The sequence below is a fragment of the Streptomyces sp. NPDC002536 genome (assembly GCF_053594995.1).
This window is the reverse complement of the sequence record NZ_JBSFWU010000056.1, coordinates 1-50,515: the sequence shown is the minus strand read 5'-3', so window position 1 is coordinate 50,515 and position 50,515 is coordinate 1. Positions and strand designations below refer to the sequence as shown.

The 50,515-nt window shown below is 72.8% G+C and carries 51 protein-coding genes, 3 tRNA genes, 2 pseudogenes and 1 riboswitch; of the genes and pseudogenes, 20 read left to right on the top strand and 36 right to left on the bottom strand.

The annotated features are described in order from the left end of the window. Nucleotides 1-162: 162 nt before the first annotated feature. Nucleotides 163-837 carry a pirin family protein gene (locus tag ACWD4B_RS21120; protein ID WP_451422176.1) on the bottom strand — a complete coding sequence of 225 codons (675 nt, stop codon included), beginning with the start codon at nucleotides 835-837 and terminating at the stop codon, nucleotides 163-165. A gap of 69 nt (nucleotides 838-906) precedes the next feature. Here ACWD4B_RS21120 and ACWD4B_RS21115 point away from each other — a divergent pair, with 69 nt between their 5' ends. The 5 genes from ACWD4B_RS21115 to fabF all read left to right on the top strand — a co-directional run bounded on the left by ACWD4B_RS21115 (nucleotide 907) and on the right by fabF (nucleotide 5,816). Beyond that, nucleotides 907-2,100 (top strand): helix-turn-helix domain-containing protein, encoded by a 1,194-nt coding sequence (locus ACWD4B_RS21115; RefSeq protein WP_336411910.1) that lies wholly within the window; start codon nucleotides 907-909, stop codon nucleotides 2,098-2,100. Between the two features lie 89 nt (nucleotides 2,101-2,189). After that, a complete protein-coding gene (locus ACWD4B_RS21110) occupies nucleotides 2,190-3,149 on the top strand; it encodes an ACP S-malonyltransferase (protein WP_451422175.1) in 960 nt (319 codons plus the stop codon). Next, nucleotides 3,146-4,150, top strand: coding sequence for a beta-ketoacyl-ACP synthase 3 (locus ACWD4B_RS21105; protein ID WP_451422174.1), 1,005 nt, complete (start codon nucleotides 3,146-3,148; stop codon nucleotides 4,148-4,150). Before ACWD4B_RS21110 ends, ACWD4B_RS21105 begins: the two co-directional genes overlap by 4 nt. Before the next feature lie 89 nt (nucleotides 4,151-4,239). Then, nucleotides 4,240-4,488, top strand: a complete 249-nt coding sequence (locus ACWD4B_RS21100; RefSeq protein ID WP_336411907.1) for an acyl carrier protein — start codon at nucleotides 4,240-4,242, stop codon at nucleotides 4,486-4,488. A 65-nt stretch (nucleotides 4,489-4,553) separates the two neighbouring features. Then, nucleotides 4,554-5,816, top strand: a complete 1,263-nt coding sequence (gene fabF / locus ACWD4B_RS21095; protein WP_451422173.1) for a beta-ketoacyl-ACP synthase II — start codon at nucleotides 4,554-4,556, stop codon at nucleotides 5,814-5,816. A 60-nt stretch (nucleotides 5,817-5,876) separates the two neighbouring features. On the opposite strand, the gene ACWD4B_RS21090 is transcribed toward fabF, so the two are convergent. The 3 genes from ACWD4B_RS21090 to ACWD4B_RS21080 form a co-directional block, all read right to left on the bottom strand. Then, nucleotides 5,877-7,322 (bottom strand): outer membrane protein assembly factor BamB family protein, encoded by a 1,446-nt coding sequence (locus tag ACWD4B_RS21090; RefSeq protein WP_451422172.1) that lies wholly within the window; start codon nucleotides 7,320-7,322, stop codon nucleotides 5,877-5,879. Between the two features lie 10 nt (nucleotides 7,323-7,332). Beyond that, nucleotides 7,333-8,208, bottom strand: coding sequence for an NAD(P)-dependent oxidoreductase (locus tag ACWD4B_RS21085; RefSeq protein WP_451422171.1), 876 nt, complete (start codon nucleotides 8,206-8,208; stop codon nucleotides 7,333-7,335). Between the two features lie 75 nt (nucleotides 8,209-8,283). After that, nucleotides 8,284-8,778: a DUF3145 domain-containing protein gene (locus ACWD4B_RS21080; protein WP_336411903.1), complete on the bottom strand. Its 495-nt coding sequence runs from the start codon at nucleotides 8,776-8,778 to the stop codon at nucleotides 8,284-8,286. 230 nt (nucleotides 8,779-9,008) lie between these two features. Between ACWD4B_RS21080 and ACWD4B_RS21075 the strand changes: the two genes are divergently transcribed. Next, nucleotides 9,009-9,902: an SGNH/GDSL hydrolase family protein gene (locus tag ACWD4B_RS21075; RefSeq protein WP_451422170.1), complete on the top strand. Its 894-nt coding sequence runs from the start codon at nucleotides 9,009-9,011 to the stop codon at nucleotides 9,900-9,902. Nucleotides 9,903-9,945: 43 nt separating this feature from the next. Here ACWD4B_RS21075 and ACWD4B_RS21070 read toward each other — a convergent pair. From ACWD4B_RS21070 to ACWD4B_RS21055, 4 genes and pseudogenes are all read right to left on the bottom strand, one after another. After that, a pseudogene (locus ACWD4B_RS21070) lies at nucleotides 9,946-10,524 on the bottom strand (fibronectin type III-like domain-contianing protein); the annotation flags it as partial. A gap of 139 nt (nucleotides 10,525-10,663) precedes the next feature. Next, entirely contained in the window at nucleotides 10,664-11,293 is a 630-nt protein-coding gene (locus tag ACWD4B_RS21065; protein WP_451422169.1) for an RNA-guided endonuclease InsQ/TnpB family protein, read from the bottom strand. 222 nt (nucleotides 11,294-11,515) lie between these two features. Then, nucleotides 11,516-12,010, bottom strand: a pseudogene (locus ACWD4B_RS21060) (glycoside hydrolase family 3 N-terminal domain-containing protein); the annotation flags it as partial. Between the two features lie 19 nt (nucleotides 12,011-12,029). Further along, nucleotides 12,030-12,932, bottom strand: coding sequence for an NAD(P)-dependent oxidoreductase (locus ACWD4B_RS21055; RefSeq protein WP_451422168.1), 903 nt, complete (start codon nucleotides 12,930-12,932; stop codon nucleotides 12,030-12,032). 92 nt (nucleotides 12,933-13,024) lie between these two features. Between ACWD4B_RS21055 and ACWD4B_RS21050 the strand changes: the two genes are divergently transcribed. Beyond that, a complete protein-coding gene (locus ACWD4B_RS21050; protein ID WP_451422167.1) occupies nucleotides 13,025-13,627 on the top strand; it encodes a TetR/AcrR family transcriptional regulator in 603 nt (200 codons plus the stop codon). A 6-nt stretch (nucleotides 13,628-13,633) separates the two neighbouring features. Here the strand turns inward: ACWD4B_RS21050 and ACWD4B_RS21045 are convergent, their stop codons facing one another. From ACWD4B_RS21045 to ACWD4B_RS21030, 4 genes are all read right to left on the bottom strand, one after another. After that, a complete protein-coding gene (locus ACWD4B_RS21045; RefSeq protein ID WP_451422166.1) occupies nucleotides 13,634-15,082 on the bottom strand; it encodes an MFS transporter in 1,449 nt (482 codons plus the stop codon). Between the two features lie 64 nt (nucleotides 15,083-15,146). Next, a complete protein-coding gene (locus ACWD4B_RS21040) occupies nucleotides 15,147-17,144 on the bottom strand; it encodes a hypothetical protein (protein WP_451422165.1) in 1,998 nt (665 codons plus the stop codon). Between the two features lie 155 nt (nucleotides 17,145-17,299). Next, nucleotides 17,300-17,884: a lytic polysaccharide monooxygenase auxiliary activity family 9 protein gene (locus tag ACWD4B_RS21035; RefSeq protein ID WP_451422164.1), complete on the bottom strand. Its 585-nt coding sequence runs from the start codon at nucleotides 17,882-17,884 to the stop codon at nucleotides 17,300-17,302. A gap of 147 nt (nucleotides 17,885-18,031) precedes the next feature. Then, nucleotides 18,032-18,796 carry an MgtC/SapB family protein gene (locus ACWD4B_RS21030; RefSeq protein ID WP_451422163.1) on the bottom strand — a complete coding sequence of 255 codons (765 nt, stop codon included), beginning with the start codon at nucleotides 18,794-18,796 and terminating at the stop codon, nucleotides 18,032-18,034. A 91-nt stretch (nucleotides 18,797-18,887) separates the two neighbouring features. On the opposite strand from ACWD4B_RS21030, the gene ACWD4B_RS21025 reads away from it, so the two are divergent. After that, nucleotides 18,888-20,168, top strand: coding sequence for a pyroglutamyl peptidase (locus ACWD4B_RS21025; protein ID WP_451422162.1), 1,281 nt, complete (start codon nucleotides 18,888-18,890; stop codon nucleotides 20,166-20,168). A gap of 7 nt (nucleotides 20,169-20,175) precedes the next feature. Beyond that, complete coding sequence (locus tag ACWD4B_RS21020; RefSeq protein ID WP_451422161.1) at nucleotides 20,176-20,889, top strand: carbon-nitrogen hydrolase family protein; 714 nt, start codon at nucleotides 20,176-20,178, stop codon at nucleotides 20,887-20,889. 21 nt (nucleotides 20,890-20,910) lie between these two features. On the opposite strand, the gene ACWD4B_RS21015 is transcribed toward ACWD4B_RS21020, so the two are convergent. Next, nucleotides 20,911-21,339, bottom strand: coding sequence for an organic hydroperoxide resistance protein (locus tag ACWD4B_RS21015; RefSeq protein WP_451422160.1), 429 nt, complete (start codon nucleotides 21,337-21,339; stop codon nucleotides 20,911-20,913). A gap of 39 nt (nucleotides 21,340-21,378) precedes the next feature. Beyond that, nucleotides 21,379-22,395 carry an NADP-dependent oxidoreductase gene (locus tag ACWD4B_RS21010; protein WP_451422159.1) on the bottom strand — a complete coding sequence of 339 codons (1,017 nt, stop codon included), beginning with the start codon at nucleotides 22,393-22,395 and terminating at the stop codon, nucleotides 21,379-21,381. A gap of 85 nt (nucleotides 22,396-22,480) precedes the next feature. On the opposite strand from ACWD4B_RS21010, the gene ACWD4B_RS21005 reads away from it, so the two are divergent. Beyond that, a complete protein-coding gene (locus ACWD4B_RS21005) occupies nucleotides 22,481-22,927 on the top strand; it encodes a MarR family winged helix-turn-helix transcriptional regulator (protein ID WP_451422158.1) in 447 nt (148 codons plus the stop codon). A gap of 145 nt (nucleotides 22,928-23,072) precedes the next feature. On the opposite strand, the gene ACWD4B_RS21000 is transcribed toward ACWD4B_RS21005, so the two are convergent. Beyond that, nucleotides 23,073-23,591: an isochorismatase family protein gene (locus tag ACWD4B_RS21000; RefSeq protein WP_451422157.1), complete on the bottom strand. Its 519-nt coding sequence runs from the start codon at nucleotides 23,589-23,591 to the stop codon at nucleotides 23,073-23,075. 207 nt (nucleotides 23,592-23,798) lie between these two features. On the opposite strand from ACWD4B_RS21000, the gene ACWD4B_RS20995 reads away from it, so the two are divergent. Further along, nucleotides 23,799-24,392: a hypothetical protein gene (locus ACWD4B_RS20995; RefSeq protein WP_451422156.1), complete on the top strand. Its 594-nt coding sequence runs from the start codon at nucleotides 23,799-23,801 to the stop codon at nucleotides 24,390-24,392. A 75-nt stretch (nucleotides 24,393-24,467) separates the two neighbouring features. Then, a complete protein-coding gene (locus tag ACWD4B_RS20990) occupies nucleotides 24,468-25,031 on the top strand; it encodes a class F sortase (protein WP_451422155.1) in 564 nt (187 codons plus the stop codon). 21 nt (nucleotides 25,032-25,052) lie between these two features. On the opposite strand, the gene ACWD4B_RS20985 is transcribed toward ACWD4B_RS20990, so the two are convergent. After that, complete coding sequence (locus tag ACWD4B_RS20985; protein WP_451422154.1) at nucleotides 25,053-25,478, bottom strand: OsmC family protein; 426 nt, start codon at nucleotides 25,476-25,478, stop codon at nucleotides 25,053-25,055. Between the two features lie 55 nt (nucleotides 25,479-25,533). Further along, nucleotides 25,534-25,914 carry a thioredoxin gene (gene trxA, locus ACWD4B_RS20980; RefSeq protein ID WP_336411885.1) on the bottom strand — a complete coding sequence of 127 codons (381 nt, stop codon included), beginning with the start codon at nucleotides 25,912-25,914 and terminating at the stop codon, nucleotides 25,534-25,536. Nucleotides 25,915-26,055: 141 nt separating this feature from the next. Here trxA and ACWD4B_RS20975 point away from each other — a divergent pair, with 141 nt between their 5' ends. Together ACWD4B_RS20975 and ACWD4B_RS20970 are read left to right on the top strand one after the other, a co-directional pair. Then, the gene (locus ACWD4B_RS20975; RefSeq protein WP_336411884.1) at nucleotides 26,056-26,514 is read left to right on the top strand and encodes a hypothetical protein; all 459 of its coding nucleotides are present in this window, start codon (nucleotides 26,056-26,058) and stop codon (nucleotides 26,512-26,514) included. A 71-nt stretch (nucleotides 26,515-26,585) separates the two neighbouring features. Beyond that, entirely contained in the window at nucleotides 26,586-26,993 is a 408-nt protein-coding gene (locus ACWD4B_RS20970) for an ArsR/SmtB family transcription factor (protein WP_451422153.1), read from the top strand. Between the two features lie 76 nt (nucleotides 26,994-27,069). On the opposite strand, the gene ACWD4B_RS20965 is transcribed toward ACWD4B_RS20970, so the two are convergent. The 9 genes from ACWD4B_RS20965 to ACWD4B_RS20925 form a co-directional block, all read right to left on the bottom strand. After that, nucleotides 27,070-28,434 (bottom strand): ABC transporter ATP-binding protein, encoded by a 1,365-nt coding sequence (locus ACWD4B_RS20965; RefSeq protein WP_451422152.1) that lies wholly within the window; start codon nucleotides 28,432-28,434, stop codon nucleotides 27,070-27,072. A 26-nt stretch (nucleotides 28,435-28,460) separates the two neighbouring features. Further along, entirely contained in the window at nucleotides 28,461-30,215 is a 1,755-nt protein-coding gene (locus ACWD4B_RS20960; RefSeq protein ID WP_451422151.1) for an ABC transporter permease, read from the bottom strand. Between the two features lie 186 nt (nucleotides 30,216-30,401). Further along, nucleotides 30,402-30,848, bottom strand: a complete 447-nt coding sequence (locus tag ACWD4B_RS20955; protein WP_451422150.1) for a hypothetical protein — start codon at nucleotides 30,846-30,848, stop codon at nucleotides 30,402-30,404. A gap of 71 nt (nucleotides 30,849-30,919) precedes the next feature. Beyond that, nucleotides 30,920-31,252 carry a hypothetical protein gene (locus ACWD4B_RS20950; RefSeq protein WP_451422149.1) on the bottom strand — a complete coding sequence of 111 codons (333 nt, stop codon included), beginning with the start codon at nucleotides 31,250-31,252 and terminating at the stop codon, nucleotides 30,920-30,922. A gap of 21 nt (nucleotides 31,253-31,273) precedes the next feature. Beyond that, nucleotides 31,274-31,666, bottom strand: coding sequence for a winged helix-turn-helix domain-containing protein (locus ACWD4B_RS20945; protein WP_451422148.1), 393 nt, complete (start codon nucleotides 31,664-31,666; stop codon nucleotides 31,274-31,276). A 195-nt stretch (nucleotides 31,667-31,861) separates the two neighbouring features. Continuing rightward, nucleotides 31,862-32,095, bottom strand: coding sequence for a hypothetical protein (locus ACWD4B_RS20940; protein WP_451422147.1), 234 nt, complete (start codon nucleotides 32,093-32,095; stop codon nucleotides 31,862-31,864). Between the two features lie 93 nt (nucleotides 32,096-32,188). Next, entirely contained in the window at nucleotides 32,189-32,485 is a 297-nt protein-coding gene (locus ACWD4B_RS20935; RefSeq protein WP_451422146.1) for a hypothetical protein, read from the bottom strand. 93 nt (nucleotides 32,486-32,578) lie between these two features. Beyond that, complete coding sequence (locus ACWD4B_RS20930) at nucleotides 32,579-34,231, bottom strand: NRAMP family divalent metal transporter (protein WP_451422145.1); 1,653 nt, start codon at nucleotides 34,229-34,231, stop codon at nucleotides 32,579-32,581. Between the two features lie 301 nt (nucleotides 34,232-34,532). Continuing rightward, nucleotides 34,533-34,708: riboswitch (M-box (ykoK) riboswitch) on the bottom strand. Nucleotides 34,709-34,844: 136 nt separating this feature from the next. After that, nucleotides 34,845-35,795 carry an NADP-dependent oxidoreductase gene (locus tag ACWD4B_RS20925; protein ID WP_451422144.1) on the bottom strand — a complete coding sequence of 317 codons (951 nt, stop codon included), beginning with the start codon at nucleotides 35,793-35,795 and terminating at the stop codon, nucleotides 34,845-34,847. A 71-nt stretch (nucleotides 35,796-35,866) separates the two neighbouring features. Here ACWD4B_RS20925 and ACWD4B_RS20920 point away from each other — a divergent pair, with 71 nt between their 5' ends. After that, nucleotides 35,867-36,823, top strand: coding sequence for a GlxA family transcriptional regulator (locus tag ACWD4B_RS20920; RefSeq protein ID WP_451422143.1), 957 nt, complete (start codon nucleotides 35,867-35,869; stop codon nucleotides 36,821-36,823). A gap of 209 nt (nucleotides 36,824-37,032) precedes the next feature. Here ACWD4B_RS20920 and ACWD4B_RS20915 read toward each other — a convergent pair. From ACWD4B_RS20915 to ACWD4B_RS20905, 3 genes are all read right to left on the bottom strand, one after another. Beyond that, nucleotides 37,033-37,106, bottom strand: a tRNA-Ile gene (locus ACWD4B_RS20915). 192 nt (nucleotides 37,107-37,298) lie between these two features. Next, a tRNA-Asn gene (locus ACWD4B_RS20910) sits at nucleotides 37,299-37,371 on the bottom strand. Between the two features lie 5 nt (nucleotides 37,372-37,376). Next, nucleotides 37,377-37,449: transfer RNA gene (locus ACWD4B_RS20905), tRNA-Asn, on the bottom strand. A gap of 192 nt (nucleotides 37,450-37,641) precedes the next feature. On the opposite strand from ACWD4B_RS20905, the gene ACWD4B_RS20900 reads away from it, so the two are divergent. Further along, on the top strand, nucleotides 37,642-37,935 hold the full coding sequence (locus ACWD4B_RS20900; RefSeq protein WP_451422142.1) for a YtxH domain-containing protein: 294 nt from the start codon (nucleotides 37,642-37,644) through the stop codon (nucleotides 37,933-37,935). A 42-nt stretch (nucleotides 37,936-37,977) separates the two neighbouring features. Next, nucleotides 37,978-39,399 (top strand): FGGY family carbohydrate kinase, encoded by a 1,422-nt coding sequence (locus tag ACWD4B_RS20895; protein ID WP_451422141.1) that lies wholly within the window; start codon nucleotides 37,978-37,980, stop codon nucleotides 39,397-39,399. A gap of 16 nt (nucleotides 39,400-39,415) precedes the next feature. Here ACWD4B_RS20895 and ACWD4B_RS20890 read toward each other — a convergent pair whose 3' ends face one another. The 6 genes from ACWD4B_RS20890 to ACWD4B_RS20865 all read right to left on the bottom strand — a co-directional run bounded on the left by ACWD4B_RS20890 (nucleotide 39,416) and on the right by ACWD4B_RS20865 (nucleotide 45,856). Next, nucleotides 39,416-40,513 (bottom strand): RNA polymerase sigma factor, encoded by a 1,098-nt coding sequence (locus ACWD4B_RS20890; protein ID WP_451422140.1) that lies wholly within the window; start codon nucleotides 40,511-40,513, stop codon nucleotides 39,416-39,418. A gap of 3 nt (nucleotides 40,514-40,516) precedes the next feature. Further along, nucleotides 40,517-40,642: a hypothetical protein gene (locus ACWD4B_RS20885; RefSeq protein WP_336411718.1), complete on the bottom strand. Its 126-nt coding sequence runs from the start codon at nucleotides 40,640-40,642 to the stop codon at nucleotides 40,517-40,519. 94 nt (nucleotides 40,643-40,736) lie between these two features. Continuing rightward, a complete protein-coding gene (dnaG, locus tag ACWD4B_RS20880) occupies nucleotides 40,737-42,638 on the bottom strand; it encodes a DNA primase (protein ID WP_451422139.1) in 1,902 nt (633 codons plus the stop codon). Nucleotides 42,639-42,647: 9 nt separating this feature from the next. After that, complete coding sequence (locus ACWD4B_RS20875) at nucleotides 42,648-43,112, bottom strand: GNAT family N-acetyltransferase (RefSeq protein ID WP_451422138.1); 465 nt, start codon at nucleotides 43,110-43,112, stop codon at nucleotides 42,648-42,650. Then, nucleotides 43,109-44,374 (bottom strand): NAD(P)/FAD-dependent oxidoreductase, encoded by a 1,266-nt coding sequence (locus ACWD4B_RS20870; protein ID WP_451422137.1) that lies wholly within the window; start codon nucleotides 44,372-44,374, stop codon nucleotides 43,109-43,111. The genes ACWD4B_RS20875 and ACWD4B_RS20870 overlap by 4 nt, the downstream gene beginning before the upstream one ends. Nucleotides 44,375-44,518: 144 nt before the next feature. Further along, the gene (locus ACWD4B_RS20865; protein ID WP_451422136.1) at nucleotides 44,519-45,856 is read right to left on the bottom strand and encodes a deoxyguanosinetriphosphate triphosphohydrolase; all 1,338 of its coding nucleotides are present in this window, start codon (nucleotides 45,854-45,856) and stop codon (nucleotides 44,519-44,521) included. A 74-nt stretch (nucleotides 45,857-45,930) separates the two neighbouring features. On the opposite strand from ACWD4B_RS20865, the gene ACWD4B_RS20860 reads away from it, so the two are divergent. Beyond that, nucleotides 45,931-46,605 (top strand): SanA/YdcF family protein, encoded by a 675-nt coding sequence (locus ACWD4B_RS20860; RefSeq protein WP_451422135.1) that lies wholly within the window; start codon nucleotides 45,931-45,933, stop codon nucleotides 46,603-46,605. A 147-nt stretch (nucleotides 46,606-46,752) separates the two neighbouring features. Here ACWD4B_RS20860 and ACWD4B_RS20855 read toward each other — a convergent pair whose 3' ends face one another. Further along, a complete protein-coding gene (locus ACWD4B_RS20855) occupies nucleotides 46,753-47,706 on the bottom strand; it encodes a trypsin-like serine peptidase (RefSeq protein WP_451422134.1) in 954 nt (317 codons plus the stop codon). A gap of 253 nt (nucleotides 47,707-47,959) precedes the next feature. On the opposite strand from ACWD4B_RS20855, the gene ACWD4B_RS20850 reads away from it, so the two are divergent. Together ACWD4B_RS20850 and ACWD4B_RS20845 are read left to right on the top strand one after the other, a co-directional pair. Further along, nucleotides 47,960-49,210, top strand: a complete 1,251-nt coding sequence (locus tag ACWD4B_RS20850; RefSeq protein ID WP_451422133.1) for a cytochrome P450 family protein — start codon at nucleotides 47,960-47,962, stop codon at nucleotides 49,208-49,210. 246 nt (nucleotides 49,211-49,456) lie between these two features. After that, complete coding sequence (locus ACWD4B_RS20845) at nucleotides 49,457-50,374, top strand: oxidoreductase (protein ID WP_451422132.1); 918 nt, start codon at nucleotides 49,457-49,459, stop codon at nucleotides 50,372-50,374. Nucleotides 50,375-50,515: the final 141 nt, after the last annotated feature.

Genomic DNA, 50,515 nt, shown 5'->3' with positions numbered 1-50,515 from the left:
CCCGTCAGGGGCGCGGGGAACTGCGCGACCAGCCCCCACCGGCCCGCAGCCGACGCACCACCCCAGGGGTCCGGGGCGAAGCCCCGAGAACCTCGACTGCGAGAGCGTCGTGGCTGGTCGCGCAGTTCCCCGCGCCCCTGACAGGGCGCCGTGGCGCAGCCCTCACGGGAAGTGCGGCTCCGCGTGCATCTCCCACAGCAACAACTCCGCGCCGCCCTCGGCGGCAACCGCATCCAGCTCCTCCGCATCGGAGACCCGCGCCGCATCCCCCTCCCGCAGCGTCGTGCCCGAGAGGTGCACGACGCCCCGCACCACGTGCACATACAGCCACTGCGGCCCGGGCAGCGCCGTCCGCTCCCCCGGGGCCAGGCGCCGCACGTGCAGCACGGCCTCGGCCCGGCCCAGCGCGTACGGCGCCCCGCCGCCGGCGCCCCGCACCACCTCGTAGAAGGGCTCGCCGCCCGAGTCGGACGGGGTCAGCCACATCTGCACGAACCGCAGCGGGGCCGCGCCCTCGTTGCGCTCGGAGTGGTGGACCCCCTCCCCCGCGCTCAGCCGCTGCAGGTCCCCGGGGCGTACGACCTCCACGTGACCCGTGGAATCCTCATGGGTGAGTTCGCCCTCCACCACCCAGGTGACGATCTCCACGTCCCGGTGCGGATGGGCCGCGAAGCCCGCGCCCGGTGCCAGCCGCTCCTCGTTGCAGGCGGCGAGGGGGCCGAAGCGCACGTTGTCGGGGTCGTAGAAGCCGGAGAACGAGAAGGCGTGCCAGGTCTCGATCCCGGCGTCGGGGTCGCCGCCCCGGAAGCGTTCCGCAGCCCGCTGCACATACGTCACAGCCCCACCGTAGCCCCGCCGTGCCCCCGGCAGCCCCGGACCCGACCCGGATAAGGCAGGCTTGTCCCCGTGCCTGAACCAGTCGCTGACACCCCGCCCCCGGAGCATCCGCACACCGCCACCCTGCGCCGTCTGGAGCAGTCGTCCGGAACGCTTGCCGCTGCGGCCATCGCCCGGATGGACGCCCAGCTGCCGTGGTACCGGGCGATGCCGCCGGAGAACCGCTCGTGGATCGGCCTGGTCGCCCAGGCCGGCATCGCGGCCTTCACGGAGTGGTTCCGGCATCCGGAGACCCCGCAGGCGATCAGCACCGACGTCTTCGGCACCGCGCCGCGCGAGCTGACCCGGGCGATCACGCTGCGCCAGACCGTGGAGATGGTGCGCACCACCATCGAGGTCATGGAGGCGGCCATCGACGAGGTGGCCGCGCCGGGCGACGAGTCGGCGCTGCGCGAGGCGCTGCTGGTCTACGCCCGCGAGATCGCCTTCGCCACCGCCCAGGTCTACGCCCAGGCCGCCGAGGCACGCGGCGCCTGGGACGCCCGGCTGGAGTCGCTGGTGGTCAACGCCGTGCTGTCGGGCGAGGCCGACGAGGGCGCGCTGTCCCGGGCCGCGGCGCTCGGCTGGAACTCGCCCTCGCACGTGTCCGTGGTGCTGGGCACGGCGCCGAACGGGGACAGCGAGCTGACGGTCGAGGCGATCCGCCGGGCCGCCCGGCACGCCAAGGTCCAGGTGCTGACGGGGGTGCTCGGCGACCGCCTGGTGGTGATCGTCGGCGGCTCGGAGAACCCGCTGCAGACGGCGAAGTCGCTGATCGGCCCGTTCGCCCCGGGGCCCGTCGTGGCAGGTCCGGTGGTGTCCGACCTGCTGGCCGCGACCAAGTCCGCGCAGGCGGCGGCGTCCGGCCTCAAGGCGTGTGCGGCCTGGCAGGACGCGCCCCGGCCGGTGCTGGCCGACGACCTGCTGCCGGAGCGGGCGATGGCCGGGGATCCGGCGGCGCGCGAGCAGCTGGTGGAGGAGATCTACAGACCGCTGGAGGAGGCGGGCTCGGCGCTGCTGGAGACGCTCAGCGTCTACCTGGAGCAGGCGAGCAGCCTGGAGGGCGCGGCCAGGATGTTGTTCGTCCACCCCAACACCGTGCGATACCGCCTCCGACGTGTGACGGACGTCACCGGATGGTCACCGTCCGACGTCCGCTCCGCCTTCACGCTGCGGATCGCACTGATCCTCGGACGTCTGGCCGACGCGGAGTCACAGCCGTAGGCTTTTGTTGAACGTCAACAATTCCCCCGACGGTTATTCGTCCCTGTCCCCACGGGTGGGCGATGCCGTCCCCGAGAGAGAGTGTGAGGGTGCTCGTACTCGTCGCTCCCGGCCAGGGCGCTCAGACGCCCGGCTTCCTGACCCCCTGGCTCGACCTCCCCGGCGTGGCAGACCGCCTGCAGGAGTGGTCGGCCGCCATCGACCTGGACCTGCTCCACTACGGCACGAACGCCGACGCGGACGAGATCCGCGACACCGCCGTGGCCCAGCCGCTGCTGGTCGCGGCCGCCCTGGTCTCCGCAGGGCAGCTCTTCCCCACGGCGGAGGACTTCTCCCGCCTGGTGGGTGCCGCCGCCGGCCACAGCGTCGGTGAGCTCGCCGCCGCCGCGCTGACCGGCGTGCTGCCGGACGAGGCCGCCATGCGGCTGGTCCGCACCCGCGGCCTGGCCATGGCCGAGGCCGCCGCCGTCACCGAGACCGGCATGTCCGCGCTGCTCGGCGGCGACCCGGAGGCCGTCGTCCCGCACCTGGAGAAGCTCGGCCTGACCCCCGCGAACGTCAACGGCGCGGGCCAGATCGTGGCGGCCGGCACCATGGAGCAGCTGGCCGCGCTCGCCGAGGACAAGCCCGAGGGCACCCGCAAGGTCGTCGCCCTGAAGGTGGCCGGCGCGTTCCACACGCACCACATGGCCCCGGCGGTGTCGGCCCTGGAGGCCGCCATCCAGGAGCTCTCCCCGGCGGACCCCCGCACCCGTTACGTCTCCAACAAGGACGGCCGCGTCGTCACCGGCGGCCGGGAGGTCGTGCAGCGGCTGGTCGGCCAGGTGGCCAACCCGGTCCGCTGGGACCTGTGCATGGAGACCTTCAAGGAGCTGGGTGTCACGGCCCTGATCGAGGTGGCCCCCGGCGGCACCCTCGTGGGCCTGGCCAAGCGCGCCCTGCCGGGCGTCGCGACCCTCGCGCTCAAGACCCCGGACGACCTCGACGCCGCCCGTGCCCTGATCGCCGAGCACGCCGCCCCGGCCGACGAAGGAGTCCGAGAAGCATGACCGCGAAGATCAAGCCCGCGAAGGGCGCCGCCTACGCGCGCATCATGGGCGTCGGCGGCTACCGCCCGGTCCGGGTGGTGCCGAACGAGGAGATCCTCAAGCGCATCGACTCCTCCGACGAGTGGATCCGGTCGCGCTCGGGCATCGCCACCCGGCACTGGGCCGGCCCGGAGGAGACCGTGGCCGCCATGTCCGTGGAGGCGGCCGGCAAGGCGATCGCCGACGCGGGGATCGACCCCTCGCAGATCGGTGCCGTCCTCGTCTCGACGGTCTCGCACTTCAAGCAGACCCCGGCCATCGCCACCGAGATCGCCCACCGGATCGGTGCGGGCAAGCCCGCCGCGTTCGACATCTCGGCCGGCTGCGCCGGCTTCGGCTACGGCCTGGCCATGGCCAAGGGCCTGGTCATCGAGGGCTCGGCGGAGTACGTCCTGGTCATCGGTGTCGAGCGGCTCTCGGACCTGACGGACCTGGACGACCGTTCCACCGCCTTCCTGTTCGGCGACGGCGCGGGCGCCGTGGTCGTCGGCCCGTCCGAGGAGCCCGCCATGGGCCCGACGGTCTGGGGCTCGGAGGGCGACAAGGCCGACACCATCAGGCAGACCCTGGCCTGGGACGTGTACCGCGAGGAGACGGACGTCCGGTTCCCCGCGATCACCCAGGAGGGTCAGGCGGTGTTCCGCTGGGCCGTCTTCGAAATGGCGAAGATCGCCCAGCAGGCCCTGGACGAGGCCGGGATCAGCGCCGAGGACCTGGACGTCTTCATCCCGCACCAGGCGAACATGCGGATCATCGACTCGATGGTCAAGACCCTCAAGCTGCCCGAGAACGTGGTGGTCGCCCGGGACGTGGAGACCACCGGCAACACCTCGGCGGCGTCCATCCCGCTGGCCATGGAGCGCCTGCTGGCGACCGGGGCCGCCAAGAGCGGGGACACCGCGCTACTGATCGGTTTCGGGGCGGGTCTCGCGTACGCCGCGACGGTCGTTACCCTCCCCTAGGCGAGATCCGGCCCCCGGGCCCTCTCCCGCAGAGCAGTTCCCTTAATCCAGTTCCACCGCACACCGCATTGCATAGAAGGAGCGCCACCATGGCCCACACCCAGGAGCAGATCCTCGAGGGTCTCGCCGAGATCGTCAACGAGATCGCCGGCATCCCGGTCGAGGACGTCCAGCTGGACAAGTCCTTCACCGACGACCTGGACGTCGACTCGCTCTCCATGGTCGAGGTCGTCGTCGCCGCCGAGGAGCGCTTCGACGTCAAGATCCCGGACGAGGACGTCAAGAACCTGAAGACCGTCGGTGACGCTGCCGGCTACATCCTGAAGCACCAGGCCTGATCCAGCGTTCGTCGCCACCCCGGCGGTGGCGTTCCAGCACCTCTACACGTGGAGACAGAATCCCTGTGAACTCGACCAATCGCACCGTGGTCGTCACCGGTATCGGCGCAACCACACCGCTGGGTGGCGACAGCGCATCGACCTGGGAAGGGCTGCTCGCCGGACGTTCCGGCGTCAAGGCCCTGGAAGGCGAGCGGTTCGCCGAACTGCCCGTCCGGATCGCCGCTCCCGCGGCGGTCGACCCCGAGGACGTCCTCCCCCGTCCCCTCGCCCGCAAGCTGGACCGCTCGGCGCAGCTCGCGCTGATCGCGGCCCGCGAGGCATGGGCGGACGCGGGGTACACGGCGAAGGCCGGCGAGGACACCGCGATCGCCCCCGAGCGGCTGGGCACGGTCATCGCCTCCGGCATCGGCGGCGTGCACACCCTGCTCGACCAGTACGACGTGCTCAAGGAGAAGGGCGCCCGCCGCGTCTCCCCGCACACCGTGCCGATGCTCATGCCCAACAGCCCGTCCGCGAACGTCGGCCTGGAGGTGAACGCCCAGGCGGGCGTGCACACCCCGGTCAGCGCCTGCGCGTCCGGCGCCGAGGCCATCGGCTACGCCGTCGAGATGATCCGCACCGGCCGTGCCGACGTGGTCGTCGCGGGCGGCACCGAGGCGGCCATCCACCCGCTGCCCGTCGCGGCCTTCGCCAGCATGATGGCGATGTCCAAGAACAACGACCACCCCCAGCAGGCCTCCCGCCCGTACGACAAGGACCGTGACGGCTTCGTCCTCGGCGAGGGCGCCGGCGTCGTGATCCTGGAGTCGGCCGAGCACGCCGCGCAGCGCGGTGCCCGGGTCTACTGCGAGGTGCTGGGCCAGGGCCTGTCCGCGGACAGCCACCACATCGCCCAGCCGGAGCCCACGGGCCGCGGCATCGCCGCCGCGCTGCAGAACCTGCTGGACTCCAGCGACCTCAAGCCGTCGGAGGTCGTGCACCTCAACGCGCACGCCACGTCCACCCCGCAGGGCGACCTCGCGGAGATCAAGGCGCTGCGCAAGGTCCTCGGCGACGACCTCGACCACGTCGCGGTCTCCGCGACCAAGTCGATGACGGGCCACCTGCTGGGCGGCGCGGGCGGCGTGGAGACGGTCGCCACCGTGCTGGCCCTGTACCACCGCCTGGCCCCGCCGACCATCAACGTCGACGCGCTCGACGAGGAGATCGACGCGGACGTCGTCCGCAACGAGCCGCGCCCCCTCCCGGAGGGCCCGATCGCCGCGATCAACAACTCCTTCGGCTTCGGCGGCCACAACGTGGTGCTGGCACTGCGTTCCGTCTGACGGAACCGAACCCCCGTGAGGCCCGGGCGGGCTGACGTTGCGTCAGCCCGCCCGGGCCTTTTACCGCCGCGCCCCCAGCGCGGGCGGATAGTCCCCCGTCAGCGACCGGTTGGCGATCACATACCCGTGCGGGTCGGGGAACAGCTCGACGGACCACGGCCCGACGAGCGAGTCCTCGCCCGTCAACGGCTCGATCCCGCCGGCCGGTTGCCCCGTCCGCATGTCCAGCGGCCGCACCGTCCCGTCCCCGCCCCCGTTCCGGGTCAGCACCGCCAGCCGCCCGTCGGGCCGCAGGGCGAGCGCGCTCACCTCGTCGTCGAAGTGCCGCGTCCACACCTGGTGCCCGTCGGCCAGGGCGTACGCGCCGACCGTGCGCGGGGCGGGATTCCAGTCCGGCGACACAGCGGTGACGAGGACGTCCCCGACGATCGCGGCCCGCGTCACGGGCCGTGCCGCGAAGCCGATGTAGTCCCGCGGGAGCGCCAGCGGGATCGCCGCCCGGCCGCGCCCCGCACCGTCGAACGGCAGCACCTTGCCGTCCACCGCGACGACGGCGGGCTCGGCGGACAGCACGTGGACCTCCTTGCCGGACGGCAGTGCGCCGCTCCAACTCTCCTTCCCCGTCCGGGCGTCCAGGGAGACCAGCCGCAAGGCATCGGTGCCGCACCGGTCGACAACCAGCGCCCGCGCCGCCGACGCACCGACTGCCGCGGCCCGGCACCCCTCCGGCTCCGGCCGCTTCCACCGCTCCGCGCCGTCACCGGCGGCGAGGCCGCGCACGGCCCCGTTCTCCGCGACCACGGCCGTCCCGTCGGCCAGCGCGATCCGTGCGTCCGCCGCCTTGATGACCGCCGGGTCCGCGTCCGTCGTGCGCTGCCAGACCGGCCGCCCGTCGGAGAGGTTCACCAACGCAACGGTGTCGCACGGCTTCAGGTAGCCGCCGAAGGCCACCAGTCCGGTGCCCCCGCTCGTCCGGTCGCTCATCGCGCACACGGACTCGCCCCCGGGCGCGGGCCGTTGCCAGCGCTGCGAGCCGTCGCGGGTGGCGTAGGCGGTGAGGGCGTTGCTGCGGACCTGGACGAGCGTGCTGCCGACGGCCCAGTTGCCGAGGGCCTCCGCGGTGTCCGGCCGGTCGCGGCCGGCGGACCACTGCAGGTCCAGCCGTCCGCCGGTCAGACCGTCGTAGAGCAGCCAGCCGGGCAGCAGGCCGACGAGCAGCCCCGCCGGGGCGAGGACGCCCCACACCTGCCGCCTCGGCCAGCCGCCTTTGCCGATGGCCCAGTTGACCGCGGCGAACAGGGCGAGGACGCCGCCGATGACGAAGAGGAACGCCAGACCCGTCCGGATCCCGGCCCCGGTCGGGCAGGCGCCGCCGGCGCAGCGCCCGCTGCCGGCGTAGTTGCGGACGACGAAGAGTACGGCCCAGCCGACGACGGCCCCGGCCAGCGCCACCATGACCGCTTTGGCCACGCGTATGCGGCTTTCTGCTTCCCCCGAAGTGTTCACGGGGGTGAATCTAGTCCTCGAAACTGGCGAAGTAAGAGGCGGCCATGTCCTCGTCCCCGTGCCCCTGTTCCGTGGCGCGGCGGAACCGCTCGGCGCCGGCCGCGGCCACGTCCAGGCGCACCCCGGCGGCCTCGCCGGCCGCGACGATCAGGCGGGCGTCCTTCTCGGCCGTGACGGTCGAGAAGCTGGGCGGGGTGAGCCTGCCGTCGAGCAGGATGCCCGCCTTGGCGCGCAGGTAGCCCATGTCGAGCGGGCCGCCCTCCAGGGCGTCGAGGAAGCCCTGCGGGTCCACGCCGAGCCCCTTGGCCAGGGCGAGCGCCTCGGCGGTGCCGTGGGTGACGGTCAGGACCCAGCTGTTGAGGACGAGCTTGAGCCGGCTGGCCGCGCCGCCGGCGGCGTCCTCGCCGACCCAGAGCGTGCGGGCGCCGATGGCGTCGAAGACGGGGGCGAGCGTGCCGCGCACCGATGCGGGCCCCGAGGCCAGCACGGTCAGCGTGCCCTGCTCGGCGGGCTGCTTGCTGCCCAGGACCGGGGAGTCGACGAGGACGAGGCCGTGTTCGCGGGCGAAGGCGGCGAGGGCGTCCAGCCCGTCGATCCCGGCGGTGGTGGTCTGGGCCCACACCGTGCCGGGGCCCAGCCCCGGTGCGGCGGCGCGCATGACGTCGAGCGCGGCGGGTCCGTCGTGGAGCATGGTGAGGACGACGCCGGCGCCGCGGACGGCCTCGGCGGGACTGCCGACGACGGTCACGCCGTCGGCGGCGAGCGGCTCGGCCTTGTCGCGGGAGCGGTTCCAGGCGCGCACGTCCAGCCCGGCCCGAGCGAGATTGCGGGCCATGGGCCCGCCCATGATGCCGGTACCGAGCACGGCGACGGTGATCTGAGTCATGCCCCAGACGCTAGGCGCTGGAGTGCACTCCGACGCAAGACCGCGCCGCGCAACGCGCCCCGCAGGGGCGAGGCCTCACACCACCTGGTGCAGCCACCTCACCGGCGCCCCCTCACCGGCATGGCGAAACGGCTCCAACTCGTCGTCCCACGGCTTCCCCAGCAGCTTGGCGATCTCCGCGTCGAGCTCCGTCTCGCCCCGCCCGGCCCGCGCCAGCGCGGCCCGCAGCCGGTCCTCGGGGACGAGGATGTCGCCGTGGATGCCGGTCACTGCGTGGAAGATGCCCAGTTCGGGGGTGGAGCTGTAGCGCTCGCCCTCGGCGGTGGCGCAGGGTTCCGCGGTGACCTCGAAGCGCAGCAGGTGCCAGCCGCGCAGGGCGGAGGCGAGCTTGGAGGCGGTGCCGGCCTGGCCCTGCCAGGAGAGTTCGGTGCGCCAGGTGCCGGGGGCGGCGGGCTGCCGGATCCAGTCGAGCGTGACGCGCACGCCGAGGACGCCCGCGACGGCCCATTCGACGTGCGGGCACAGCGCGCGGGGTGCGGAGTGCACATACAGGACTCCACGTGTCGTCACCGGGACCTCCAGTGCGGTTCGCTCGCGAGGTTACCAACAGTAAACACCATCGGGAGCAAATCTCCTGAAAAGGGGCAGAATGTGACGTGTTGTGACTCGGTACTGCAAGAGGGCGAACATCCCGGACACGCCGGCCACCCGCTCGGGGGAAAAGCTATCGTGCGCGCCCCACTCCCGGGTGACGTACCGTCGGTCCCGGACAGATATCACCCGGCCGGAGGGGAACGACCATGCCGCCCACCTGGGGCCGAAGCCGATCCATGGCCCGGCGGGCGGCCGCGGCCGCCGCCTGCGCGGCCCTGCTGCTGCCCGCCCTCGCGGGCTGCGACAGCGGCGGGAGCGAGGAGAAGAGCAGCCGCGCCTCGGCGAAGCCCGAACCGAGCCCCCGCCCGGTCTGGAACACCCGCCCCGCGTCGATCGCCTCGCTCGGCGACTCCATCACGCGCGGCTTCGACGCCTGCTCGGTGCTGGCCGACTGCCCCGAGGTCTCCTGGGCCACCGGCACCCAGGTCGACAGCCTGGCCCGGCGGCTGCTGGCCTCCCCGGAGACCAGCAGCTGGAACTTCGCGAAGACCGGTGCCCGGGCGGCCGACCTGCCCCGCCAGATGCAGGCCGCGATCGCGCAGAAGCCGGAGCTCGTCACCGTGCTGATCGGTGCGAACGACGCCTGCCGGCCCGGCGTGGAGGACATGACCTCCGCCGATCAGTTCCGTGTCCACGTCGAGACGGCGGTGAAGGAACTGCGGCGTTCCCTGCCCAAGAGCCAGCTGTACATGGCCGGGATCCCGGACCTGAAGCGGCTGTGGGCGGAGGGGCGCAAGGATCCGCTCGGCAAGCAGGTGTGGAAGCTCGCCTCGGTGTGCCCGTCGATGCTCCACGACGCCGACGCCCAGGACGCGGCCTCCGACGAGCGGCGCGCCCAGGTCGACCAGCGCGTCGGGGAGTACAACGCCGTCATGAAGGACGTGTGCAGCCGCGACGAGCTCTGCCGCTACGACGACTCGGTGCACGGCTACGCCTTCACCGGCGAGCAGCTCAGCCAGTGGGACTGGTTCCACCCCAGCCGGCAGGGCCAGCAGACGCTGGCGGACATGGCCTACAAGGCCGTCACGGCCAAGCAGTGAAGAAGAGGGGCGGGGCCTGTCAGGTCGGCCCCGCCCCCGTCCGTCAGCGCACCCGCCACGGTGCGCTCAGGCGGCGGTCGGCGATGCTGCGGCCCGCCTCGACCGTGCAAGCGCCGGGGATGCGCCGCCAGGCGGACGTCCCCTCGTCCCACACCGCGAAGGCACGGGGGTCCAGCGCGACCACCGCCTCCGCCGTGCCGCCCGGCTCCGCCTCCACCGAGGCGAAGCCGGCCAGGCGCAGGGCCGGGCGTTCCACCCCGCCGTCCGGTGCGTCGCACGGGACGGCGAGATAGATCTGGACCACCTCACGGCCCGGGCGGCCGCCGACGTTGCGGACGCGTACGGTGGCGCGGACGTCCGTACCCTCGCTGCCTTCGCCTCGGACGTCCAACGCCTCGTACGACCAGTCGGTGTAGCCCAGGCCGTGGCCGAAGGCGTACGCGGGAGCCGTGTGCGCCTTCTGCCATGCACGGTAGCCGATGAACACTCCCTCTTCATAAGCCAGTTCACCCTTGTCGGGGACAACGCGCGTGACGGGGGCGTCCGCGAGGGCCGCGGGCCAGGTGGTGGGCAGCCGGCCGCCCGGCTCGTGGGTGCCGAGCAGCACGTCGGCGAGGGCCGCTCGTGCAGGGAGTGGGCGGGGATCCTGTTGTCGACCGTCAACTTCTCGGCCCTGAAGGCCGAGCTTGTTGGCTCGGTCGGTGGGGCGTTGATTGCAAGTGGAGCGCGGCTGGCTGTCGCGTGGTCCCCTGCGTCCTGTCCTACCGTGCGGTAGGGCTGGGGCGGTTGACTGCGCCCCGCTGCCACGCGGTTTCGCCGCGGTGGGCGATGTTGCGGGAGCCGTTGTGGTCCGCGTGCATGACCGCTCCGCAGGAGCGGCAGGCGAACCGTGCCTGGGTGATCCGGTTGGTGCGGTGGGTGTGCTTGCACTCGGAGCACTGGCGGGAGGTGTTGCGGGGGTCGACGAAGACCACCGGTACACCCGCCCGCCGGGCCTTGTACACGATGAATGCACCGAGCTGGGCGAACGCCCACGAGTTCAGCCGGGACCGCTGGTCTTTCCTGGCCGTGACCCTCTGCCGGATGCCGCCCAGGTCTTCCAGGGCGATCCCGCGCGAGGTGCGTTCAGCGGTCGCAACAAGCTGTTTGGCGATGATGTGGTTGGTGTTGGCGGCGTGCCGGGCTTCCCGGCGGCGGAGGCGCTTCAAGACACGCTTGGCGGACTTGGTGCGCTTCTTCTGGAGCTTGGCCCGCAGGTCGCGGTGGCGTCGGCGGTACCGGTTCAGGCGGTGTCCGGCGAATACGGTGCCGTCGCTGGTGGTGGCGATGTTGACGATGCCCAAATCCACGCCGAGAAACCCGCCCGGCTCGTACGGCTCAGGCTCCGGCACCTCGATGGTGGCCTGGCGCGCAAGGTCGCCGCCAGCGCATCCGCGTCATGAGCGGACACAGGCAACAACTTCACCTGCGCGATAATCTTCACGCAGAACACGCTAGAGATTTCACGGGAGTTGAACAACCTGAGGCCAAGCATTCCGAAGCGATGCCGCGGCGCAAGGCTCAGGAGCCGATTCCTCCCGGGGCTGAAGCCCCGGGCCGCCCCGGCAGAATCCGGTGAAACGGTCGGTCTCGGCGTCGTTGGCCGTGAAGTGCTTGACGGTCGCGGCGACGCCGCCGTCCTGGACGCCGCGGACGTAGGCGGTGCCGATCTCGCCGGTCATGTACGGGTCCTCGCTGTACGCCTCGAAGTGGCGGCCGCCGAGCGGGGAGCGGTGGAGGTTGACGGTCGGCGCGAGGAGCACGTGCACGCCCTTGCGCCGGGCCTCCCCGGCCAGCACCCGGCCCGCGCGGCGGGCCAGTTCCGGCGACCAGGCGGCGGCGAGGGCGGTGGGGCTGGGGAGGGCGAGGGAGGGGTTGTCGGCGGTCCAGCGGGTGCCGCGGACGCCGACGGGCCCGTCGGACATCGCCAGGGAGCGCAGCCCGGCCGCCGGGACGGCGGGCAGGGGCCACAGGTCCTGCCCGGCGAGAAGCCGGGCCTTGGTATCGAGGTCGAGGGAGCGGAGGGCAGATTCGATGACGTCTTCGTTACGGTCGTCGCCATGCGTCATGAGGTCATCGTGACGCGGGTCAGCCGGAGTTGCTCCCCTTGAAGACCTCGATCAGGCTGGTGAAGCTGTCGCCGGGGCGGCCGGCGGCGAGGCCGCGCCGGAAGACGTCCCGCACGGCGGCGGGGAGCGCGGCGTCGATCCCGGAGTCCCGGGTGGTGCGGACGATGTGGTCGACGCCCGCCGCGCACATGGCGAGCCTGTCGACGTCGCCGGGGTGCTCGCCCTTGTCGATCCGCGGCGAGTAGAACGCGAGGAACCCGGGGAGCGAGGCCACGGTGGAGGTGGCGTAGGGCAGGAACTCCCCGGCGGAGATGCCGTTCGCATCGGCGACGGCGAGGGCGTGGAGCCAACTCGTCATGGAGGCCCAGAAGATGTCCATCTGGAGCTGGTAGTACAGCGCCGCCAGGCCCGGGTCCTCGCCGCGGTAGTCGGTGGCGGTCAGCACCTGCAGGGTGGCCGCGTGGGCCTCGAAGACCTCCTCGGGGCCGCTGTAAAAGGTCGCGGACTCCTCCGGCCTGCCGATGCCGGAGGGCGCGACCTGGACCCCGCCGGTGAGGTGCCGGGCGCCGTGCCCGTCCGCCCACGCGGCCGCCTCGCGGGCCTTCGCGGGCGTGTCCGAGCTGAGGTTGACGAGGACGCGGCCGGCGAGGGCGGACGTGACGGGTTCCAGGACGGCGTACATCGCGTCGTAGTCGGTGAGACTGAGGACCACCAACTCGTTGGCGGCCAGGGCCTCTTCGACGGTTGCGGCGCGGGTGGCGCCCTCCGCCGCCAGCTCCTCGGCGCGGGCGGCGGTCCGGTTCCACACGGTCACAGGGTGACCGTGTGCCAGGAAGGCGCGTGCCATGGCCTGCCCCATGGGGCCGAGGCCGATGACGGTGACGGACTGCTTGTTCGTGCTGCTGTTGCTCGCGGTGCTCACGAAGACCCCCTCTAGAACGAACGCTCTATCCAGGAAAGAAGCTAGCACACCCCTAGAACGAACGCTCTACTCAATTCCGCTAGGCTGACGCCGTGAAGACGAACGCAGAGCAGGAGGACACCGCCCTCAGCACCCGCGAGCGGGTGGTCCGCGCCGCCTCGCATCTGATGCAGCGCCAGGGATACGACGGCACCGGCATCAAGCAGATCGCCCAGGAAGCCGGCGCCACGCTCGGCTCCGTCTATCACTTCTTCCCGGGCGGGAAGCAGGAACTGGCCGTCGCGGCCGTGCGCTACGGCGACGTGGAGTTCGCGGACATCCTGCGCGAGGTGCTGCACAGCAACGAGGACCCGGCACAGGCGGTCATCGCCTGCACACGGGTCCTCGCGGAGGGGCTGCGCGCGTCCGACTGGACCGACGGCTGCCCCGTCACGGCCGCCGCCCTCGGCTCGGCCGGCCGCGCCCCCGGCATCCAACAGGCCGCGGCCGAAGCGTTCGCCAACTGGCGGGACATCGCGGCGGAGGCGCTGCACCGCGCGGGCGTCGGCGAGGCCGACGCCCGCGACCTGGGATGGACGGTCATCAACACGCTGGAGGGCGCGGAGTTCGCTGCACAGGCGTCACAGAGCGACGAGCCGCTGCGGATCGCCGGGGAGCACCTGGCGCGGCTGATCAGGTCGTACCGGGCGACCTGACGCCGGTCAGGCGGAGTTGCCCCTTCCGAGGAGGGCGGCGGCGAGGACGGACGTGCCGAGCAGCACGCCCACCACGCACCAGAGAGCGACCGAGAAGCCGTGGACCGTGGCCTCGGCCGGGGTGCCCGCGAAGGCGGCGGCGCTCGTGGCGGCGACGGTGTTGAGGACGGAGGTGCCGATGGCGCCGCCCATCTGCATGGACGTGCTCACCATGGCCGAGGTGACCCCGGCGTCCCGGGGCTCTACGCCGGCGGTGGCGGTGGCCATGGCCGTCATGTTGACGGCGCCCATGCCCAGGCCGGTGAGGACGAGGCCGGGGAGCACCCCGGTCGTGTACGAGGAGTCGACCCGGATCTGGGCCAGGACGCACATCCCCGCGGCGGCCAGCAGCAGCCCCGGCACCACGATCAGCCGCGGCGGGACGCGCGGTGCCAGGCGGGCGGCGATCTGGGTGGAGCTCAGGATCATGCAGGCGGTCAGGGGAAGGAAGGCGAGGCCGGTCCGGACCGCCGAGAAGCCGAGGACGACCTGCAGGTAGTAGGTCATGAAGAGGAACAGGCCGAACATGGCGACCGGCGCGAGCCCGGCCGTGAGGAACGCCCCGGCCCGGCGGCGGTGCAGCACGATCCGCAGCGGCAGCAGCGGTTCGGGGATCCGGGCCTGCCGGACGACGAACGCGACGAGCAGGACGGCACCGCCGAGGAAGAGACCGAGCACCGCGCCGTCCCGCCAGCCGCGCGACTCGGCCTCGGCGGCGCCGTACACGACCGCGGCCATGCCGCCGGCACCGAGTGCGGCCCCGGCCACGTCGAGTCGGCCCCGGCCGGCGCCCGGGACGGCCGGCTCGTCCAGCACCGTCAACGCCCCGGCCAGCACGAGGAGGACGACCGGCACGCCGACGTACATGCACCAGCGCCAGTCCAGGTACTCGGTGAGCATGCCGCCCGCTATCAGCCCGCACGCCGAGCCCGCACCGGCGATGGCGCCGAAGACGCCGAACGCCTTGCCGCGCTCCTTCGGGTCGGTGAACGTCGTGGTCAGCAGCGACATCGCGGCGGGCGTGAGCAGCGCGGCGCACGCGCCCTGCAGGGCGCGCCCCGCGAACAGCATGCCGGGCGCGGTGGCGGCACCGCCGACGGCGGAGGCCAGGCCGAAGCCGGCCACCCCCGCGACGAACGCGCGCTTGCGGCCGAGGAGATCGGCGATCCGGCCGCCGAGAAGGAGCAGCCCGCCGTAGGCGAGGGAGTAGGAGGTGATGGCCCACTGCCTGCTGCCGTCGCCCATGTGCAGGGCCTTCTGCGCGGAGGGGAGGGCGATGTTGACGACGGTGCCGTCGAGGAGGATGAGCAGTTGGGCCAGCCCGAGAACGGCCAGGCCCCACCAGCGCCTTGAGGACGAGGGCGGGGCCTGCTGCGCCGTGACGGCGGTTGCGGATGTGGTGGTTGCGCGGGTCATGACGGGAACCGTAGGACCTCAACATTGCTTGAGGTCAAGGACGGACCGTCATGCGTGCTGCGCCTCAGGCCCCGCCCATGGCCTTGGCCGCGGCCTGGGCCGCTTCGGCGGCGCTGATGCCGATGCCGGCCGTCTCGGCCGCCTTGGCCGCGGCTGCGGCCGTCTCGGCGTCGCCGGCCTGGTGGGCGAGCTGAGCGGCGTCGTGCGCGATGGCGTCCGTCGCGCCGGAGTTCGTGCCGGGGACGTAGCTGGTGGTGCCGTCGCTGTGGCCGTAGGCCGTGTTGGGCGGGGTGTTGAAGTTGTTGCCGTCGATGACGTGGCCGCGGTTGCCGTTGATGGTGAGGCTGCCCCCGTCCCCGCGCTGGGCGTGGGCCCCGTCCATGTTGCCGCTCCAGCTGTTGCCGGTCGCGATGTGACCCTCGCCGCTGTGGTCGATGGTGCCGGTGGTCTGGCTGTGCACCGGTCCGTGGTCGGCGTTGCCGGCGGTGACGTGACCGTGGCCGTTGTGGTGGATGTCGACGTTCACGGAGCCGTCGGTGTTGTCGCCGACGCTGACGTTGCCCCGGCCGTTGTGGGTGACGTTGCCGGTGACGTCGCCGTTCCGGTTGTTGCCGACGTTCACGTCGCCCTGGCCGTTGTGCGTGACGGTGCCGTCGCCCCGGCCGCTGGTCGTCACGTCACCCCGGCCGTTGTGGGTGACGTCGCCCGTGCCGTTGTGGGTCACGTTGCCGGTGCCGTGGTGGGTGACATCGCCGTTGCCGTTGTGGATGACGTCGCCGTTGCCGTGGTGGACGACGTTGCCGTCGCCGTTGTGCGTGACGGTGCCGTCGCCGTGGTAGTGGACGTCGCCGTTGCCGTCCTGGGTATGGCCGTTGGAGCCGTGCTGGGTGTTGCCGGTGCTGCCCTGCTGGCCGTGGTTCCCGCCGTCGTGCTGGGTGTTGCTCCCGTGGCCCCCATGACCCCCGTGGCTGCCGATGCCGGCCCCGACAGCACCGACACCCGCGGCGACGGAGCCGGCCCCGACGCCGACTCCGGCGTCGACGCCGGCTTCTCCCGCGCCGACACCTGCCGCTCCGGTGCCGACGGCGCTGCCCGCGTCGGTGACGCCGTCGCCGTGCGCACCGTTGCCGTGGGGGTTCTTCGCTCCCTGCGAGTCGTTGCCGCCGTGCCCGTTCTTCCCGCCCTTCGCACCGTCGCCCTCGTGCGTGGTCGTGCTGCCGTGCGGGTCGTTACCACCGGGGTCACTACCACCGGCGGTCTTCGAACCCTGCGAGCCGTTACCGCCGTGCGGGGTCTTGCCGCCCTTCGGCTCGTTCACACCCTGGGAAGTCGTGCTGCCGTGCGGGTCGTTACCGCCCGGGTCACTGCCACCGGCGGTCTTCGAACCCTGCGAGCCCTTGCCACTGTGCCCGCTCTTCCCGCCCTTCGCACCGTCGCCCTCGTGCGTGGTCGTGCTGCCGTGCGGGTCGTTACCACCCGGATCGCTGCCACCCGTGGTCTCCGACCCCTGCGAGCCGTTGCCACCGTGGGTGGTCCTCGTGCCGTGCGGCTCGTGGCCCCCGTGGACGGTCTTGCCGCCCTGCGCGTCGGTTCCGCTGTGGGGGCCCTCCGTGACCTGCGGCTCCTTGCCGCCGTGGGTGGTCTTGCCGGTGTGGCCGCCTTCGGCCCGGCCGTCGTTCGAGCTGCCGTCGCCGAGCCGCTGCCCCTGGCCGGGGAAGCGGCTGCCCTGCGAGCTGCCGCTCTCCGTGCCGTGGGAGCCCTGGCCGGCGTGGTGGCTGCCGGAGTCGCCGTTGGCCTCGTGGTGGCCGTTCGCCGACTGCCCCCTGCCGGAGAAGGGGCGGAACCCCTCCTCGCTGCTGCCGCTGGCACCGCCCCGGCTGCCGGAGTGCTCGTGTTCACTGCCGGGCTCCACCACCTGGGTGCCCGAGCCGCGACCGCCGGATCCGTGAGGGGCGGTGTGCTGGCCCGCTGCCTGCGCCTGGGCGACGCCGAGGCCGCCGACGGCCGTCGCGGCCATCGCCGCCGTGACGAAGGCATGCTTGGCGTGACGCTTGATGTTCATGACGTGCGACTTTCCGTTCAGGGCGCCGGAACCCCGCAGGGTTCCGGCTGACTTGCCGGAAGCCAACTACGCCGATGTTGGCAAAGGGTTGCAGAAAGATGGAACGACGGGAAACGGCAGGCGATGGCCAAGATCGCCTGCCGTCCGCCTCCCGCCTACGTGACGAAGTCGACGTCGATGACCTGATAGAACGCGTTGCCCGTGTCGGCGACCTCCCACACGGCGAGGATCACCTGGTACCCGTGCCGCTCGGGCAGGGTGACGGTGTGCCGCGTCGGGCTCTCCGGCCTGAGGCCGTCGCACGTCCAGTAGGGCCGGCAGGCGAGCTGGACCTGGTGGAACGGCTTGTCCTCGAACTGCGCCCGGGACAGCGGGGCGTTCGGGCTCCAGTCGGCTCTGGTGATGAAGTAGTTCCAGCGCCGGGTTCTGTGCGTCTCGGTGAACCGCCAGACGAATTCCTGCGTCCCGCCGGAGGTCACCGGCGTCTTGAACCAGTCCGTGTGCGGCTCGTCGAGGAGCGCCGAGTGGGGACGCCCGGCGCTGGCGAGCTCCCCGTCCTCGGGCGGGATCCGGTTGGGGGTGTCGTCGGGGGCGTAGGGGTCGGGCAGCCCGCCCTTGCTCTGCGGGAAGAACTTGCCGGCTTCCAGGTCGTTGGCGCGCCAGTCGTTGAGGTAGATCGCGGCTCGTGACCGCGGTTCGATGACCAGACCGTGGCGGGGCGTCCCGCCGTAGTTGCTCATGACATCTCCTCGCGAGGGATCGCAGGGCATTGATCGCTGATCGCTGATCGCCGGTGACCTGCCCAACTCCCCTTCCTTTAAATGGACATGGAGGACTCTTTACCCAATGGGGTGAATAGTGCGCCCGGCAGCCGGTCTCACCCCTGCCTACTCCGTCCGGTCCCGCTCCGCCCGCAGGCCGACGCCCAGGATGCCCTCCCAGTCGGTGAGTTCCTCCACCAGCGGGTGCGTGGGCCCCTTGCCCTCCAGCGACAGGACCACGCCCGCCTCCTTGACCTTGCCGTGGCCGTTCCGGTCGTGGCACTCGGCGTCGATCTGGACGTCCGTGACCTGGAAGCCGTTCCTGGTGCACAGCTCCAGGACCCGGCCCAGCAGGCCGCGGCGGGTCCGGTAGGACAGCCGCAGCTCGACGCGCTGGGCCACCGGGGCGCTCGTCGCCAGGCGGCGGGTCACCAGGGGGAAGCCGCGCACCACCAGGAAGTGGACGAGGGTCGCGGCGGCGCCGAGGAGCGGCAGTCCGCCGCCGCAGGACATGCCGACGGCGCAGGTCAGCCAGATCGTGGCGGCCGTGGTCAGGCCGCGTACCGCGTCGCGGCGGACGAAGATGAGGCCGCCGCCGATGAAGCCGATGCCGGAGACGATCTGTGCGGCGACCCGCGAGGGGTCCACGCTGTAGCCGTCGAGGCCGACCACGGAGCCGAAGCCGTGGATGGAGACCTCCATGAACAGCGCGCTGCCCACGCCGACGAGGGTGTGCGTGCGCAGCCCCGCGCTCTTCTGATGTAACTCGCGTTCCAGGCCGATCAGCGAGGACAGCAGAAGCGCTATCGACAACTCGGTGAACTGACGGGCCCCTTGGCCGGTGCCGAGGACGAAGAGCGGGGCGGGGCCGTGCGCGACTATGGGGAGCATGGCGTCGATTGTGGCCGGAAATCCACTGGCCGAAAAGGGGTGTTGGCCACCCTCTACCATCCATGCGCTCCCAGTGGTTTCCTCCTGCACCATGAGACTCACTGGGAAAACCGCGATCGCCCTGCTGGCCTGCGCCCCGCTGACCCTGTCCGCACTGTCCACGCTGTCCGTCCCGGCCGCCGCCGCGCAGCGGACCCCCGTCCCGCCCACCGTCGAGGAACAGCGCCTCGACGGCCCGGTCCCGCAGGAGATCCTGCGCCGCAGCGGCTTCGACGACGTCGCGCCCTCCTTCGCCCGCGCCCTCGCGCGCACCCGCAGCACCGCCCAGGCGGAACGCCTCGCCGTCACCGACGGCCGGCGGCTGTGGCGCCGGGCCACGGACCGCGTCCAGGGCCGCGGCCCGGCCCGCGGCGACCTGAGCCGGGACGACGACCGCCCGCTGTACTGGGCGCGGCTGGGGATGACGCGCGCGCTGCGCGAGTGGCGGCCGGCGTTCCCGCTGCCGGAGCGGGAACGGAACGTGCTGATAGGGAAGGTCGAGCGCGGCTCGCGCGGCCAGGACTCGATCGACCTGCCGGCGGGTCGGTCCATGAAGCGCGTGCTGATCACGGGCTTCGACCCGTTCCAGCTCGACGCGGACGTGCGCCGCTCGAACCCGTCGGGCGCGGCGGCCCTGGCCCTGGACGGCACGACCGTCGACACCCCGTCCGGGCCCGCCCGCATCGAGGCGGCCCTCTTCCCCGTGCGCTGGGACGACTTCGCGGCCGGGGTCGTGGAGCGGACCCTGCTCCCGTACTTCCGCCCGGGCCCGCACCGGGTGGACTGGTTCACCACGATCAGCCAGGGCCGTCCGGGCCGCTTCGACGTGGAGCGCACCAACGGCGCGTGGCGCGGCGGCTATCCGGACAACGTCCGCGTCTCCCGCACGGAGACGGTCCCCGTCCCTCCCGGCGTGCCGACCGTGCACCCGCAGCCGCAGTGGACGTCCACCACGCTCCCGTACGCGGCGATCACGGCGGCGCGGACGGGCCCGTTCCCCGTCTACGACCACACGGCCGTGACCGAGATCCCGGCCGGGGGAACGGCCCCCGTCGACCGTCCGGACGGCCCGACGCCGGGGTCGGCGGCCCGCGCGGGCGGTGGCGGCGACTACCTCTCGAACGAGATCGCCTACCGGGCGACGCTGCTGCGGGACGCGCTGCACCTGCGGGTGCCAGGCGGCCATCTGCACACGCCGGTGCTGGAGTTCGGGAAGGACAACACGGACAAGGTGACCGATCCCGACTTCGTCCGGAACCGGACAGCGATCACGGCCCAGGTGAGGGAGGTCATCAGGGCGGGTCTGGCAGCGGCGAACCCGCCTCGGTCATGATGGGCGGATGATCATAGCTGCAGCGCAGTTCACGGCCCGGCCGTGCGACGTGGAAGCCAATGCGGCCCGGATGGCCTCCTTCGTGACGGAGGCCGCGGAGCAGGGCGCTTCGCTGGTCGTCTTCGGGGAACTGGCCGTCACGGGGTACGAACTGGAGGCGGTCGCCGCCGACCCCGAGCGGCTGACCCTGGGCCCGGACGACCCGCGGCTCGCGCCGGTGCGGGAGGCGTGCCGGGCCGCAGGGGTCGCGGCGGTCGTCAACTGCCCTGGCCCGGGCCTCACGATCAGCTCGTACGTGTACGGGCCGGACGGCGCGCTCCTGGCGCACTACGACAAGCAGCACGTGACCGAAACCGAGCTCGCGGCCGGCTTCGCGCCGGGGGCGAAGGACGGCCGGTTCGTCCTGGACGGCGTCCGGTTCGGCCTGGCGATCTGCTACGACGCCCATTTCCCGGACCTGGCCGAGCGGGCCGCGGCCGACAAGTGCACGGTGCTGCTGGCGAGTTCGCTCTACGGGCAGCGGGGCCCCGCGGAGCGGATGACGGTCTTCCCGGCGCTGGCCAAGGACAACGGCCTGTCCGTCCTGCTGGCCAACCACACAGGCCCCGCGGGCCCGTACGAGGCGTGCGGGCTCAGCGGGGTGTGGGGGCCGGACGGGACGATCCTGGCGGAACTGGGGGCCGGGGAGGGGCTGGTGCGGGCGGAGCTTCCGCTGCCCTGAACCGCCCCTCCCCCGCGGCGCCTAGCGAACCGCCAGCGACACCTCGATGTTGCCCCGCGTCGCGTTCGAGTACGGGCACACCTGGTGCGCCTTCTCGACCAGGGCGAGGGCCGTGGCACCGTCCACGTTCGGGATGTGCGCCGAGATGGCCACCTTCAGGCCGAAGCCGCCGTCCGGCGTCTTGCCGATGCCGACCTCGGCCGTGACGGTCGAGCCGGAGATGTCGGCCTTCTCCTGACGGGCCACGACGCCCAGCGCGCCCTGGAAGCACGCGCTGTAGCCGGCGGCGAACAGCTGCTCCGGGTTGGTGCCGCTGCCGCTGCCGCCGAGCTCCTTCGGCGGGTTGACGACGACGTCGAGCTTGCCGTCGTCGCTGGCGACACGGCCGTCGCGGCCGTTCTCGGCGGTGGCGACGGCGGTGTAGGCGACGTCAACGGGCTGAACAGACATAACAGAAACCTTTCTTGGAACCGGAGTCCGGCTCAGAGCTCAGAGACTGACGATCATCTTGCCGGTGTTGTCACCGCGCAGCAGGCCGAGGAAGGCGTCGCCCATGTTCTCGATGCCCTCGACGACCGTCGCCCGGGTCGTGAGCTCGCCGGAGCGCACCCAGCCGCCGACCTCCTTGAAGAACTGCGGGCGCAGCGCGTCGTGGTCGGAGACGATCATGCCCTGCAGGCGCAGCCGCTTGCCGATGACCTGGACGAGGTTGCGCGGGCCGGGGGCCGCCTCCGTGTCGTTGTACTGGGAGATCGCGCCGCACAGCACGGCGCGGCCGTGCTGGTTCAGGACGGAGATCGCGGCCTCGAGGTGCTCGCCGCCGACATTGTCGAAGTAGACGTCGATGCCGCCGGGGGCGGCCGCCTTCAGCTGCTCCAGGACCGGGCCGTCCTTGTAGTTGAAGGCCGCGTCGAAGCCGAGCTCCTCGGTGAGGTAGCGGACCTTCTCCGCCGAGCCGGCGCTGCCGATCACCCGCGAGGCGCCCTTGAGCTTCGCGATCTGGCCGACCATGCTGCCGACCGCGCCGGCCGCGCCGGAGACGAAGACGACGTCGCCCTCCTTGAACGAGCCGACCTCCAGCAGGCCCGCGTAGGCGGTCATGCCGGGCATGCCCATCACGCCCAGGTAGGTGGCGAGCGGGGCGGCCTCCCCGTCGACCTTGACGGCGCGGTGCGCGTCGACCAGCGCGTACTCGCGCCAGCCGAGGCCGTGCAGCACGTGGTCACCGGGCGCGAAGCCGTCGGCACGGGAGGCGACGACCTCGCCGACCGCGCCGCCGTCCATGGGGCGGTCGAGCTGGAAGGGCGGAACGTACGACTTGGTGTCGTTCATCCGGCCGCGCATGTACGGGTCGACCGAGAGGTGCAGGTTGCGGACGACGATCTGGCCCTCGCCGGGCTCGGGTACCGTCGTCTCGCGCAGGGCGAAGTCCTCGGGCTTCGGCCAGCCCTGCGGGCGGGCGACGAGGTGCCATTCACGGCTGGTGGCGGGCAGTGCGGACGACATGGACGAGCCTCCTAAAGCTTCACTTCCTGAAACAACCATGCTCCTCGATATTTCATGTTGTCAAGCAAAGGAGTAGCCTGTCCCCATGACGCGCCACAGCCACGACTCCACCGCCCCCGCCGACGCCCTCACCGTCGAGGTGGTCGAACTCATCGGGACGGTCGTGGCGCGGTACCACGAGGAGTACGAGCACGCCGCCGCCCAGCACTCGCTGACCGGCGCCCAGGCCCGCGTCCTGGCCCTGCTCTCGCGCGAGCCGCTGCCCATGCGGCGGATCGCCCAGCAGCTGAAGTGCGAGCCGTCCAACGTCACCGGCATCGTGGACCGGCTGGAGGCCCGCGGCCTGGTGGAGCGGCGGCCCGACCCCGACGACCGCCGCGTGAAGCTCGCCGCCGTCACGGAGGAGGGGCGCGCGACCGCGGCACGACTGCGGGCGTCGTTGCACTTCGCGCGCGAGCCGTTGGCCGAGCTGTCCGCTGCCGAGCGGGCGTCCCTGCGGGACCTGCTGAAGCGGATGCTGGGCGCCCCGTAAGGGGCGCGGGGAACTGCGCGAGCAACCACGACGCGCCCGCAGTCGACTCCTCGGGGCTTCGCCCCGGACCCACCGGGTGGTGCGTCGGCTGCAGGCCGTCGGTGGCCGATCGCGCAGTTCCCCGCGCCCCTTACGGGGCGCCCGGCTACGGGGCGCCCATGGTCAGCGTCGCCGTGGCGGCCACCGTGCCCAGCCTCGGCATGTCCAGCGTCACCGACGCCCGGTGCTCCTCCGCCGTCATCGCGCTCATCGCGTCCTCGACGAAGACCAGCTCGTAGCCGTGGTCGGCCGCGGCCCGCGCCGTCGACTCCACGCCGAGGTTGGTGGCGATCCCGGCGAGGACCAGGGTGCGCACGCCCAGCCCGCGCAGCCGGTCGTCCAGGCCGGTGCCGTGGAAGGCGCCGACCGTCCGCTTCACGATCTCGATGTCGCCCGGCTCGGCGACCCCGGGGAGCAGCCCGCTGCCGGGCGGCTGTTCGGGCACGCCGGGCCGCTCGACCCGCACGGCCACCACCGGCGCCCCCGCCTTGCGGAACGCACGCGCCAACTCCATCGCCCTTCCGGCCACTTCGTCACCGCTGTGCGGGGCGAGGGGCAACGCCACGATGCGTTCCATGAGGTCGACGAGGACGAGGGCAGAGCGCTGGGGGTCGATTTCCGTCATGGCCAGACCGTACCCGCCGGGCACCCGGCCCGGGCGGCCTCCCGGCCAGCTCCCGGCCGACGGCAGGTAAAGGTTGCGCGAAACGGCATGCGCACGAGGGGACTTCAGGCTCCTTGCCCCACAACTCCCGGATCCTTGGGGATCCTTACGATTCCGGTCACCGGGTCCGACCGGATCGGGTACCAGGGGGGCTGGTGGTGCGCCACCATGAACCCCATGAGCACAGTCCCCGAGCCCTTCGGCCCGCTGGAGTTCCAGCTCGTCCTGCTGCGCCGGATGGCCGACCACCAGCCGGAACTGGTCGAGGACGCCCTGCGCGAGCTGGGCGTCGACCGGTCCGCGATGCGCGAGGCCAACCGCCGCTGGCAGGCCATGCTGCACTCCCCCCGGCGCCGCGCGGCCGGCCCCCGCTACCGCTCCGTGCTCGGCCCGCCCGAGAGCGTGGCCACGCGCACCGTCGGCGACCTCGCCTTCGAGGCCCTGACCTGGCCGGTGCCGCTCTGGCCCGACCTGCGCTTCGAGGTGCTGGCCGCGCCCGGCGGCGCGGTCTGGAACGAGTGGCTGGTCCGCGCCCCGGCCTCGCGCGGCCCCGCCCTGCGCACGGCTCTCGACCTGCGGCCCTGGTCGTGCACGGTGGACGAGGTGGCCCGAGCCTTCGCCCCGGCCCGCCCGATGGAGGGCACGGCCCCCACCCGCTGGCGGCTGTCCTTCATGGCGCGGGACGAGGACGACGCGGCCGGGGCGGAGCGGGAGTACGTGGCCGAGTTCACCTGGGGGCTGTTCCAGCGGCTCGTCCCGTAGCTCGTTCTTTAGACGGAGCCGAAGATGGCCGAACGCCCGAGGCGGACGGACCCGGCCGCTCCCTACGGTGAGGCCATGTCCCGCACACGACTCTCCCCCCTCGCCCTGCTGCTGGTGCTGCCGGTGCTGCTGCTGGCCGGCTGTTCGCTGGGCGGCGGTACGGACAAGGCGATCGGCGGCCCGGCGCGGGACGAGGAGCCGTCGCGGGTCTCCATACCGTCCATCGGCGTGGACAGCCCGCTGATGCGGCTGGGTCTGAACAAGGACGAGACCGTGCAGGTCCCGCCGCCCGAGAAGGGCATGACCGCCGGCTGGTACACCGGCAGCGTCGTGCCCGGCGACGCCGGGGCGTCCGTGATCATCGGGCACAACGCCACCCGCAACGGCAAGGCCGTCTTCCACGACCTGAAGAAGGTCGGCAAGGGCACGGTCATCGATGTGCAGCGCGGCGACGGCCAAGTGCTGCACTTCACCGTCACCGACACGGAGACCGTCCGGAAGGACGCCTTCCCCACCCGGAAGGTCTACGGCGGCACGAGCGAGAAGGCGCTGCGCCTGGTCACCTGCGCGGGCGATCTGGACACCGACGGGCACCCCGTGGACAACCTCATCGTCTACGCATCCCTGCAAGCCGCCTAGCGCCCGAAGGGGCCGGGCCCGCTACGCCAGCTCGGCCGACAGCGTGATCGTCGTCCCGGCGAGGGCCTGGCTCACCGGGCAGTTCTTCTTGGCCTCCTCCGCCGCGGCGGCGAAGCCCTCCTCGTCCAGGCCCGGCACCTCGCCGCGCACGGTGAGGTGGATGCCCGTGATGCCCTCGCCCGGCTGGAAGGTGACCTCCGCCTTGGTCTCCAGACGGGTGGGCGGGGTGCCCGCGCCCGCCAGGCCGTGCGAGAGGGCCATGGAGAAGCAGCTGGAGTGGGCCCCGGCGATCAACTCCTCAGGGCTCGTCTTGCCGTTGGCCTGCTCGGACCGCGACGGCCAGGACACCGGCTGGTCGGCGATGCCGGACGAGTCGAAGCTGACGACACCGCTGCCCTTGAGCAGGTCGCCGGTCCAGACGGTGTGCGCAATGCGGTTCGTTGCCATGCCGGTTCCTTCCAGAGGACGTCTCTTGTCGGTCGTATCGTGCCGCATCGTGCCCTTACGCGTCGTCAGGCCGCTCCGCCTTCGCGATCGATGCCCGCACCTCGTCCATGTCCAGCGCCCGCGCCTGGCGGATGACGTCCTCCAGCGCCGCCTCGGGCAGCGCCCCCGGCTGGGCGAACACCGCGATGTTCTCCCGCACGATCATCAGCGTCGGGATCGACCGGATCTCGAACGCGGCCGCCAACTCCGGTTGCGCCTCGGTGTCCACCTTCCCGAACACCAGGTCCCCGTGCCGTTCGGCGGCCTTCTCGTAGACCGGCGCGAACGCCCGGCACGGCCCGCACCAGGCGGCCCAGAAGTCGATGAGGACGAACCCGCTGCCGGAGACGATCGCGTCGAAGTTGTCCTTGGTGAGCTCCACCGTGCTGCTGCCCATGAGCGCCTTCCCGCTTGCCGTGGCCGTTACCTTGCTCCGCGACCGTAACGGGTCCGTACGGCCGCGTATTCCGGGCAGGCCATCGAGTAGCCTGACGCCTCGTAGCCCCGCACCGCAGGGGGCTGTACTCGGGAGGGTCCGATGAACTGTTTCTTTGATCCGTCGCACGGCCAGGGCATGCAGAACGTCATGTGGGCGCCGCAGTGGGGCGTCGTGCGCCAGGTCATGGCGTGCACCGCGTGCGCGCAGCGCTGGGCGACGATGCAGCAGCAGGCGGCGCAGGGCAACAACGCCGGATACGCGCAGCAGGGCTACGCGCAGGCGCCCCAGCAGGGTTACGCCGCGCCCCAGGGCCGTCCCGGCTACGCGCCGCAGGGCCAGCCCGGTTACGCCGCCCCGGCCCAGCCGGGTTACGCCCAGCCGCAGCGCCAGGGTCCCGGCTGGGGCGGCGTGGCGGCCGGTGTCGCGGCCGGTGCGATCGGTGGTGCACTGCTCAACGAGATGATGGACGACGACGAGCCGCGGGTCGTCAACAACTACATCGACAACAGCGAGTACGTCGAGGTCGACGGCGACGGTGACGGCGACAGCTGGTTCTGAGCCCGTTCCCCGGGGAGTGAGGCCGTGCGGGTCACGGGAGGATCCACCCCGCACGACCTAGACTCCTGGGCATGGATGCGCAAGCCCACAGGGTGGAACAGGCCGTCGCCGTGCTGAAGGCGGTGGCCGATCCCACGCGGTTCCAGGTGCTCTGGGCGCTGACCCGCCGCGAGCACTCCGTGGGCCAGCTCGCCGACATGGTCGGCGCGCATGTCGCCGCCGTCTCCCAGCACCTTGCGCGGCTGCGGTCCGCGGGCCTCGTCGCCTCCCGGCGCGAGGGGACGCGGATCTACTACCGGGCCGCCGGGGATCAGGTGCGCACTCTGCTGGAGGGTGCGGTGCTTGCTGCGCAAGGCCCTGCGGCTCCGCCCGAGGAGGCTGCGACGGATTCCCTGCCGGCCGCGGACATAGCCACGGTCCGGGGGCGGGTCGGGGCGGCCGCGCGCCTGCGGCGCGGGAGGCCTGCGGCCAGCAGCTGATTTTGCGGGTGCGGGTTCGTTGCGGCTGGTCGCGCAGTTCCCCGCGCCCCTGACGGGGCTCCCTTACGGGGCTCCCTTACGGGGCGCCCGCCTCGTCCAACTCGTATTCCTCGCGGCCCGCTTCGTACGCGTACAGCTCCGCGTAACGTCCCCAGTCGGTGGCCGTCTCCAGCTGCTCCGTCACCTGTTCGCTCGTGTAGTGGTGGGCCAGCAGGTCGCGGAAGAAGCCCGCGCGCACCGGGCCCGCCGTGCGGCGCAGGGTCGTGACGATCAGCTTGACCAGCGGGGCCGCCTCGGGAACCGCGTCCGCGAAGATTCTCTTGGACTCCTGCACGTCCGCGCCCGCGAAGGCGGTGCCGCGCGGGGTCAGCAGCAGGTCGCCCTCGCGGACCAGGGCGAAGCCCAGCAGGTCCAGCGCGTCGACCTGGGGCAGCAGGTCGTCGACCTCCAGGCCGAGTTCCTCGGCGAGGTCCGCCAGGTCGCACTGGTCGCCGTGCTGCGCGACGATCTCGGCGAGGCCGGAGAGGCCGTCGACGCTGGCCCGCGGCAGCGGCGTGTTGGCCAGGGTGCGCCTGGCCGGTTCCGCGGAGCCGGCGGCGGTGCGGCCGGGCAGGTGCGGGGCGGTGTCCTTCTCGCGGCCGGTCATGACCTGGTAGACCGCGTCGATGAGCGCGTCGAACGCGGGCGAGTTGCGGTCGCGGGGACGTTCCAGGGGGACATCGAAGGTGGCCCTGAGGGTGCCGGGGCGCGAGCCGAGGAGGACGACGCGGTCGGCCATCAGCACCGCCTCCTCGATGTTGTGGGTGACCAACACGACGGCGCGGGTGGGGAATTGGCCGGACTCCCACAGCTCCATCAGCTCGCCGCGCAGGTTCTCCGCGGTGAGCACGTCGAGCGCGGAGAACGGCTCGTCCATCATCAGCACGTCGGGTTCGACGACCAGGGCGCGGGCGAAGCCGACGCGCTGGCGCATGCCGCCGGAGAGCTCCTTGGGGTAGGCGGACTCGAAGCCGTCGAGGCCGATGAGGTCGATGGCCTGGAGCGCCGCCTCGGCACGCTCGGCGGCGGGCACGCCCCGTGCCTCCAGGCCGAGTTCGACGTTCTGCTGGACGGTCAGCCAGGGCAGCAGGGCGAAGGTCTGGAAGACCATGGCGGTGCCGGGGTTGGCGCCGTCGAGGGGCTTGCCGCGGTAGGTGACGGTGCCGGAGCTGGCGGGGATCAGACCGGCCAGGCAGCGCAGCAGCGTGGACTTGCCGGAGCCGGAGCGGCCGAGCAGGGCGACGATCTCCCCGGCGCGTATCTCCAGGTCCACCCCGGCCAGGACGGGCAGTTCGGCGTCGGCGCCGGCATAGGTCTTGGTGACCGCCTCGGCGGCGAGCAGGACCTCGCCGTCGGCCGGGCGGGGGCGGGCGGTCACGTCGGCGACGGGGCTCGGGGCCATGGCGGGGCTCCTTCCGGCAGGGCGGTTCACAGCGAGTACCGGGTCTCGGCGAGGCGGTAGAGCCTGCGCCACACAAGGCGGTTGAGGCCGACGACGTAGACGGCCATGACGGCGATCCCCGCGATCAGGTGCGGGTAGTCGCCGCGGGCGGTGGCGCGGGCGATGTAGGCGCCCAGGCCGGTGGCGGTCAGGGTGGTGCCGCCGAAGGTGACGACCTCGGAGACGATCGAGGCGTTCCAGGCGCCGCCGGAGGCGGTGATGCCGCCGGTGACGTAGGCGGGGAAGATGCCGGGGATGATCAGGCGCTTCCAGCGCTGCCAGCCGCGCACCCCCAGGTCGTCCATGGCCTCGCGCAGGTCGGAGGGGACGGCCGCGGCGCCGGCGATGGTGTTGAAGAGGATGTACCACTGGGCGCCCAGTGCCATCAGCACGATGCCGCCGATGTCGAGCGACAGTCCCGTTCTCAGGAAGAACCAGGTGGCCAGCGGGAAGAGGAAGTTGGCGGGGAAGCTGGCGAGGATCTGGACGAAGGGCTGGGCGATCCGGGCCAGCCGCGGCGAGAAGCCGATGCGCACCCCGATGGGCACCCAGACGACGGTGGCGACGGCGACGAGCACGACGACGCGGGCGAGGGTGGCCAGGCCCAGCAGCAGCGGTTCGCCGAAGACGCCGAGCCCGGTGCGGTACCGCAGGTAGCCGAGCAGGTCGAACAGGCCCCAGGCGACGAGCCCGCCGGACGTCAGCCCGAAGACGAGGTCGCCGGCCCGGCGGCGGCCGGGGCGGACGGCGAGCGGCCGGTCGTCGGTGCCGAGGACCCGTCCGGCGCGGCCCAGCGCCTCCCCCACGGGCCGGGCCGCGCGGCCGAGCAGCCGCGGCCAGGAGGAGCGCCGCAGGAAGTCCAGCACCAGCGACCGCTGGACGTCGGCGGCCTCGGACTGCTCGTTCTTGAAGCGTTCCGCCCAGGCGGTCAGCGGCCGCCAGAAGAGGAAGTTGACGCCGACGACCATGGCGGTCATGGTGCCGACCGCCCAGCCGACCTTGCCCAGGTCGCCTTCGGCGATGGCGGTGCCGGCGAAGGAACCGACGCCGGGCAGCGCGTACTGGTGGCCGGAGACACTGATCGCCTCGGAGGCGACGAGGAAGAACCAGCCGCCGCCGAAGCTCATCATCCCGTTCCAGACGAGCCCGATCGCCCCGGCGGGCAGTTCGACCTTCCAGAACCGCATCCAGCGGGTGAAGCGGAAGGAGCGGGAGACCTCGTCCAGTTCGCGGGGCAGGGTGATGAGCGAGTGGTAGAAGCCGAACGTCATGTTCCACGCCTGCGAGGTGAAGATCGCAAAGATGGAGGCGCACTCGAGGCCGAGCATCGAGCCGGGGAAGAGCGAGAGGAAGCCCGTCACCGCGACCGAGAGGAAGCCGAGCACGGGGACGGACTGCAGGATGTCCAGGGCGGGGACGAGGATCCGCTCCAGCCGCCTGCTGCGGGCGGCCGCGTAGCCGTAGACCAGGGTGAAGGCGACGGAGGCGGCCAGTGCGGTGAACATCCGCAGCAGGCTCCGCGCCGCGTAGTACGGCAGCCTCGCGGGGTCGGTGTCCACCCTGGCGACGTGCGCCGGGTCGAAGGAGACCGTCACCCCCTTGCCCACCCGCAGCAGCAGGTACAGGCCCACCAGCACCGCGGCGGCCACGACCGCGTCCACCCACGACAGGCGGGAGAACCGCCCGGCCACCCGCGAGGGCAGGGACGCCCGCGAGGCGGCGGATCGCGACGGGAAGGACATCGGGACAACCCCCAGCACACGGCGGCCTGTGTACCGATCATCCGGCATCGGTCCGGCCGCGTCGAGAAAAGGTGGTGCACGGCGGGTGGCCGTCGGGCATCGGGCAGTTTGCCGAGATTCGCATCTGTATGCAAACAGCTGCTCAGAAGGGCCGGTCCGCCGTCCCGTACCCGGAGGGCCGGCCCGTCAGTCCCGCTGCAGAGCGGCGTCCACGAGCACCCGGGCCACCTCCGGGGGAAGATCCAGGCGGTCCGTTATCCAGTCGGCGTCGTGGCCGTGCGTGGCGAGCACCCACCCGGTGCACACCTCGCTGCGGCTCGGGGAGCCGGGCCGCTCCAGCAGGGGCCGGACGGCCTCCGCGGGGAAGCCCTCGAAGGTCGGTCCGGTGAACCAGTCGTCGTCCACCCGCTCCGGCAGCCGGGTGTCCGCCGCGCGGACGACGGCGCGGCGGCGGCTGTGCAGGACGCCTGCGGCCAGGGCGAGGGCCACGGCCGCGGAGGCCGTCCAGGCGGCGGCGGCGAACGGCCGGTTGCCGGCGAGGGCCGCGTTCAGCCCGGCGACGAGCAGCAGGCCCGCCACCAGGGCCGCCAGGGCCCCTGCACCCTCACCGGCGTGCAGGCGGGGCATCCTCATGCCGTACCTCCACCTCCTCGGCCTCTCCTCCCATCCTTGCTCGGTTCGCGGGACCCGGCCAGCGTCTGCCCTCAAGCGGCGGAGGCGTTCTCCGTGTGCAGTCGCCAGTGCAGGTCGCGCACGCCGGGCTCGTGGGACAGCTGGTCGACCAGCCGGTCCAGGGCGACGCCGCCGGGCCCGGGCAGGGTGAGGGTGATGCGGACGACGACGGTCACGCTGTCGTCCGGCTCGATGATGTGCAGGCTGTTCAGGCGGGCTCCGGTGCCCGCGAAGGCGAGCACGCACAGGGCCCGGACCTTGCCCTCGACACGGCGCTCGCACTGGGCACTGATCGTGCCGTGGGTCGGCGCGACGGGCGGCGGAGGGGCGGGGCGGCGGAACAGGGGACGGGCAAGGAGTCGCATGGTGGCACACCTCCTGGGTGGTCAGTGGGCCGTCGTCTTCGACGGGTCGAGGGCGTAGCCGACCTGCCGCACGGTCTTGATCAGGGCCTGGTAGTCGGGGCCCAGCTTGCGGCGCAGCCGGGCGACGTGGACGTCGATGGTGCGGGAGCCGCTCGAGTTGCCGGGGCCCCAGATGACGGTCAGCAGCTGGCGGCGGGTGTGCACCCGCCGGGGGTGGGCGACGAGGTGGGTCAGGAGCTCGAACTCCATGAAGGTGAGGGGGAGTTCCCGCTCCCCGGCGGTCGCGATACGGGCTTCGGTGTCGACGGTCAGCCCGCCCAGCCGGTGCGGCAGCTGCGGCTTCCGGGCCTTCGGCTCGACGGCTGCGGGGCGTTCCTGATGGGTGCGGGTGATGCGCGGGTAACGCAGGGACATGTCTGCTCCTGGCAGATGTGGTCGCGCCCGTCGGGGGCGCAGGGCAGCGACATATGCGGCTCCGCCATGTGGGCACGGGGCCGTGGTCGCGCCCCGTCAGGGGCGCGGGGCTGTTACAGCGTGCGGCTCCGCCGCGTGGGCGCGACCGGCCACAACCGGCCCGCAGTTGACGAACGGCCTTCCCGAGCGGAACGCTCAGTGCCACTCGGCCTCGAGGCGCGTGCGCCCGTCGGGGCCGGTGACGACGTGCCAGTGGGCGCGCGGCCGCCGGGTCACGGTGCGGTTGTCGCGCCCCGTAAGGGGCGCGGGGAACTGCGCGACCAGCCACAACCGGCCTGCAGCTTCCGGACGGCCTTCCCAGCGGAGCGCGGCGGCCGGCCGGACCGAGGGCGGCGCGTAACGGGCGGGGACGACGGGCAGGACGGACATACGGGGTCACCTCCGTGAGGCGGCGTGACAGCATGCCGGAAAACGGCATGGCGCAGCCGGTGCATTGGGGGAAGGTTCGGGGAAGCGGGCCGCTCAGGCGGCCGGCGGTGCGGCGGCTTGGGCGATGCGGTGCGCGGCCGGCAGGGGAAGGTCTGCGAACCGGGCGAGCCAGCGGGCGCTGTGGCCCTGACGGGCGAGGATGTAGGCGAGGTGGACGCGCGGCTCGTAGGCGGCGCGCGGTTCGCCCTCGGGGCGCGGTTCACTGCCGGGGTCGTCGAGCAGGTACGGGCGCTCGGTGCCGTCCTGCAGCGTCAGGCTGACGCGCGGGCAGAGGCGGCGGGCGTGGGCCTCGGGGGCCGTGAACTTGGCGAGGTGCTGGAGGAGGCGCATGGACGTGCCCTCCCTGTCCGTGGGAGACGGTCGGATGAAGTGGCCCCCGGGGCGGCGGAACTTGGGGAGGACACACCGCCCCGGGGACGTCTGTCAGTGGCCGAGTGCGAGCTGCACGATGCGGACGATCACCAGGATCATCGCGGCCAGCAGGTAGGTGCGCAGGGCGGTCAGGCCGATCTTGCGCCCGGTGGAGATGAGGGGCTTGGGGAGCTCGTCCAGCGGGGGCATCCGCCAGTTCTCCTTGCCCGTGCGGTCGACGGGCGCGGCCAGCGCCCAGCCCTTCTTGCGGCGCCGGGTCTCGGCGTAGCCGAGGGCCAGCAGGCCGGCGACGCCGCAGACGGCCATGATGTCGAGGATCGCGCCGGTGGTGATGTCGGGGAAGAGCACCGCGGCGGTGAGGATGATCGACAGGCAGACCAGGACGGCGACGACGAGCGAGGTGAAGATGTTCGTCCAGCGGCCGTTGACCCACGGGCCGAGGACGGCCTTGTCGTTGCAGAGCAGGAGCAGGAAGACCGTGGCGGAGGGCAGCAGCACGCCGGCCAGGGTCTGCACGCCCTCGGTGATCAGGCCGAGCGGCGAGCCGGGGACGATGACGATGACGGCGGCGAGCAGGACGACACCCGCGAAGATCGCGTAGAAGGCCTTGGCGCCGCCGATGCCCCGGTGCAGGGAGTGCTTGAGGCCGAGGACGTCGCCGAGGGCGTAGGCGGTGGACAGCGAGACGGCGGAGGCGCCGATGATCGAGGCGTCGAGCAGGGCGATGGCGAACAGCACACCGGCGACCCGGCCCGCGTTGGCCTCCAGGCCGTGGGCGATGCCGATGGCGTCGTCGAAGTTGCCGAACTCCTTGGTGCCGGTGAAGGCGGCGGCGGTGAAGCCCATGATGGCGGCGGCGCCGATGACGACGACCACGATGCCGAGCCACAGGTCGACCTTCTCGTACTTCATGAAGCGCGGGGTGATGCGCTTGTCGATGACGTACGACTGCTGGAAGAACAGCTGCCAGGGCGCCACGGTGGTGCCGACGATGCCGATGATCAGCAGCATGACGTCGGAGAGCTTGGAGCCCTTGGGCATGCCGGGGACGACGAAGTCGTGCGCCATGGTCCCGGTGCTCGGGTGCGTCATGAAGTAGATCGGGATGAGCAGCAGCGAGCCGAGACACAGCACGATGGCGGTGCGCTCGAAGCGCCGGAAGGACCCGGTGGAGGCGGCCAGGATGACCACGGCCGCGGCGACCAGCACGCTCGCCGTCTTGGGCAGTCCGAGGTAGCCGACGGCAAGGGCGACACCGATGAACTCGGTGACGATCGTCAGGGCGTTGAGCAGGAAGAGGTCGATGACGGAGAACGCGCCCCAGAACTTTCCGAACCGCTCCAGGATCAGCCGCGCGTGGCCGACGCCGGTGACGGCGCCGAGGCGCAGCACCATCTCCTGGTTGACGTAGAGGACGGGGACGAGCAGCAGCAGCGTCCACAGCAGCCGGGTGCCGTAGTTCTGGCCGGCCTGGCCGTAGGTGGCGAAGGCGCCTGCGTCGTTGTCGCCCACCATCACGATCAGGCCGGGGCCGACGATCGCGAGCAGCGTCTTGAGCTTGGCGGAAAGCCCCTTGCGGGGAGCGGTGTCGTCGAGCTTGATGGTGCCGAGCGCGCCACGGATGTCGCCGACGTGTGCGTCGTCGAGCACTGCGGCGCGGGGCGCCGGCGTCGCCGGCGGAGTGGTGGTCATCGTGTCGGTCATGACGGGCCTCCCTTGCCCCCGATGGGGGAGGTAGCGGGGCACGCAGCAGCTATCCCCCCTGCGAGCGCGCAGCACGGCGGCCCGGCACGGCAGTTGGCCGCACGGGTGCAGGGCAAGGCGCAAAAGGGCGCGCAGGGAAGGTGGTTACCGCGTACCGGAGGTCAGCGAGGACGTGCGGATACGGGGCCGACTGTGGCCCGGACTACTGCAACTGCTGCCATCCATGTCTCTCGCCTCCTCCCGGCCGGGGCGCACGCGGGCGCCGAACGACACGGCAAGGAGCGGACCGGTTCCTGTGACCGGTTCACCCCAACTCGTCAGAGCTTTGGCACTCCACGGCGTATTCCCCGCTCAGCGGGGCAGCCACTTGGGGTCACCCCTTAGGCCGGGGAGACCTGTCCTGACCCTGGGCGTCTCTCGACGTCGTGGGGTCAGTGGCCTGTGTCCGTGAAGACGCCTCACCGAACGAGGTGCCTGATGCTTTTCGAACGCTCAGAAGCATAGCCCCTTACTTGCGCATGAACGCAACTACTTGACACAAGCTTGACCCTTTGGCCAAGAATGCGGGCCGCTCCCGTGGGGAAGGAGCGGCCCGCATTCCTCGCGCGTCCGGCTACGCGACGGTGAGCACGACCTTGCCGGTGACCCGGCCCGTGTCGCCCAGCGCGTGCCCCTCGGCGGCCCGGCCGAGCGGGAACTCGGCCTCGACGACGGCCCGGAGCCGGCCCGCGGCGACCAGGTCCGCGATGGCGCGCATACCCTCCTGGTCGGCCTCGACGAGCAGCGGCCGGGCCCGGACGCCGAGGGCGGCGGCCTGCGCGGAGAAGTCGCCGGGAAGGTCGTTGAAGGCGATGGACACCAACTGACCGCCCGGCTTGAGGGTCTTGAGCGAGCGGACGGCCGTCTCGCCGCCGAGGGTGTCGAGGACCAGGTCGACCGGCTCGATCGCGGTGAAGTCCGCGGTCCGGTAGTCGATCAGCTCGTCGGCGCCGAGCTCGCGCAGCAGCGCGTGCTTGGGCGCGCTGGCCGTGCCGATCACGTACGCGCCGCGCTCCTTGGCGATCTGCACGGCGAGGTGCCCGACACCGCCCGCGGCGGCGTGGATCAGCACCCGCTGCCCGGGCTGCACGTCCGCCGTGTCCACCAGGACCTGCCAGGCGGTCAGGGCGGCGAGCGGGATCGCACCCGCCCGGACGTGGTCGACGTTCGCCGGCTTGCGCACCAGCGCCCGGGCCGGGGCGACCACGTACTCGGCGAAGGAGCCCACCCCGTACGGGTAGGGCAGCATGCCGAACACCTCGTCGCCCGCCTCGTGCAGCGTGACGCCCAGGCCGGCCTCCTCGACGACGCCGGAGACGTCCCAGCCGAGCACCAGCGGCAGGCGGTCCAGGAACCCGGCGCGCTGCCGATGCTTCCAGTCGGTCGGGTTCATCCCCGCCGCGCGGACGCGGACGAGGACCTCGGAGGGGCCGGGCACGGGGCGCTCGACGACGGTCTCGCCGACGACCTCCGGGCCGCCGTAGGTGTTCTGGCTGATCGCCTTCATCGTGGTCTTGTCGTTCATGCCCCCAGAGTGCGGGCCGGACCACCTGCGAGCACAGTGGCCCGGAGGTCATGGTGTGAAAGAATCGGGCCATGCATCGTGTCGTGGTCCTGGCCCTGGACGGGGTCATTCCGTTCGAGCTGAGCCTGGCGTCCCGGCTGTTCGGCGCGGCCACCGGGCCGGACGGGCAGCCGCTCTACGAAGTGATCACCTGCTCCGTGGACGGCCGGCCGGTCCGCACGGAGGCGGACTTCACCATCACCGTCGAGCACGACGCGTCGGCCCTGGCGGAGGCGGACACCGTGGTGATCCCCGCCTCCGAGGAGTTCGTCCGCGTCACCGGCCCGGACACCCTGCCGCCGGGCACCGCCGCGGCCCTGGCGCGGATCGGGCCGGACACCCGGATCGTGGGCATCTGCGTCGCCACCTTCGTCCTGGCCGCGGCGGGCCTCCTCGACGGCAGCCCCGCGGCCACGCACTGGTACCACACGGCCCGCTTCCGGCAGTTGTACCCGCAGGTGCGGCTCGCGCCCGACGTCCTCTTCGCGGACGCGGGCCGGGTGCTGACCTCGGCCGGCGCCGCCTCGGGCATCGACCTGATCCTGCATGTCATCCGGCGCGACCACGGCAGCGGCGTCGCCAACCAGGTGGCCCGGCGCTGCGTCGTCCCCCCGCAGCGCGAGGGAGGACAGGCGCAGTACGTGGAACGGCCGGTGCCGCAGAGCCCGGACGCCGGGACGTCCGCGACCCGCGCCTGGGCCCTCGACCGGCTGCACGAGCCGCTCGGCCTGGACGACCTGGCCCGGCACGCGGGCATGAGCCGCCGCACCTTCACCCGGCGCTTCCGGGCCGAGGTGGGCCTGAGCCCCGGGCAGTGGATCGTCCAGCAGCGCGTCGACCTGGCCCGGCACCTGCTGGAGAGCAGCGACCTGCCGGTGACCCGGATCGCCGAACGCGCGGGCTTCGGCACGGACGTGTCCCTGCGACAGCACCTGCGGACGGCGCTCGGCGTCTCGCCGGGCAGCTACCGGCGGACGTTCCGGGAATGAGACGGCGGGCCTTGCAGCGCCCCTTACGGGGCGCCGTGCCCGCTCACCCGAAGGGCAGCCGGTCCCCGGCCTCGTCCTCCGCCATGGTCACCTGTTATACGCGGTCCCGCGGGGGTGGCCCGGGGTACGGCGAAGGGCCGCCACACAAGCCGGTGGCGGCCCTTCGCCGTACATCTGAAGCAGAACGTTTCTGCACTGCTGCCGCGCAGTGGGGCGGGTGGGACTCGAACCCACGGCCGACGGATTATGAGTCCGCTGCTCTAACCGGCTGAGCTACCGCCCCGTTCACGGCGCGTCGCGCACATCTGTGCGCGCCGTCTGCCGCAGCATAGCCGCTCATACGATCTGCTGCCCCGGCGGGGCCGCATCGTGTGACCAGCCTGACCTTGAGGACTTCGATCACGCCGGAACGGTTCCCGTCCGGCGGGAACCGGGACATGAAAAAAGGACCCCCGCGGGGGTCCTCGTTCCACAGCTCCCCCGACTGGACTCGAACCAGTAACCTGCCGGTTAACAGCCGGCTGCTCTGCCAATTGAGCTACAGGGGACCGCGCTCCCCCGACTGGACTCGAACCAGTAACCTGCCGGTTAACAGCCGGCTGCTCTGCCAATTGAGCTACAGGGGATTGTGGCGTTTTGCCTCGAATGCACCTTCGTCCGGATCCTCCGGGCGGCGTGCGCTCGCTGCGGGACATACATTAGCGCAAGCAGGGGGGTGCTCCGCCAATCGGTACCCCGGAGTGACCTCGGGCCCTGCCGGGTAGGCGAGGGCGAAAGCCGGGAGAAGCACAGCGGATCCAACGGAAGGACGGTGCGCGATGCGCTACCGGGTGACGTTCTTCGCCGGACTGGCCGTCGGATATGTGCTCGGTGCGCGGGCCGGCCGGGAGCGCTACGAGGAGCTGCGCAAGGGCGCGCAGCGCATCGCGCAGAACCCGGCGGTCCGCAACACCGCGGAGTCCGCCGCGCAGAACGGCCGGGCCATGGCCTCGCGGGCGTTCGAACGGATCGGCAGCAGCCTGCCGGGGTCCGGACCCCTGTCCGACCGGATCCGGTCGCTCCGCGGGCAGCGCACGTCCGACGAGGACGACTGGGGCACCAGCAACACCTGAGCCGCTGCGAGAAGGCGCGCAGGATTTGGCATCATCATCGGCATGGGGATAGTCGCCGGGCTGGACAGTTCTGCCCAGAGCACACAGATCGTCGTCTGCGACGCGGACACCGGTGCCGTACTCAGGCAGGGGTACGCCCCGCATCCGGAGGTCGCCGAGGGCGACCCCCAGGCCTGGCTGATGTCGCTGGGCGACGCCGCCGCCGGGGGCGTGCTGGAGGGCGTGCAGGCCATCGGCGTCTCCGCGCAGCAGAACGGTCTGCTCGTGCTGGACGCCGGCGGGGTGCTGGTCCGTCCCGCTCTGCTGGGCAACGACAAGCGCATGCAGCCCTGTGCGGCCGAGCTGACCGATGCGCTGGGCGGCCGGGCCGCCTGGGCGCAGGCGGTCGGGTCGGTGCCGCAGGCCGGGCAGGCCCTGGCGAAGCTGCGCTGGCTGGCCCGTAACGAGCCGGAGTCGGCCGCCCGTGCCGCCGCCCTCCTGCAGCCGCACGACTGGCTGGTCTGGCAGCTGCTGGGCAGGCCCCTGCGCCGGACGACGGACCGCGGGGACGCGTCCGGCACCGGTTTCTGGTCGGCCGCGACGGGCGAATGGCGGCCGGATCTCGTGGAGCTGGCCCTGGGCCGGCAGGCCGCGCTGCCCGACGTGCTCGGCCCGGCCGAGCCGGCCGGGCACACCCCCGAGGGGCTGCTGATCTCGGCGGGCACGGGCGAGACGATGGCCGCCGCCTTCGGGCTGGGCGTCGGGCCCGGCGACGCGGTGATCTCCCTGGGCGCCTCGGGCTCGGTCTTCTCCGTGCACCACTCGGCGCTGGAGGACCCGACCGGCACGATCATCTCGTTCGCCGACGCGACCGGCATGCACCTGCCCGTCGTCCACACGCTCAACGCCGTGCGGGTGCTGCGCGGCACCGCCGAGCTGCTCGGCACGGACCTGCCGGGCCTGTCCGACCTGGCGCTGCAGTCCTCTCCGGGCGCCTACGGGCTCGTCCTGCTGCCGTACCTGGAGGGCGAGCGCACCCCGCAGCTGCCGCACGCCTCGGGCACGCTGACGGGGCTGCGGCGCGAGAGCATGCGGCCGGAGCACCTGGCGCGGGCGGCGTTCGAGGGCATGCTGTGCGGGCTGACGGACGCGCTGGACGTGCTGCGCTCGCGCGGCGTCGAGGTGCGCCGGGTCTTCCTGCTGGGCCAGGCCGCCGAGCTGCCCGCCGTGCAGGCCGTCGCGCCGGCGCTGTTCGGCGCGCAGGTCGTCGTCCCGCAGCCGATGGACTACGCGGCGCTGGGCGCGGCGCGGCAGGCCGCCTGGTCGCTGGGCGTCCAGCAGGGCACCCTGGCCCCGCACACGCCCCCGCAGTGGCCCTCCGTGACGGGCCAGGTCTTCGATCCCGGCGAGGACCTGGCGGCGGGGCAGGCCGTGCGGCAGCAGTACGCGGCGGTGCGCGAACAGACGCACCCGGGGGCGCTCTGAAAGACCTGTGCGGGTCTCAGTCCAGGTAGCCGCGCAGCTGGTCCGCAAAGGCGTGGTCGCGGAGTTTGTTCAGGGTCTTCGACTCGATCTGGCGGATGCGCTCCCGCGTGACGCCGAAGATCCGGCCGATCTCCTCCAGGGTCCGCGGGCGGCCGTCGGCGAGCCCGTAGCGCAGCTGGACGACCTTGCGCTCGCGCTCCCCGAGCGTGGAGAGCACGGCCTCCAGGTGCTCGCGCAGCAGCAGGAAGGCGGCCGACTCCACCGGTGAGGCGGCGTCGCCGTCCTCGATGAGGTCGCCGAGCGCGACGTCGTCCTCCTCGCCCACCGGCGCGTGCAGCGAGACCGGTTCCTGGGCGAGGCGCAGGACTTCGCTGACCCGCTCCTCCGACAGGTCGAGCTGGGCGGCGACCTCCTCGGCGGTGGGTTCGTAGCCGCGCTCCTGGAGCATGCGGCGCTGCACCCGCACGACCCGGTTGATCAACTCCACGACGTGGACGGGCACTCGGATGGTGCGGGCCTGGTCGGCGAGGGCGCGGGACATGGCCTGGCGGATCCACCAGGTCGCGTACGTCGAGAACTTGTAGCCACGGGCGTAGTCGAATTTCTCGACTGCCCTGATCAGCCCCAGGTTTCCCTCCTGTACGAGGTCGAGCATGGTGAGGCCGCGGCCGATGTAGCGCTTGGCGACGGAGACGACGAGCCGCAGATTCGCCTCGATCAGCCGGCGTTTGGCCATCCGGCCGAGGACGACCAGCCGGTCCAGGTCCAGGGCGAGGCGGGTGTCGAGGTCGGGGGTGCACAGGAGCTTCTCCTCGGCGAACAGCCCGGCCTCGACGCGGCGGGCCAGCTCCACCTCCTCGGCCGCCGTGAGCAGGGGAATCCTGCCGATCTCGCGCAAGTACTGACGGAAGAGGTCGGACGAGGGGCTGCCGGTATCGGCCCGCACCGGTTCCGGGGGCGCCTCCTCGGCGAAGGCCTCGGTCGCGGGCGGCCCGTCCTGCCGCGGCACGGTCGGTGCCGGGGCGGCCGGGGCCTGAGGGAGGGTCGGGGTCCGGGTCTGCACGGGGGCGACCTCCAGGGTGATCGCTGGTGTGGCGGCAGAACGGGGCGGCACGGATCAGGGCGCGGCGGCGGCCGAGCCGTCGCCCTTGCGGGGGATCGAGAGCGGCTTCGCAAAGGGGCCGGGTCCCAGGGCAGGGCCCTGGCGGCCGCCGGGCCTGCCGCGCTCCGAGGACTCAGGCACCGCCCAATAGTGTGGAGCACGACACACGCCCGCCACGAGGGGCGTGCGACCACTTTCTGAGCCCTGACCGTGACCGGCCGGTTACAGCAGGCTCTTACAGCGCAGCCGCGCCGCGGTCCTTGAGGGACTTGCCGTACTGCTGGAGGACCCACAACTCGTTCTGCACGGCGGCCAGTTGCGCCGGGTCGGCCTGGGCGCCCAGGCGGATCATGCCCGCCTGGACCTCCTCGATGCGGCGCTCGACGGCCCGCAGCCGGACGTGCACCAGCTGGGTGCCCGCATAGATCGCGTCGACCGTGCGGGCGTGGACGGCCTCGACGGCCAGCTCCGTGACCAGGGCACGGACGGTGTCGTCGGGCGCGGCGTCGCGGACGCCGGTCAGATAGCCGGGGCCGGCCTGCGTGACGCCGCCGGCCTCCTCGATGGCCCGGCGCACGGCGGCGTAGGGCGGGGCGGTGAACTCGTCCTCCATATAGGCGTCGAAGGCCGGGGCGACGAGCTCGGGGTGCTGGAGGGCCAGCTTGAGCAGCTCCCGCTCGGTGCGGTGGGCGGGGCTGCGCAGATTGAGCGCCGGGCCGCGCACGGACGGCTGCTGGGGTGCGGGCGCGGCGGGCGGCGCGCCGCGGTGCTGTGCGCGCCCCTGCTCGGGGCGCTGGCCGCGCTCACGGGCCCAGCGGGCGAGCTGGCCGACGCGGCGGACGACGAACTGGGTGTCCAGGATGCCGAGCATGCCGGCGAGCTGGACGGCGTACTCGTGCTGGATGGCGCTGTTCTTGATGTTCGCGACGATGGGCGCGGCCGCCTCCAGGGCGGCGGCCCGGCCCTCGGCGGTATCGAGGTTGTGCCGGGCGACGACCTGGCGGATGGCGAAGGCGAACAGCGGGGTGCGGGCCTCCACCAGGGCCGCCACGGCCGCGTCGCCCTCGGCGAGGCGCAGTTCGCAGGGGTCCATGCCGCCGGGGGTGATGGCGATGGAGGTCTCGGCGGCGAACTTCTGGTCGTCCTCGAAGGCACGCAGGGCGGCCTTCTGGCCGGCGGCGTCGCCGTCGAAGGTGAAGACGACCTCGGAGCCGGAGTTGTCCATGAGCAGCCGGCGCAGGATCTTGATGTGGTCGCCGGCGAAGGCGGTGCCGCAGGTGGCGATGGCCGTGGTGATGCCGGCCAGGTGGCAGGCCATGACGTCCGTGTAGCCCTCGACGACCACCGCGCGGTTGGTCTTGGCGATCTCCTTCTTGGCGAGGTCGATGCCGTAGAGGACGTGGGACTTCTTGTAGATCGGCGTCTCGGGGGTGTTGAGGTACTTCGGGCCGTTGTCGTCGTCGCGGAGCTTGCGGGCGCCGAAGCCGATGACCTCGCCGGTGATGTCGCGGATGGGCCACATCAGGCGGCCGCGGAAGCGGTCGATGGGGCGGCCGCCGCGGCTCTCCTGGGCGAGGCCGGAGACGATCAGCTCCTTGTCGCTGAAGCCCTTGCCGCGCAGGAAGCGGGTGAGGTGGTCCCAGCCGGCCGGGCTGTAGCCGACGCCGAAGTGCTGCGCGGCCTCCTGGTCGAAACCGCGGCCGGCCAGGAAGCGGCGGCCGATCTCGGCCTCGGGGCTGCCCAGCTGGTCGACGTAGAACTGCGCGGCGGCCTTGTGCGCCTCGACCAGGCGGATGCGCTCGCCCTGCTGGCGGCCCGGGGTGTAGCCGCCCTCCTCGTACCGCAGGGTGATGCCGGCCTGGGCGGCAAGCCGCTCGATGGTCTCGGCGAAGGAGAGGTGATCGATCTTCATGACGAAGTCGACGGTGTCCCCGCCCTCCTGGCAGCCGAAGCAGTAGAACAGCCCCTTGGCGGGGCTGACCTGGAAGGACGGGGACTTCTCGTCGTGGAACGGGCAGAGGCCCTTGAGATTGCCGCCGCCCGCGTTGCGCAGCTGGAGGTACTCGGACACGACGGCGTCGATCGGGACCGCGTCCCGGACCGCCCTCACATCGTCATCGTTGATCCTGCCTGCCACGCCTGAATTCTACGGCCGGGCGCCGACACCCCCGACCTTGATCACGAAGACGAGGTGCGGGCCCACGCCCTCGACCGTGAACTCCTCGCCCTGCACGGTGAAGCCGTGGCGCTCGTAGAAGCCGCGCGCGACCGTGCGGCCGTTGCACCACACCGGCCCGGCGCCGCGGGCCGCGGCCTCGGCCAGGCCCGCTTCGAGCACGGCGACGCCGTACCCCCGGCCGCGGACGGCCGGGGCGCTGGCCATGCCGCGGAAGCGGTACGCCGCCTCGCCCGTGCCCGGCAGCGGCTCGGGGAGGAACGTCACGCACGCCTGCACCTCCCCCTCCTCGTCGTACGCGGCGACGTGGAACGTCCCCAGGCTGCCGTCCTCCGGGAAGACGGCCGTCTCCGCGGGCAGGCCGGGGCGCAGCACGGCGTGCCGCAGGGCGAAGATCTCCGCGACGGGCACGAGCGCGGTGCGGATCCGGCTCATGCGGTGGGCACCGCGTCCAGCGGGACGGCGGGGTCGGCGAGGGCCTCGGGGTCGAGGCGGGCCCCGGAGCGGATGAGGCGCTGGATGTCCTGCGTGACGTCCCACACATTCACGTTCATCCCGGCCAGCAGCCGGCCCTCGCGCAGCCAGAAGGCGATGAACTCGGGCTTTCCGGCGTCCCCGCGGAGGACCACCTGGTCGTACGAGCCGGGGGGCGCATAGCCGGAGTACTCCAGGCCCACGTCGTACTGGTCGGAGAAGAAGTACGGGACGCGGTCGTAGGCGACCTCCTGGCCGAGCATGGCGCGGGCGGCGGCGGGGCCGCCGTTGAGGGCGTTGGCCCAGTGCTCGACGCGCAGGCGGGTGTGCAGCCAGGGGTGTTCGGCGGCGGCCACGTCGCCCGCGGCGTGGATGTCGGGGTCGGAGGTGCGCAGGGAGGCGTCGACGGCGATGCCGCCGCCGTCGGCGCGGTCGACGAGGGCGAGGCCCGCGGCCTCGGCGAGGGCGGTGCGGGGGGCGGCGCCGATCGCGGCGAGGACGGCGTGGGCGGGGTGCTCCTCGCCGTCGTCGGTGCGGGCGGCCAGGACCATGCCGTCCTGGCCCGTGATCTCGGTGAGCCGGGCGCCGAAGTGGAAGCGGACGCCGTGCGCGGCGTGCAGGTCGGTGAAGAGCTGGCCGAGCTCGGGGCCGAGGACCCGGTGCAGCGGGGTGGGCTCGGGCTCGACGATCGTCACCTCGGCGCCGTAGCCGCGGGCCGCGGCGGCGACCTCCAGGCCGATCCAGCCGGCTCCGGCGATGACGAGGTGGCCGTTGTCGCGCCCGAGGGAGGCGAGGACGCCGCGCAGCCGCTCGGCGTGGGCAAGGCGGCGCAGGTGGTGCACGCCGGCCAGGCCGGTGCCGGGGATGTCGAGGCGGCGCGGCTCGGCGCCGGTGGCCAGCAGCAGCTTGTCGTAGGCGACGACCGTGCCGTCGCCGAGGCGGACCGTCTTCGCCGCGCGGTCGAGGGCGACGGCGGGCTGGCCGAGGTGGAGCTCGATGTCGGCCTGGGCGTACCAGGCCGGTTCGTGGACGAAGACGTCCTCCCGGTCGGTCTTTCCCGTGAGGTACCCCTTAGAGAGCGGCGGGCGCTCGTAGGGGTGGTCGCGTTCGTCGCAGATGAGAATCACCCGGCCGGTGAAACCTTCCGACCGGAGGGTCTCGGCCGCCTTGGCACCGGCCAGGCCTCCTCCCACGATGACGAACGTCTGGTCTGCGTCCACCACTTGCTGCCTCCTCGCTGCCGCGCAGTGCGTCTGCGTACCGCCCCCGTGGGGCCTCGCCGTGGGCCGTTCTTCCGGCTGGGGGTCCGGGGGTCGTCCCCCGGGTAAGCACAGCCCGGACGGGTCAGTACCCGCAAGGGCCCGGGATTATCGTGACCCCGCCCCCGTGAGCCTGGCGTGAAGAGTGCGCGCCGAGGCGTCGGTGAGGGCGGCGATCTGGTCGACGACCGCGCGCAGCCGCCCCGCGTCGTCGGCGGCGGCGTCGAAGAGGGTGCGGAACTGCGGGTCGAGGCCGTCGGGCGCGCGGGCGACCAGGGCCTCGGCGAGCTCGGCGATGACGACGCGCTGCTCGGCCCTGAGCTTCTCCTGGTCCTCCCGCTGTATGACGTAGCGGTCGGCGACGGCCTTGAGGACGGCGCACTCCAGCCGCGTGCCGCGGGGGACGACGAGCCCGGCCCCGTACCGCCCGAGCCGGCCCGGGCCCCAGGCCGCGCGGGTGGCCGTCTCGGCGGCCAGGCAGAAGCGGCCGATGAGCTGGCTGGTGGCGTCCTTGAGGCGGGCCTGGGCGACGGCGCTGCCGTCGTAGCCGTGCGGCCACCACTCCTGGGCCAGCAGCCGGTCCAGCGCCTCGGCGAGCTCGCCGGGCTCGGCGCCCGGGGCGTAGCGGCGGGCGGCGACGGCGAACACCTCGCGGCGCTCGGGGCCGGCGCGCAGGACGCCGGGGTCCAGGTGGCCGGCGTGCAGGCCGTCCTCCACGTCGTGCACGGAGTAGGCCACGTCGTCGGCCCAGTCCATGACCTGGGCCTCGAAGCTGCGGCGGTGGGCGGGGGCGCCCTGCCGGAACCAGGTGAAGACGGGCAGGTCGTCCTCGTAGACCCCGAACTTGCGGGAGGCCGGGTCGGTGGGGTGGCCGCCGCGCGGCCAGGGGTACTTGGTGGCGGCGTCGAGCGCGGCGCGGGTGAGGTTGAGGCCCACGCTGACCGGCTCGCCGTCGCCCGTCGACGGGCCGGGCACGAAGCGCTTCGGCTCGAGCCGGGTGAGCAGGCGCAGCGACTGGGCGTTGCCCTCGAACCCGCCGCAGGAATCGGCCACTTCATTGAGCGCCTGCTCGCCGTTGTGGCCGAACGGGGGGTGGCCCAGGTCGTGCGCGAGGCAGGCCACCTCGACCAGATCGGGGTCGCAGCCGAGGGCCGCGCCCAGCTCCCGGCCGACCTGGGCGCACTCCAGCGAGTGCGTCAGGCGCGTGCGCGGCGTGGCGTCCCAGGCCTGGGCGTTGGCGCCCGGGGCGACGACCTGGGTCTTGCCGGCGAGGCGGCGCAGCGCGGCGGAGTGCAGCACGCGCGCCCGGTCGCGCTGGAAGGCCGTCCGCCCGGGCCGCTTGTCGGGCTCGGGCGCCCAGCGCTCCACGTCCGCCGCGTCGTACCCGGCGATGCCGGGGGTCTCGCTGCCTGCGCCTTCGCTCCGTGCTGTGCCTGTGCCGTTCATACCCCCGACGGTAACCGCCGGGTGTGACAGACGGGAGCGGGAACCGGCCGGGGGCGGTCCTGCGTGGTCCGGGCATGAACAGACGCTGGACAGACGTGCGAAGGCGGCGGGCCCGGCGGGTGCTGTGGGCGGTGATGGCGGCCTGCGTGCTGGCCCTGCTGCCGTCCGCCTGGATCCACGCGACCGCCTCGCCCCGTCTGCGGGACGTGCGGGAAGCACCTGCCGCCCAGGTGGCGGTGGTCTTCGGTGCGGGCCTGGACGGCGGGCGGCCGTCGCCGTATCTGGCGGCCCGGCTGAATGCGGCGGTCTCGCTGTACCGGGCGGGGAAGGTGCGGGTGATCCTGGTGACGGGCGACAACGGCCGTGTCGAGTACGACGAGCCGGACGCGATGCGCCGCTATCTGACGGAGCACGGGATTCCGGCCGAGCGGGTGGTCGCCGACTATGCCGGATTCGACACATGGGACTCCTGCGCGCGGGCGCGGCAAGTGTTCGGCGTGCAGCGGGCGGTACTGGTGAGCCAGGAGTTCCACATCCGGCGGGCGGTGGCGCTGTGCCGCGCGGCGGGGATCGACTCGTACGGGGTCGGGGTGTCGAACACGCACGACGCGACCTGGTACGCGGGCGGGGTGCGGGAGGTCTTCGCGGCGGGCAAGGCGGTCGTCAGCGCGGTGGTACGGCCGGACCCGACGTTCCTGGGCCCGCACGAGGCGGGAGTGGAACGGGCGCTGGCGGCCGGTGCCCCGTAAGGGGCGCGGGGCTCCGTTTGATATGCGGCTCCGCCGCGTGGGCGCGACCGGGCGCCCCGTAGGGGCGCGGGGAACTGCGCGACCGGCCCCCACCGGCCCGCAGAACCTGACGGGGCACCGTGGTACCGCATAGCGCCAGGGCACCGGCTACCGCTTCGGCTCCCGGTCGTTGATCGCGTCGAGGTACAGCTTGAAGATCTCGTCGTCGTTGACCGGGCTGTACGACACCCGTGCGCTCTCGTCCCCGTCCGGGCCGCCGCCGTTCAGGCCGCCCAGGACGCCCACCAGGTCGCCGGTCTTCGTCTTCTCGTTGAAGTGGGTGAGCCACGGGCTCCCCGACGTCCCGGAGTAGAAGCCGTCGCACCGCATGCGCAGCTGCTGGTGGCCGTCCAGGCGGTCGGTCATCGCGGTGCAGCGGATGGCCTGGTCCGCCGGGTCGTCGTCGACGTCGGGGTAGCCGATGACCGTCACCCGGTTCGTGTATCCGGGCGTCCGCACCAGCCGGTTCGCGCCCGTCACCCGTTCGAGCTGTCTGCCGCGGGAGTCCGCCTTGACCGTCGCGAACGCGAAGTCGAGGTCGGAGCCGTCCCCGTAGTCGTCGCGGCGCGGGTCGGTGAAGGTGCGGTCGACGGCCCAGACGCCGTACGGCTGCTTGCTCGCGCCCTGCTGGTAGTCGGGGACGAAGGCGGCCGCGTCACCGAACGAGCAGTGCCCCGCGGTCACGATGAGGTTGCCCTTGGGACTGTGCACCACGCTCGCGGTGCAGTGGTGGTTCTTCATGTCCTCGCCGACGTAGAAGATCACGCCCACCGTCGGCACCCCGTCGAAGTGCCGCGCGCTGCCGGTGATCTTCTGGGCCTCGCTCTTGGCGTCGGGGTCGGCGTCGGCGTCCTCGGGGTTCCCGGGGTCCGTGGAGGACGTCATCCGGGTGGGGCCCCAGAAGCGGCGGGCCTCCTCGCTGGACCAGCTGCCGTCCCGGCCGTGGCCACCGGCCCCCTTGGGAACGACGGCGGCGAGGGTGACGACATAGAGCCCCGCGAGCACGGCCCGGACCCACCGGGCCCGGCTCCACCAGGAGAAACGCACGGGCACCCCCACCACGTCAGGAAGGTAGTCGACAGGCTAACCGCAACTGCCGGGATACGGCGCACACCGGGCTGTTTTCCGCACAGTCCGATGACACGTGTTCCGCTGCAGGACAGCGTACGGACGCCCCGCGGACCCCGGCCGACCCAGCTGCACCGGATGCCGCCACATGGCTCACCGGACCATGTGCCCCGTCCCGGTGACGCGCAAGCACGCCCGGGGCCACCATGGCCCGAGGACCCGCCCGCCCTACCGGATGGAGCGTCAGATGTCCGACCGCACCGGCCGCACCGATCGCACACCGCACCGCCTCGACCCGGCGGGCACCCGCCGGCACGAGGACGACGCAGGCCTGCGCGCGCGAGGAGCGGCCGTTCCCGTCGTGCTGCCCGGTGACGTCCCGGCCGTGGCCGTCACCCGGCACGAGGAGCTGAAGGAGTTCCTCGCGGACCCCGATGTGGCCAAGGGCGCCTGCCACTTCACGGCCCTGCGCGAGGGGGCGATACCCGACGGCTGGCCGTTGACGATCTTCGCCACGCTCGAAGGCATGACCACCGCCGACGGCATCGACCACCGGCGGCTGCGCGGCATCGTCACCAAGGTCTTCACCCCCGCCCGGATCGAGGGCCTGCGGCCCCGCGTCGAGCGGCTGACCGCTGAACTCCTGGACGGACTCGGCGCGGCCGCGGACGCCTCCGGCGTGGTCGACCTGCGGCACCACTTCGCCCTCCCGCTGCCCATGTCCGTCATCGGCGAACTGCTCGGCGTCCCGCCCGGGATGCGGGGCGAGCTCCGCCGGTTCTCGTACGCCATCGCCAGGACGACGGCCACGCCCGAGGAGAGCACGGCCACCAACCTCGGCATGGCCGAGGCCCTCGGCCGCCTCGCCGCCCTGCGCCGCGCCGAGCCCGGCGACGACCTCACCAGCGCCCTGGTGGCCGCGCACGACGAGGACGGGAGCGCCCTGGACGACCGCGAACTGACGGCCACCCTGCTGACCCTGGTCGTCGCCGGGCACGAGACCACGCTCGCCCTGATCACCAATGCGGTGCGGGCGCTGTGCACCCACCCGGACCAGCTGGAGCTGGTCCGGTCGGGCAAGGCGGGCTGGGCGGACGCGGTGGAGGAGACCCTGCGCTACGACGCCCCCGTGGGCCTCTTCCCCTTCCGCTATCCGCTCCGCGACCTGCCCGTGGGCGGGACGGTCGTGCCGCGGGGCACGCCGGTCCTCGCGGCCTACGCCTCCGCCGGGCGCGACGAGCGCGCCTACGGGCCGGACGCGGACCGCTTCGACGTCACCCGCCGCCCGGCGGGCCGGCTGCTGTCCTTCGGCCACGGCGCGCACTACTGCATCGGCGCGCCGCTGGCCCGCCTGGAGGCGACCGTCGCACTGGAGGCGCTCTTCGCCCGCCACCCGGACCTCGCACTGGCCGTCCCGGACCACGAACTGCCCCGGCTGCCCAGCTTCATCAGCAACAGCACGGAGGTCCTGCCGGTGCGGCTTTTTCGCGCCCCGTAGGGGCGCGGGGAACTGCGCGACCAGCCACGACGCGCCTGCAGTCGAGGTTCTCGGGGCTTCGCCCCGGACCCCTGGGGTGGTGCGTTGTCTGCGGGCCGGTGGGGGCTGGTCGCGCAGTTCCCCGCGCCCCTACGGGGCACCGTGGCGCCGTGTGACGAAGGGCGCACGCCCCCGGCGTGAAAGGTCTGCGGTGCGCCCCCGGGCGGTCTACGCTGGCCTTCCCGGACCGCAGAGGAGCGCACCCGCATGAACGGCTGGACCGCGAGCGACATCCCCGACCAGAGCGGCCGTACCGCCGTGGTGACCGGTGCCAACAGCGGGCTCGGCCTGGTGACCGCCCGTGAACTCGCCCGGCACGGCGCGCGCGTGGTGCTGGCCTGCCGGGACACGACGCGCGGCAAGGCCGCCCTGGAACTGCTGCGGTCCCAGGTGCCCGACGCCGACGCCGAGTTGGGGCAGCTGGACCTCGCCGACCTCGCCTCCGTGCGGTCCTTCGCGGACGGCCTGGCGGGCGAGCGGATCGACCTGCTGATCAACAACGCCGGTGTGATGGCGCTGCCGCAGCGCAAGACGGTCGACGGCTTCGAGATGCAGTTCGGGACCAATCACCTCGGCCACTTCGCCCTGACCTGCCTGCTGCTGCCGGGGCTCCGGGCCGCCGGGCCGGGGGCGCGGGTGGTGACCGTCTCCAGCGGGCTGCACTTCCTGGGCAACGTCGACCCGCGCGACCTCAACATGGAGCGGCGCTACCGGCGTTGGATCGCGTACGGCCGCTCCAAGAGCGCCAACCTGCTGTTCGTGCACGAGCTGGCGCGGCGGCTCGCCGCCGAGGGCTCGCCGGTCGTCGCGGCCGCCGCGCACCCCGGCTACGCGGCCACCAACCTCCAGACGGCGGGGCCGCGCATGGAGGAACGGGCCTGGGCCGAGCGGGCGGTGGAGCTGGCGAACCGGCTCGTCGCCCAGAGCGCGGAGGACGGCGCGCTGCCGACGCTGTACGCGGCGACGGCACCGGGGGTCCGGCCGGACGAGTTCATCGGGCCGCGGGTACAGCTGTGGCGCGGGGCGCCTGCGCGGTCGGTGCGCGCAGGCTGGACTTTGTCCGACGCGGCCGGGCGGGGCCTCTGGGAGGCCTCGGAGAAGCTGACGGGGGTCACGTACGCCTAGCGCCCCGTAGGGGCGCGGGGAACTGCGCGACCAGCCACCGACGGCCTGCAGCCGACGCACCACCCCAGAGGTTCGGGGCGCAGCCCCGAGAACCTCGACTGCGGGAGCGCCGTGTCCCGCGCCCCTGACGGGGCGAGAACG

What these genes read in the sequence shown, in the direction of transcription:
- ACWD4B_RS20960 (WP_451422151.1), bottom strand. Translation starts at nt 30,215, where the DNA reads ATGTCCTTCCCGTCGCGATCCGCCGCCTCGCGGGCGTCCCTGCCCTCG.
- ACWD4B_RS21025 (WP_451422162.1), top strand. Translation starts at nt 18,888, where the DNA reads ATGAGACTCACTGGGAAAACCGCGATCGCCCTGCTGGCCTGCGCCCCG.
- ACWD4B_RS20935 (WP_451422146.1), bottom strand. Translation starts at nt 32,485, where the DNA reads ATGCGCCTCCTCCAGCACCTCGCCAAGTTCACGGCCCCCGAGGCCCAC.
- ACWD4B_RS20945 (WP_451422148.1), bottom strand. Translation starts at nt 31,666, where the DNA reads ATGTCCCTGCGTTACCCGCGCATCACCCGCACCCATCAGGAACGCCCC.
- ACWD4B_RS21075 (WP_451422170.1), top strand. Translation starts at nt 9,009, where the DNA reads ATGCCGCCCACCTGGGGCCGAAGCCGATCCATGGCCCGGCGGGCGGCC.
- ACWD4B_RS20920 (WP_451422143.1), top strand. Translation starts at nt 35,867, where the DNA reads ATGCATCGTGTCGTGGTCCTGGCCCTGGACGGGGTCATTCCGTTCGAG.
- ACWD4B_RS20895 (WP_451422141.1), top strand. Translation starts at nt 37,978, where the DNA reads ATGGGGATAGTCGCCGGGCTGGACAGTTCTGCCCAGAGCACACAGATC.
- ACWD4B_RS21015 (WP_451422160.1), bottom strand. Translation starts at nt 21,339, where the DNA reads ATGTCTGTTCAGCCCGTTGACGTCGCCTACACCGCCGTCGCCACCGCC.
- ACWD4B_RS20860 (WP_451422135.1), top strand. Translation starts at nt 45,931, where the DNA reads ATGAACAGACGCTGGACAGACGTGCGAAGGCGGCGGGCCCGGCGGGTG.
- ACWD4B_RS20850 (WP_451422133.1), top strand. Translation starts at nt 47,960, where the DNA reads ATGTCCGACCGCACCGGCCGCACCGATCGCACACCGCACCGCCTCGAC.
- ACWD4B_RS20875 (WP_451422138.1), bottom strand. Translation starts at nt 43,112, where the DNA reads ATGAGCCGGATCCGCACCGCGCTCGTGCCCGTCGCGGAGATCTTCGCC.
- ACWD4B_RS21085 (WP_451422171.1), bottom strand. Translation starts at nt 8,208, where the DNA reads ATGACTCAGATCACCGTCGCCGTGCTCGGTACCGGCATCATGGGCGGG.
- ACWD4B_RS20900 (WP_451422142.1), top strand. Translation starts at nt 37,642, where the DNA reads ATGCGCTACCGGGTGACGTTCTTCGCCGGACTGGCCGTCGGATATGTG.
- ACWD4B_RS21005 (WP_451422158.1), top strand. Translation starts at nt 22,481, where the DNA reads ATGACGCGCCACAGCCACGACTCCACCGCCCCCGCCGACGCCCTCACC.
- ACWD4B_RS21000 (WP_451422157.1), bottom strand. Translation starts at nt 23,591, where the DNA reads ATGACGGAAATCGACCCCCAGCGCTCTGCCCTCGTCCTCGTCGACCTC.
- ACWD4B_RS20940 (WP_451422147.1), bottom strand. Translation starts at nt 32,095, where the DNA reads ATGTCCGTCCTGCCCGTCGTCCCCGCCCGTTACGCGCCGCCCTCGGTC.
- ACWD4B_RS20975 (WP_336411884.1), top strand. Translation starts at nt 26,056, where the DNA reads ATGAACTGTTTCTTTGATCCGTCGCACGGCCAGGGCATGCAGAACGTC.
- ACWD4B_RS20865 (WP_451422136.1), bottom strand. Translation starts at nt 45,856, where the DNA reads ATGAACGGCACAGGCACAGCACGGAGCGAAGGCGCAGGCAGCGAGACC.
- ACWD4B_RS21010 (WP_451422159.1), bottom strand. Translation starts at nt 22,395, where the DNA reads ATGTCGTCCGCACTGCCCGCCACCAGCCGTGAATGGCACCTCGTCGCC.
- ACWD4B_RS21040 (WP_451422165.1), bottom strand. Translation starts at nt 17,144, where the DNA reads ATGAACATCAAGCGTCACGCCAAGCATGCCTTCGTCACGGCGGCGATG.
- ACWD4B_RS20930 (WP_451422145.1), bottom strand. Translation starts at nt 34,231, where the DNA reads ATGACCGACACGATGACCACCACTCCGCCGGCGACGCCGGCGCCCCGC.
- ACWD4B_RS20925 (WP_451422144.1), bottom strand. Translation starts at nt 35,795, where the DNA reads ATGAACGACAAGACCACGATGAAGGCGATCAGCCAGAACACCTACGGC.
- ACWD4B_RS21020 (WP_451422161.1), top strand. Translation starts at nt 20,176, where the DNA reads ATGATCATAGCTGCAGCGCAGTTCACGGCCCGGCCGTGCGACGTGGAA.
- ACWD4B_RS20995 (WP_451422156.1), top strand. Translation starts at nt 23,799, where the DNA reads ATGAACCCCATGAGCACAGTCCCCGAGCCCTTCGGCCCGCTGGAGTTC.
- ACWD4B_RS20990 (WP_451422155.1), top strand. Translation starts at nt 24,468, where the DNA reads ATGTCCCGCACACGACTCTCCCCCCTCGCCCTGCTGCTGGTGCTGCCG.
- trxA (WP_336411885.1), bottom strand. Translation starts at nt 25,914, where the DNA reads ATGGGCAGCAGCACGGTGGAGCTCACCAAGGACAACTTCGACGCGATC.
- ACWD4B_RS20955 (WP_451422150.1), bottom strand. Translation starts at nt 30,848, where the DNA reads ATGAGGATGCCCCGCCTGCACGCCGGTGAGGGTGCAGGGGCCCTGGCG.
- ACWD4B_RS21035 (WP_451422164.1), bottom strand. Translation starts at nt 17,884, where the DNA reads ATGAGCAACTACGGCGGGACGCCCCGCCACGGTCTGGTCATCGAACCG.
- ACWD4B_RS20950 (WP_451422149.1), bottom strand. Translation starts at nt 31,252, where the DNA reads ATGCGACTCCTTGCCCGTCCCCTGTTCCGCCGCCCCGCCCCTCCGCCG.
- ACWD4B_RS21105 (WP_451422174.1), top strand. Translation starts at nt 3,146, where the DNA reads ATGACCGCGAAGATCAAGCCCGCGAAGGGCGCCGCCTACGCGCGCATC.
- ACWD4B_RS20985 (WP_451422154.1), bottom strand. Translation starts at nt 25,478, where the DNA reads ATGGCAACGAACCGCATTGCGCACACCGTCTGGACCGGCGACCTGCTC.
- ACWD4B_RS21100 (WP_336411907.1), top strand. Translation starts at nt 4,240, where the DNA reads ATGGCCCACACCCAGGAGCAGATCCTCGAGGGTCTCGCCGAGATCGTC.
- ACWD4B_RS20845 (WP_451422132.1), top strand. Translation starts at nt 49,457, where the DNA reads ATGAACGGCTGGACCGCGAGCGACATCCCCGACCAGAGCGGCCGTACC.
- ACWD4B_RS20970 (WP_451422153.1), top strand. Translation starts at nt 26,586, where the DNA reads ATGGATGCGCAAGCCCACAGGGTGGAACAGGCCGTCGCCGTGCTGAAG.
- ACWD4B_RS20965 (WP_451422152.1), bottom strand. Translation starts at nt 28,434, where the DNA reads ATGGCCCCGAGCCCCGTCGCCGACGTGACCGCCCGCCCCCGCCCGGCC.
- ACWD4B_RS21030 (WP_451422163.1), bottom strand. Translation starts at nt 18,796, where the DNA reads ATGCTCCCCATAGTCGCGCACGGCCCCGCCCCGCTCTTCGTCCTCGGC.
- ACWD4B_RS21045 (WP_451422166.1), bottom strand. Translation starts at nt 15,082, where the DNA reads ATGACCCGCGCAACCACCACATCCGCAACCGCCGTCACGGCGCAGCAG.